Here is a 55,765-nt window from a genome sequence, read left to right as displayed (position 1 = left end):
GGTGGTGGTGCGCACATTGGTGCCGAACTGGCCGGGCAGGGCGCCGGGGCAGGTGCGCACGCCCTGGTCCTTGATGTAACCCGAGCCGTCGATGGCGATGTACTGGCCGTCGCGGGCCCAGGGCAGGCCGGTGATCTGCACCGGGCCTTTGATCTCCGGCAGCGCGCGGGTCGGGCGGATCACGTAGGGCGGCTGTCCCACCGCAGCGATCTCGATGCGATAGTGGCCGGGGTTCTGGTTGCTGGTTTCAATGGCCCAGCGCAGGGTGCCGGGTTGGCCATCGTCGGTATAACGCTCGACCTTGAGGGTTTCGCTGGCCGGTGCGGCAGCCAGGGCAGGCAAGGGCAACAACGGCAGCATGGCCGCGAACAGGGGCATCAGACGCATGGGTGCGGGTATCCGGAAACTGTTGTTCTTGTACATTGGCAACCTGCTTCGGGTTGCCGTTTGCCGGCGATTCTAGGGGAGCAGGCCGGCCTTGGGCAGCGCGGTGGGGCCGATTTGGTGCGGTATTCGCCCGTAGAATCACCGCTCGGCTTGAACCTGGAAAATTGATTGAAACTCCTGCGAACAGCGTCTGGTCCACCGTCTGTCGACACGGTCCCCGTGTCTCCATTTGCAGGAGATTTGCCATGAGCGGCACCAAAGACAAAGCGAAAGGCCTGGCCAACGAAGCGATCGGCAACGTCAAGCAGGGCATCGGCAAGGTGACTGACAACGACAAGCTGCGGGCAGAGGGCAAGGCCCAGGAACTGAAAGGCGAAGGGCAGCAGATCAAGGGTAACGTGAAGGATGCAGTGAAGAAGCCTTGATCGCAGATGGCCTGTTTCTGCCTCTGTGCGAGGCAGAAACAGGTGTAGGCATTTTCTTCTTGCATGGCTGGGAGCAGTACATCACCGGCGTGGTCTATTAGACTTACCCGTTGTACTCAAGAATCAAGCGGCGAAAGGAGACGCTATGATTTTCCCCGACCTGCGCGGCCTGCCCCTGCACCGCGTGCTGGTACGCACCGTCAAGGAATTCCTCGACGACGAGATGTCGACCTATGCATCTGCACTGGCCTACCAGATGCTGTTCTCGCTGTTCCCCTTCATCCTGTTCCTGATCGCCCTGATTGGCTTCCTGCACCTGCCGGACTTCTTTTCCTGGTTGCGCTTGCAGTCCGAACTGGTGCTCCCGCCCCAGGCGCTGGAGCAGGTGAACCCGGTGATCGACCAATTGCAACAGTCCAAGGGCGGGCTGCTGTCGGTGGGTATCGTCATCGCACTGTGGACCGCCTCGGCCGGCGTGCGACTGATGATGAGCGCCATGAATGCCGCCTATGACGTACCCGAAGGGCGCCCGGTGTGGAAGCGCATCCCGCTGTCGATCTTCTATACCGTGGGTATCGCCGGCATGTTGCTGGTGGCGGCGGCACTGATGGTGCTGGGGCCGCAGGTGATGGAGTGGATCGCGGCGCAGGTGGGCATGCAGGAATTCATCGTCACGGTGTGGACGATCTTGCGTTGGCCGGCCATTGTCATCCTGCTGATGGTGGCGGTAGCGCTCATCTATTACGTGATGCCGGACGTGAAGCAGAAGTTTCGCTTCATCACCCCCGGTTCGGTGCTGGCGGTAGTAGTATGGATCATCGCCTCCCTGGGCTTTGCCTACTACGTCAAGACCTTTGCCGACTACAACGCCATGTATGGCAGCATCGGTGCGATCATCGTGCTGTTGCTGTACTTCTACATCTCTGCCGCCGTGCTGTTGCTGGGGGCGGAAATGAACGCGGTGATCGAGCACATGTCGAGCGAGGGCAAGGACCCGGGCGAGAAGGATTTCAAGGGCGTCAAACCCCAGGAAACCATCACCGTGCTCGGCCATGAACACCCGGTCGAGCCTGAACCGACCGAGCCGAACCCGCGATGATCCGTGACATTCTCAAGATGGGCGACGAGCGCCTGCTGCGCATCGCCCCACCCGTGCCTGAGCATCTGATCGGCAGCAGCGAACTGCAGCAGTTGATCGACGACATGTTCGAAACCATGCGCCACGTCGGCGGTGTGGGGCTGGCTGCGCCGCAGATCGGCATCGACCTGCAACTGGTGATCTTTGGTTTCGAGCGCAGCGAGCGTTACCCGGATGCCGAGGCGGTGCCGCAGACCATCCTGCTCAACCCGGTGATCACGCCGGTGACCACCGAAATCGAGGACGGCTGGGAAGGTTGCCTGTCGGTGCCCGGCCTGCGTGGGGTGGTGCCGCGCTTCAAGCACATCAGCTACCAAGGCATCGACCCGCAGGGCAATCCGATCAACCGCTTCGCCGATGGCTTCCATGCGCGGGTGGTGCAGCACGAGTGCGACCACCTGATCGGCCGCCTGTACCCCTCGCGCATCCAGGACTTTGCCCGGTTCGGCTACACCGATGTGCTGTTCCCGGGGCTGGATGACCGCGACGACTGAGCGCGCACCATGGCCAGCAGGGTTTTGCTGCGCTGGTAGCGTTGCAGGCGCGAGGCCAGGGCTTCGGGCAGCTGCGCAGAGGTGCTGAAGCCCAGGCGCTGGTAGAAGGCCGTGAGGTCTGGGTGGCAGAACAGCCAGGTCGGGCCACTGCGTTCGGCCAGGGCCGCCTCGACCAATTGCGCTGCCACGCCACGCCCGCGTTGTTGCGGGGCGACCAGCAGGCCGGTGAGCCAGTGGCCATCGGCGACGTTACTCAGGCAAAGGCCGGCAACGATCCCGTCGCTGCGCGCCACCCACGATTCACCATCATTGGCTGCGCGCATGCGCGAACCCTGCTGTTTGTAGAAGTGTTCGAGCAATCGGCGCTCGGGGCCGGTGAGCAGGGTGCAATGCAGGGCAGTCATGGGGATACCTGGAACAGTTGGCTCTAGCTCGGTGATTCCAGGCCATCGAGCCGTTTCGTTTTGTCGCAGATTGTTGCAAATCCTGCAAGGGTGAATGTCCGAGTTCAGGGTTCAACTATTCCCGGTCAGGAGTAGAATTTCAATCATTCCCCCTGGCAGTAGACGAAGCGGGATCGGTACTTCGTGTCATCTTCGCAGTTGATGACAACTTCTCCGCGCCATTGACGGCATCAGAAGTCACACGATCAGCTGGATTGCTTTAAAGGCCAAACTCCATGAAACCATTACTGATTCTTGCACTGGTCGGTATGTCCTCGTTCGCCCTCGCCGATGAGGCCAAGCCGGTCTCCAGCGAGCCTGTGGCCCAGCAGTACGACTATTCCATGAACCTCGACATCAAACGGGTGATCAATCTGTCGACCATCCCCAATGTCTGTGAAGTGGTGCCTGCGACCATGACCTATGAAGACCATCATGGCCAGGTGCATACCATTCAGTACCGGGCGATGGGTGAAGGTTGCCAGCAGGGTTGATAGCTCAACGTCAGCCGCCTCTTCGCGTTGAGCAGTCGCGAAGAAGCTGCTTTCGTCCGTCCGGTTCATAGCCCCGCCAGTACCTGCCGCACTACCTCCAGGCCTTGTTTCAGTTCAGCCCGGCTACCGGCTGCCGACAGGCTGATGCGCACGGCCTGCACCTCGGTCGCGCCAATGGCAAACACACTGGCCGGGACGACTTCCACACCGTGCTCGCGGCATTGCCTTACCACCACCTCGGCTCCCTGGGGCGTGCCCAGCCAGGCGTGGGGCGAAGGCTGGCCAGTATTGTGCAGTCCCTCACCCAGCAGCCTGCGTGCCAGGCGCCATCGCTCGGTAATTTCCGTTTTCTGCCAGGCCAGCCGCCGCGCAGCCGTGCCGTCTTCGATCCATTGGCAGGCGATAGCCAGGTTCAATGGCGACACCGGCCAGTGGCTGGCCTGGGCATGTGGGTCAACCTTTGCCAACAGCTGCGGGCTGGCCGCAATCCATCCCAAGCGCAAACCGGCAGCCACCGTCTTGGACAGGCTGTTGATGTAGACCCCCTGATCGCCCAGTAGTGGGTAGAGCGGCGGTTGGTCGCTGAATGCGCCATACACGTCATCCTCGATTACCAACAGCCCCAGGCGTTTGACTACCCCTGCAATGGCCGCGCGGCGAGCCTCGTCCATGCAGGCGCCTGTGGGGTTGTGCAGGGTGGGTGTGGTCACCAGCACGCGGGCACCGCTGGCGCGCGCCACACGGTCCAGGTCATCGGGCCGCAGGCCTTGGTTGTCCAGGGCCACGCCATGCACGGGCAGGCGCAGTTGCCGGCAGGCCGCCTTGATACCCGGTGCGGTCAGGGCCTCGAGCATGACCGGCTCACCCGCCTGGCAGAACGACTGCAGCACCAGTGCCAGCGCTTGCTGGGCTGCGCCACATAGCAACAGTTCGTCTGCTGAAAGCGCCAGGCCGCGGTTGGCCATCCACTGGGCGCCGCGAATCCGCCCCAGCAGCAACTGCTCGGGCCCCAGGTAATGATCGAGCAAGTCGCTGGCGGGGCGTTGCAGCAGGCTGCGCAGGCTGTCGTGCAAATCCTGATTGTGCGGATCGGCCACTGGAACGTTGGTCGACAGGTCGATCAGCGAGCGTTGCCCGTCGTGATGCTTGAGGCGGAACAAGGTCGCTTCCTTGCTGCCCGCCAGCACGTAAGTGCCGCGACCCACTTCGCCAGCCACCAGGTGGCGAGCGGCAGCTTCGCGGTAGGCCTGCTGGGTAGTGCTAGGGTTGAGGCCCAGTTTCCAGGCCAGCCGCCGTTGCGGCGGCAGGCGGTCACCCACCTTGAGGGCGCCGCTTTCGATGGCGTTGGCAATCGCATCGACCAAGGCGAGATAGCGGGGTTGGTCATCGTCGGCCAGCTGTGGGATCCACACGAAATTGCTACCCATGCAATATAAGGATGTACCCATACAATGCCCGGCGCTTAGGATCGGATCAACCACCTACCGAAGAGTGATGATCGCCATGTTCGACCTTGCCGCCCTGCGCGAAGCCGCCGATTTCGTTCACCAGCACGTTCCGCCGACGCCACAGCGCGCCTGGCCGCTTCTGGCCGAGCGGGTGGGCTGCAAACTGTGGGTCAAGCACGAAAACCACGCGCCCACCGGCGCCTTCAAGGTGCGCGGCGGGTTGGTCTATGTGCGTTCACTGTTGGCCGCTGGCAAGCCCCCGCGTGGCCTGGTCACCGCCACCCGTGGCAACCACGGCCAGAGCATGGCGCTGGCCGCGAGCCAGGCCGGTGTGCCGCTGGTGATCGTGGTGCCCGAAGGCAACTCGAAAGAGAAGAACGCGGCCATGCGCGCGCTTGGCGCCGAACTGGTGGAGCACGGTGTCGATTTCGACGTGGCCCGCGAAGAGGCGGCGCGCCTGGCGGACGAGCTGGGCTATGACATGGTGCCGTCGTTCCACCCTGAGCTGGTGCGCGGGGTGGCCACCTATGCCCTGGAGCTGTTCGAGGCCGTGGGCGAGCTGGACTGCGTGTACGTGCCGATCGGCATGGGCTCGGGCATCTGTGGGCTGATCCAGGCACGCAACCTGTTGGGGCTTGAGACCGAGATCGTCGGCGTGGTCTCCAGTGCGGCCGATGCCTACGCGCAGAGTTTCGAGATGGGCCGCATCGTCACCACGGCCACCGCCGATACCTTTGCCGATGGCATGGCCTGCCGGGTACCGCACCCGGATGCCTTCGCCCTTGTTCGCGAGCACGCGGCGCGGATCGTGCGGGTCAGCGACAGTGAAGTGGCAGAGGCCATGCGTATCTATCACGAAACCACCCATAACACGGCCGAAGGTGCCGGTGCTGCAGCACTGGCGGCATTGCTGCAGGAGCGTGAGCGACAGGCAGGCAAGCGCGTGGCGGTGGTGCTCAGCGGGGCCAATGTGGATCGCGAGCGTTATGCGCAGGTGCTGGCTGGTATTGAAAAATCCTGAATGAATATCGGGGAAAAAGTGCTATCTTATTTTGATAGCATTTTCCGATGAACACTCGATACCGAAAATCTACGACGCTATCTTCAGGACGCCCACTACGGCCTCGTTGGCGTTTTCCGAGGTCGAAGCCCTGGTGCTTCACCTCGGCGGGCAAGTGCTGGAGCGGCAAGGCTCCAGGGTCAAGCTGATGCTTGGCGGCCAGAGCTGGAGGTGTCATCGCCCCCATCCTGGCAAGGAGGCCAGACGGTATCAGCTTGAAGAAGCCCGCGAATTCTTGTTGCGGGCAGGAGTCAGCCTATGAGTTGCATGCGCTACAAGGGCTATGCCGCCCGTATCGAATACGATGAGCGTGACGACGTTTTTGTTGGCCGTGTGCTGGGCATGCGCGACATCATCAGTTTCCACGCAAGCTCTGTGCCCGAGCTACATGAAGCCTTCCGCGAGGCGCTGGAAGATTACCTGGCCGACTGCGCGGAGCAGGGCATTACCCCGGAGAAACCCGCGTCGGGCAAGGTCATGCTGCGCATCCGTCCAGAGGTACATGCAGCTGCCAGCGTTGCCGCCCGCGCGGCTGGCAAAAGCCTTAACCAGTGGGCAGATGAGGTATTCGAGCAGGCGGCGCTGGCTTGAGCGAACGTGATCATCTCGGGCTACTGTGAATTCATTCTCGCTAGTCCACCGCTCACCTGAGGCAAGGGTCATGACGTTACAAGCGATTTCCCCGGCACGATATGAAGACGGTCGCACGCTCAACCTGGCTGGTTTTGCCGAGCGTTTCAGCATGAGCGACCTGAGCGGCTTGCCATTGCTCTGGCAGCGCTTCGCGCCGCATCTTGGGCATGTGCCGGGGCAGCTCGATCACGACAGCTATGGGGTCTGCTACAACCCCGACGCACAGGGCGGGTTCGACGCTACCCGGCCGGGTTCGATCCTGCCGATGCCCGTGCGGTCATGGAGATCTGGGTTCCCCTGTTGCGCAAATAATTCCAGCAGCCTGTCGATCTCTGCGACCACCGTTCGACCATGAGCTGAAGGTACAAGACAACCCTGTACCGAAACGCTCATGAACGATCGGAGGAACCCCCGATGAACACGGCAGCCGAAAACGAAATCCGTCAGCTTATCGACCGCTGGATGCAGGCCGTTCGCGACCGTGATATCCCCGCCATCACCGCGCCCTACGCCGACGACATCGTCGCCTTCGATGCCATCCAGTCGCTGCAATTCAAGGGCAAAGCCGCCTACCAGGCGCACTGGGAAATGTGCATGAACCTGTGCCCCGGGCCCATGGTCTTCGAACTCGCCCAACTGACCGTGCATGCCGAGGGCGAGCTGGGCCTGGCTCACTGGCTGAACCGCTGCGGCCCCGGGGATGACGAGAGCCAGTGCGGCTTCATGCGTGCCACCGTCGGTTACCGCAAGTCTGGCGGCCAGTGGCAGGTGATTCACGAACACTGGTCGGCACCGTTCGACATGCAAACCCAGAAAGCACTGTTCGATCTCAAGCCTTGATCGGCTATCGCCAAATGCACGTTGCCAACGCCTGGAGACGACCATGAAATACCTGTGCCTGGTCTATTGTGACGAAGGGCTGCTGCACAGCCTGCCCGACAGCCCGGAAGACGCCGAATGCCTGGCCTACGCCGAATCGCTGCAGAGCGCCGGGCGGATCATCGCGGCCGAGGCGCTGAAAACCGTGCAGACCGCCACCACCGTGCGCGTGCGCGCCGGGCGAATGAGCATCACCGATGGCCCGTTTGCCGAAACCAAAGAGCAGCTCGCCGGCTTTTACCTGGTCGATGCCCGTGACCTCAACGAGGCGCTGAACATCGCCAAGGGCATTCCGGCGGCGCGGGTCGGCAGCGTGGAAGTGCGGCCGGTGCGCGAACTGCAACCCTGACAGCAACGGAGAACAACAAGAATGACCCTTGCCCAACCCGCGCCTGCGCAGCACGAGCTGTCCATCAGCCGCTTGATCGATGCCCCGCCTGCCAAGGTGTTCCGAGCCTGGACCGAGCCTGAATGGCTGATGCAGTGGTGGGGGCCGCACGGCATGACCACCCCGGAGTGCGAGATGCAACTGTGGGTCGGGGGGCTGTTCCGTACGCTCATGCGTGCCCCGGATGGTTCCGAGTACCCGACCCAGGGCGTGTTCCTGGAAATTGCCGCGCCACGCCGGCTGGTGTTCACCGATGCCTTCGGGCCGGGTTGGGTGCCGTCGGGCAAAGCCTTCATGACAGCGGTGATCAGCTTTGACGAAGAAAACGGCAAGACCCGCTATACCGCCCGTGCCTGGCACTGGAGCGCTGCCGATAGCCGCGCCCATGAAGAAATGGGCTTCCATCAGGGCTGGGGAGAAAGTCTGGACCGCCTGGTGGAGGTCGTGACCCAGCGGATGCCTGACTGATGGCGGAACTGGCGCAGGTACGTGCCGAAGTCGAAGCGGTATACCGGCGTGATTCGCGGCGCATCCTGGCGACGCTGATCCGGCTGTTGGGGGATTTCGACCTGGCCGAGGAGGCCCTGCACGATGCCTTCTTCATTGCCGTCGAGCGCTGGCAGCGCGATGGCATCCCCGACAACCCACGGGCCTGGCTGGTCTCGACCGGGCGTTTCAAGGCCATTGATGCCTTGCGCCGGCGTGCCCGCTTCGATCGCTCCCAGGCTGACCTGATCATGCTGATCGAAGGCCAGGGGCAGGACCCCAGTGAAGAGGAACTGCTCGCCGACGACCGCCTGCGGCTGATCTTCACCTGTTGCCACCCGGCCCTGGCCGCCGATGCCCAGGTGCCGCTGACCCTGCGCGAAGTCTGCGACCTGACCACCGAGCAGATCGCCCGGGCGTTTCTGCAAAGCCCGGCGACCATCGCCCAGCGTATTGTCCGCGCCAAGGCCAAGATTCGTGATGCCGGCATTCCTTATCAGGTCCCGGAGCTGCATGAGCTGCCCGAGCGCCTGGAGAGCGTGCTGCGGGTGATCTACCTGGTGTTCAACGAAGGTTATTCGGCGTCCTCGGGCGAGGCGTTGCTGCAGCAGGAGCTGAGCGACGAGGCGATCCGTCTCGGGCGCCTGCTGGTTCAACTGTTGCCGGACGCCGAGGCGGTGGGTTTGCTGGCGCTGATGTTGTTGCAGGCATCGCGCCAGCGCGCGCGCAGCGATGCCGAGGGCAACCTGGTGCTGCTTGACCAGCAGGACCGCAGCCTTTGGGACCGCGAGCAGATTGTCGAAGGTTGCGAACTGGTGCGTGTGGCCCTGGCCAGCCGCGTCTTTGGTGCCTACACCGTGCAGGCGGCGATCGCGGCCGTGCATGCCGAGGCAGTGACGGCTGAAGAGACCGACTGGGCGGAAATCGTCGGGCTATACGATGTGCTGCAACGTCACTGGCCGTCAGCCGTTGTGGCGCTCAACCGGGCGGTGGCGCTGGCCAAGCGTGACGGGGCGCAGGCCGGGTTGGTGGCGGTGGAGGCGATACTGGCGAGCGGGGAGTTGCGCGATTATCACCTGGCGCATGCGGCGCGGGCCCAGTTGCATCAAGAGTTGGGGAATGTGGATGAAGCGCGGGTTGCCTGGCAGCAGGCGCTCGAGCTGACCCGGCAGGCGCCGGAGCGACGGCATATCGAAAGGCGTTTGCGCGAACTGATGTAGTGGTTTTGCCGGCCCATTCGCGGGCGAGCCCGCTCCCACAGGTACAGCACAGTATTCAGGAACTGCGCGAATTCTGTGGGAGCGGGCTTGCCCGCGAAGAATCCAGCACTTTTATCAGCTGGCGACAAAGTTCGGCGGCGATACCAGCTCGACGGTCTGCTGTTTGCGCGGCGCAAGGATCTCGGCCTCACCCTCGACCACCAGTTCATCGTTCTGGTTGTACACATTGGTCGCGATACGCACCTTGAACTTGGGCAGCTTCTCGAGGATTTCCAGGCGCACGGTCAGGGTGTCGCCGATCTTCACCGGCTTCTGGAAACTCATCTTCTGGCCCAGGTAGATGGTGCCCGGGCCAGGCAGGGTGCAGGCCACAGCGGCGCTGATCAGCGCACCGCTGAACATGCCGTGGGCGATGCGCTCCTTGAACATGCTCTTGGCGGCGAATTCGGCATCCAGGTGCACGGGGTTGTGGTCACCGGACATCGCGGCGAACAGCTGGATGTCGCGTTCTTCGACAGACTTTTCGTAACTGGCTTTCTGGCCGACTTCCAAAGCTTCGTAAGGCGTGTTGGTGACCTGGGTCATTGGCGTTTCCTTGATAGGCGGACGAGGCCGATATCATTCACTGCGAGCAGGGCGGCCAAGGGCCAGTGCCTGCTCAAGCCATGCGAGGATATCGGCGGTGACCTCGTCCCGATTGATTTCGTTTAGCACTTCATGCCGCGCCTCAGGATAGACGCGCAGCTGTACATGTCGATTGCCGGTCGCGCGCAGGGCGTCGGCCAGATGGGTGAGACGCTTGCCGGCACTCACCGGATCACATTCGCCGCCAATCACCAGCATGGGCAGGTTCGGGTCGATCTGCGCGAGGTTGCGCGCCTGGCTGATCTGCGCCAGCCCCTGCAGCAGGTCGAGCCACAGCTGGTTGCTGCAGCGAAAGCCGCACAGCGGATCGTTGACGTACTTGTCCACTTCCTCCGGGTCACGGCTGAGCCAGTCGAAAGCACTGCGGTTGGGCTTGAAGGCCTGGTTGAACGAGCCGAACGACAGCCACTCGATCAGTGCGCTCTTGCCCAGTGGCCCCTGGCGCCAGGCTTCCAGGCGCGCAATCAGGCGGGCCGCCCGGTACAGCGCAGCGGGCTGGAAGTTGGAACCACTGAGAATCGCCCCCTGCAGGCTGGCGCTGTGGTGGATGAGGTAGGCCTGGGCAATATAGCTGCCCATGCTGTGGCCGAACAGGAACAGCGGGGTGCAGGGGAACTGCTGGCCGATGTGCTGGGCCAGCAGGCCAAGGTCGTTGACCACGGCATTCCAGCCATGTTGCCGGGCGAACAGGCCGAGGCTGCCTTGCTCGGCGGTGCGCCCGTGGCCGCGCAGGTCCGGTGCCAGCAGGGCGTAGCCGGCATCGCTGAGGGCCTGGCCGAGGCGCTGGTAGCGCCCGGCATGCTCGGCCATGCCATGCGCCAGCAGCACCACGGCCTTGACCGGTGTCGCCGGCAGCCATTGGTGCACGTACAGCCGGCAATGCTCGCTGGCAGGCAGCCAGAAGGCGTCATGGGGCATGGCGAATCCTTTGCGCGAAGGGTACCCGCACAGTGTATGCACAACCGGCCGGATTGCAGGAAGGGCACAAATAAGATTCACAATGTTAATGGCGGCACTTGGCGTATATGCCACCTCGGCCTTACCTGCTAACGTCGGATCAACGCCTTTTTGCCAGCAGGCAAACAGGGCAAGGAATCCGCGCGAGCTCAGGCAGAGGAACAATAATAAATGCAAGCCGACTTCTGGAATGACAAACGCCCCGAGGGCGTGCCTTCCACCATCGACATCCACGCGTACGCTTCGGTCGTCGAGGTGTTCGAACGCTCCTGCAAGCGCTTCGCCGAACGCCCGGCGTTCAGCAACCTCGGCGTGACCCTGAGCTACGCCGAGCTGGAGCGCCACTCGGCCGCCTTCGCCGCCTGGCTGCAGCAGCACACCGACCTCAAGCCAGGCGACCGCATCGCGGTGCAGATGCCCAACGTCCTGCAGTACCCGATTGCCGTGTTCGGCGCCCTGCGCGCCGGGCTGATCGTGGTCAACACCAACCCGCTGTATACCGAGCGCGAGATGCGTCACCAGTTCAAGGACGCCGGCGCCCGTGCCCTGGTGTACTTGAACATGTTCGGCAAGCGCGTCCAGGAGGTGCTGCCCGATACCGGTATCGAGTACCTGATCGAGGCGAAGATGGGCGACCTGCTGCCCGCGGCCAAGGGCTGGCTGGTCAACACCGTGGTCGACAAACTGAAGAAAATGGTCCCGGCCTATCACCTGCCCCAGGCCATCCCGTTCAAGCAGGTTCTGCGCGAAGGCCGCAGCCTGACGCACAAGCCGGTGCCACTCGCCCTCGACGACATCGCCGTGCTGCAGTACACCGGCGGCACCACGGGCCTGGCCAAGGGGGCCATGCTCACGCACGGCAACCTGGTGGCCAACATGCTGCAGGTGCTGGCCTGTCTCTCCCAGCGAGGCTCGGACGGGCAGCCGCTGATCAAGGAAGGCCAGGAGGTAATGATCGCGCCGCTGCCGCTGTATCACATCTACGCCTTTACCGCGAACTGCATGTGCATGATGGTCACCGGCAACCACAACGTGCTGATCACCAACCCTCGCGATATCCCTGGCTTCATCAAGGAACTGGGCAAGTGGCGTTTTTCCATGCTGCTGGGGTTGAACACGTTGTTCGTCGCACTGATGGACCACCCCGGCTTCCGCCAGCTGGACTTCTCTGCACTGAAAGTCACCAACTCCGGCGGCACCGCGCTGGTCAAGGCCACTGCCGAGCGATGGGAGGAACTCACCGGTTGCCGCATCGTCGAGGGGTATGGCCTGACCGAGACCTCGCCGGTAGCCAGTACCAACCCCTACGGCCATCTCGCACGGCTGGGTACGGTGGGTATGCCGGTGGCCGGCACGTTATTCAAGGTCATCGACGATGACGGCAACGAACAGCCGCTGGGTGAGCGCGGCGAGTTGTGCATCAAGGGCCCGCAGGTGATGAAGGGCTACTGGCAGCAACCAGAGGCCACGGCGCAGGCGCTGGATGCCGAGGGCTGGTTCAAGACCGGCGATATCGCGGTGATCGACCCGGACGGTTTTACCCGCATCGTCGACCGCAAGAAGGACATGATCATCGTCTCCGGCTTCAATGTGTACCCCAACGAGATCGAGGATGTGGTGATGGGCCATCCGCAGGTGGCCAATTGCGCGGCCATCGGCGTGCCGGACGAGCGCTCGGGGGAGGCGGTGAAGCTGTTCGTGGTGGCGCGTGAGGGCGGGGTGAGCGTCGAAGACCTGAAGGCCTACTGCAAGGCCAACTTCACCGGCTACAAGGTACCCAAGCACATCGTGGTGCGCGAGTCGCTGCCGATGACACCGGTGGGCAAGATCCTGAGGCGCGAATTGCGTGACATAGCCTGATACCGAATGTGCTTCTTCGCGGGCAAGTCGGTTCGGCGCCCCGACTTGCCCGCGAATGCTTCTAAGGTGCTCTAGCCGGCAGCTTACAGCCCGATTTGCGACATTTTGGGCAATTACTCTAAAAATGACCTGTATCGTTCATTGAGTCATTTTTGTGACTGAGAGGCCGTTCTTGGCCCCTAGGCGACCCCATTTAAAGCTGTTACTCTCGGGCCGCTTTCAGATGATCAGGTTTGCAACGAACCCTCATCACATATCAATAATAAACGCATCGACGCGTGAATCGAACTTCGCTGTTGCTGAAGGAGTGGGCTTCCATGATCGAAAATTTTTGGAAGGATAAATACCCAGCCGGGATTACGGCGGAAATCAATCCTGACGAATTCCCCAATATCCAGGCGGTACTCAAGCAATCCTGCCAACGCTTTGCCAATAAACCGGCCTTTAGCAACCTGGGCAAGACTATCACCTACGGCGAGCTCTATGCGCTGTCAGGCGCTTTCGCGGCCTGGCTGCAGCAGCATACCGACCTCAAGCCGGGTGACCGCATTGCCGTCCAGCTGCCCAATGTCCTGCAATACCCGGTAGCGGTATTCGGTGCAATGCGCGCCGGCCTGATCGTGGTCAACACCAACCCACTGTATACCGTGCGGGAAATGGAACACCAGTTCAACGATTCCGGGGCCAAGGCCTTGGTGTGCCTGGCCAACATGGCGCACCTGGCCGAGAAGGTGGTGCCCAAGACCCAGGTCAAGCACGTCATCGTTACCGAAGTGGCCGACCTGTTGCCACCGCTCAAGCGCCTGCTCATCAACAGCGTGATCAAGTACGTGAAGAAGATGGTGCCGGCCTACAACCTGCCGCGTGCCGTGCGCTTCAATGACACCCTGGCGCTGGGCAAGGGCCAGCCGGTCACCGAAGCCAACCCGCAAGCCAACGACGTGGCCGTGCTGCAGTATACCGGCGGTACCACCGGCGTGGCCAAGGGCGCGATGCTGACCCACCGCAACCTGGTGGCCAACATGCTGCAGTGCCGGGCGCTGATGGGCTCGAACCTGCAGGAAGGCTGCGAGATCCTCATCACCCCGCTGCCGCTGTACCACATCTATGCCTTTACCTTCCATTGCATGGCGATGATGCTGATCGGCAACCACAACGTGCTGATCAGCAACCCACGCGACCTGCCGGCAATGGTCAAGGAGCTGGGCAAGTGGAAGTTCAGCGGCTTCGTCGGCCTCAACACGCTGTTCGTTGCGCTGTGCAACAACGAGGCCTTCCGCGCCCTGGACTTCTCGGCGCTGAAGATCACCCTGTCCGGCGGCATGGCCCTGCAGTTAAGCGTGGCCGAGCGCTGGAAGAGCGTCACCGGCTGCGCCATCTGCGAAGGCTACGGCATGACCGAGACCAGCCCGGTGGCGGCGGTGAACCCGGCCGAGGCCAACCAGGTGGGTACCATCGGCATCCCGGTGCCATCGACGCTGTGCAAGGTCATCGACGATGCCGGCAACGAGCTGGCGCTGGGCGAAACCGGCGAGCTGTGCGTCAAGGGCCCGCAGGTGATGAAGGGCTACTGGCAGCGTGAAGACGCCACCCGCGAGATCCTCGACAGCGAGGGCTGGCTGAAGACCGGCGACATCGCGCTGATCCAGCCAGATGGCTACATGCGCATCGTCGACCGCAAGAAGGACATGATCCTGGTCTCGGGCTTCAACGTGTACCCCAACGAGCTCGAAGACGTGCTCGCCGCCTTGCCGGGCGTGCTGCAGTGCGCAGCCATCGGTGTGCCGGACGAGAAGTCGGGTGAAGTGATCAAGGTGTTCATCGTGGTCAAGCCGGGCATGACCGTGACCAAGGAGCAGGTGATGGAGCACATGCGTGCCAACGTCACCGGCTACAAGGTGCCGCGTTACATCGAGTTCCGCGATGCGCTGCCGACCACCAACGTCGGCAAGATCCTGCGCCGTGAACTGCGCGATGAAGAGCTGAAGAAGCAGGGCTTGAAGAAGATCGCCTGATCGACCTCACTGGCCTTTTCGCGGGCAAGCCCGCTCCCACAGGTACGGCACATTACTTAAATGTTGTGCTGTCCCTGTGGGAGCGGGCTTGCCCGCGAATGGGCCCGTGGAGTCAGCGCAGTTTTTCCAGCATCTGGTAGTACCACATCCCCGCCGCCAGCAGCGGGTTGCCCAGCAAGTCCCCCATCGGCACCCGCACGTGCTTGCACTGCGCGAAGGTGTCGAACTTCTCCAGCGTTCCCGTCAGCGCCTCAGCCATGATCTCGCCCATGATGTGGCTGGTGGCGATGCCGTGCCCGGAATAGCCCTGGCAGTACCAGACGTTGTCCGACAGCTTGCCCAGTTGCGGAATGCGGTTGACCACGATGCCCATCGCGCAGCTCCACTGGAACTCGATCGGCACGCCCTTGAGCGCCGGGAAGGTACGCTCGATGCAGGGGCGCAGCTCGCCTTCGATATCACGCGAATCCTTGCCCGAGTAGTTGGCGCCGCCGCCGAACAGCAAGCGCTTGTCAGCGGTCAGGCGGTAGTAGTCGAGCACGAAGCGGCAGTCGTATACCGCCAGGTCCTGTGGGTTGATCTGCTGCGCCAGTTCGCCCAGCGGGGCGGTGGTGACGATGCCGCCCATGGCCGGGAAGATCTTGCCCTTGAGCTGGCGTTTCTCAAGCTTGTGGTAGACGTCGCCGGCGAGCATCACCTGGCGCGCTTCGACCCGGCCATGGGCAGTGACGACCGCCGGGCGCGGGCCGTGGACGATGTCCAGCACTTCGGAGTTCTCGAAGATCAGCGCACCCAGGCTGTGGGCGGCGCGGGCTTCGCCCAGGCACAGGTTGAGCGGGTGCAGGTGCAGGTTGCGCAGGTTCTTCAGGGCGCCCAGGTACAGCGGGCTCTGCAGGTGCCCGGCGACGCCGTTGCGGTCGAGCAGTTGCACCTGGTCGCCCATGCCGCGGCGTTCGGCCTCGGCCTGGAAGCTGCGCAGCTCTTCCATGTGCGAGGGCTTCATCGCGGCATGCAGATGGCCGCGCTTGAGGTCGCAGTCGATGCCATAGCGCTCGACCCGCTGCTCGATGACCTGGTGCCCGCGCCAGCGCAGGTGCCAGATGAAATCATCGACCTCGGCGCCCAGGTGGTTGCGCATCTGCGTGCGCATGGCCTCGTCACCCGACAGGCTGCCGGTGACCTGGCCGCCGTTGCGCCCGCTCGCTCCCCAGCCAATGCGGTTGGTCTCGACGATCGCCACCTTCAGGCCGCGCTCGGCCAGTTCCACGGCGGTGGCCACGCCGGTGAAGCCGCCACCGATGATGGCCACGTCTACCTGCACCGTGCCCTTGAGCTGCGGGTACTCGGTGTGGTCGTTAAGCGAGGCGCTGTAATAGGACGGCGCGCGCTGGGCCGGGCCATTGTTCAATGCTGCGTTCATGGGTGTTCCTTGTTCTGAATGGGGTAAGGCTCAGGCCTGGTGCAGGTACCAGCGCCAGTCCTGCTCGCTGACTTCGGCCATGAACTGGCGGTACTCGGCGCGCTTGACCTTGAGGTAGATGCCGAGAAACGCCTCGCCGAGCGCTTCGCGCGCCCAGTGCGAGCGCTCCAGTGCGTCGAGTGCGGTCAGCCAGTCGGTGGGCAGGTGTTCGGTGGCCTGGGCATAGCCGTTGCCTTCCACCGGCGCACCGGGGTCGAGCTGCTCGCGGATGCCGCGATGGCTGGCGGCCAGGATGGCGGCGGCGGCCAGGTACGGGTTGGCGTCGGCGCCGCAGATGCGGTGTTCGACATGCCGGCTGTTGGCCGGGCCGCCGGGCACGCGCAGGCTGACGGTGCGGTTGTCGACACCCCAGGTCGGCGCCAATGGCGCATAGCTGTTGGCCTGGAAGCGGCGGAACGAGTTGGCGTTGGGGCAGAACAGCAGCAGCGATTCATGCAGGTGGCGGAGCATGCCGGCCACCGCCTGGCGCAGCAGCGGGGTGCCGGCCGGATCGGTGCTGGCGAACAGGTTGTTGCCGGCGCTGTCGGCCAGGCTCAGGTGCATGTGCATGCCGGTGCCGGCCAGTTGCGCGAACGGCTTGGCCATGAAGCAGGCCTGCATGCCATGGGCATGGGCCACGCCCTTGACCAGGCGCTTGTAGCGCACGGCCTGGTCCATCGCCTCCAGCGCATCGCCATGTTCCAGGGTGATTTCCACCTGGCCGGGGGCATACTCGGAGATCGCCGTGCGGGCTGGGATGCCTTGGGCCTTGCAGGCGGCGTAGAGGTCGGCGAGGAACGGCTCGATCTGTTCCAGCTCGCGCAGGCCATAGACCTGAGTGCTGCGCGGGCGCCCGCCGTCGTTGTCCAGCGCCGGTTGCGGGCGGCCCTGGGCATCGCGCTTCTGGTCGAGCAGGTAGAACTCCAGCTCGCAGGCCATCACCGGGTGGTAACCGTCAGCCTTGAGCGCCTCGATGGTGCGCAGCAGTACATGGCGCGGGTCGGCGACACTGGCCGGCAGGCCTTCGCTGGGGTGCATGCTGACCTGCACCGCCGCAGTCGGCACCCGGCGCCAGGGCAGGCGCACCAGGCTGCCTTCCAGGGGGTAGGCGCGGCAGTCGATGTCACCCACGTCCCAGACCAGGCCGGAGTTTTCCACGTCGTCGCCATTGAGGGTCAGGCCGAGGATGGTGCTGGGCAGCGGGCGGCCGCTCTGGTACACCGCCAGCAGTTCTTCGCGGTGCAGCAACTTGCCACGTGGCACGCCGTTGGCGTCAAGGATGAACAGCTCGAACAGTTCGATATCGGGGTTTTCTGCCAGGAAACGGCTGGCGTGCTCTACGGGTGCAAAGTGCATGATGGATTCGCTCACAGGCGCACGGGACCGGCGCGCAGGCGCGATCCACTTGAGTCAAACGGCCGGGCTGCGGCCGAGTTGGGTCACAACGGCGTGAGCGAGAAATCCGGTGGGCGGGCGTGACGGCAGTGCCACAGCGCCCAGAAAGCGAGGATGACATGGACCAGCGGATTTTCACCGGCGCGGGACCGGGCCTTCGCTGGCGAAGGGCGGGACGACGGTGGGGCGATGGTCTGGACGGGAGTCATGCCTTTGATACTCACATGCGGCGTAAGGTTGATTAAAGCAGTGAATGGCAACCTTCACATCGGGCCAGACTAAACATTCCTGTTGCCTGTGCCGGCCCTTTCGCGGGCACGCCCGCTCCCACAGCATTGCATCAAGCTTGAGCTTTGTGGGGTACCTGTGGGAGCGGGCTTGCCCGCGAAAGGGCCGGCACAGGCAGCAGAGAACCGGCAAATCTGCGACAATCGCGCATCCTTCGAATGCCGATCATGAAAAAGCAGGCCCACCTGCATCACTAAAAAGCCCCATGACTGACCAAGCCATCGACAAACTGCTGCAAAACCTCGACCACGCCATGATTGCCGAGCGCCATCGCCTGCGCCGGCAGCTGCATGAACTGCGCAAGCGCCCCGACGAGGCGAAGCTGGCGCAGTGGGTTGAAAAGGTCCAGGCATCCTGCGCCCAGGTCACCGCACGCCAGAACAGCGTGCCGCCGATCCGCTACGACGACAGCCTGCCGATCGCTGCCAAGCGTGACGAGATCAAGAAGGCCCTGGCAGAACACCAGGTGCTGGTGATCGCCGGCGAAACCGGTTCGGGCAAGACCACCCAGTTACCGAAGATCTGCCTGGAACTGGGCCGCGGCAGCCATGGCCTGATCGCCCATACCCAGCCGCGGCGGATCGCCGCGCGCAGTGTCGCCGCCCGGGTTGCCGAAGAGCTCGGCACGCCGTTGGGCGGTCTGGTCGGCTACCAGGTGCGTTTCGAAGACCAGAGCGATGCCAACACCTTGGTCAAGCTGATGACCGACGGTATCCTCCTGGCCGAAACCCAGCACGACCGTTTTCTCGAACGCTACGACACGATCATCGTCGACGAAGCCCACGAGCGCAGCCTCAACATCGACTTCCTGCTCGGCTACCTGAAGACCCTGCTGCACCGCCGGCCAGACCTGAAGCTGATCATCACCTCGGCAACCATCGACCTGGAGCGTTTTTCCAGGCACTTCGACAATGCCCCGATCATCGAGGTGTCCGGCCGTACCTTCCCGGTGGAAACCTGGTACCGCCCGCTGACCAGCGAACAGGACGAGGAGGGCAACCAGGTCGAGGACGACCTCACCGTCGACCAGGCGATACTCGCCACCCTCGACGAGATTGCCCAGCACGAACGCAGCGTGGGCAAAGGCCCCGGCGACGTGCTGGTGTTCCTACCGGGCGAGCGGGAAATCCGCGATGCCGCAGAAATCCTGCGCAAGGCGCAGTTGCGCCATACCGAGATCCTGCCGTTGTACGCGCGCCTGTCGCCGGCCGAGCAGCAGCGCATTTTCCAGTCGCACGCCGGGCGCCGGGTGGTGCTGGCCACCAACGTTGCGGAAACCTCGCTGACCGTGCCCGGCATCCGTTACGTGATCGACACCGGCACCGCGCGCATCAGCCGCTACAGCTACCGCGCCAAGGTCCAGCGCCTGCCGATCGAGGCGGTTTCGCAGGCCAGTGCCAACCAGCGCAAAGGCCGTTGCGGCCGGGTCGAGCCGGGCATCTGCATTCGGCTGTACAGCGAAGAGGATTTCAACGGCCGGCCGGCCTTCACCGACCCCGAGATCCTGCGCACCAACCTGGCGGCGGTGATCCTGCAGATGCTGCACCTGCGCCTGGGTGCGATCGACGCCTTCCCGTTCATCGAGCCGCCGGATGGCAAGGCCATCAGCGACGGTTTCAACCTGCTGCAGGAACTGTCGGCGGTCAACCGCGAGAACCAGCTGACGCCGATCGGCCGCCAGCTGGCGCGCCTGCCGATCGACCCACGGTTGGGCCGCATGCTGCTCGAAGGTGCGCGCCAGGGCAGCCTGCAGGAAGTGCTGATCGTCACCAGCGCGCTGTCGGTGCAGGACCCACGCGAGCGCCCGCCGGAGCGCCAGCAGGCCGCCGACCAGGCCCATGCGCAGTGGAAGGACGCCGATACCGACTTCGCCGCGCTGGTCAACTTGTGGCGGGGTTTTGAAGAGCAGCGCCAGGCGCTGACCGCCAGCCCGCTGCGCAACTGGTGCCGCAAGAACTTCTTGAACTACCTGCGCCTGCGCGAGTGGCGCGATGCCCATCGCCAGTTGTCGCTGATCTGCCGCGAGCTGCAGTTGGCGATCAACAAAGAGCCGTCCGACTACCAGAAAGTGCACAAGGCGATTCTCAGCGGCCTGCTCAGCCAGATCGGCCAAAAGACCGAAGAAGGCGATTACCAGGGTGCCCGCCAGCGGCGCTTCTGGGTGCACCCTTCTTCCGGCATCGGCCGCAAGCGCCCGCAGTGGGTGATGGCCGCCGAGCTGGTGGAAACCACCAAGCTGTATGCGCGCATGGTCGCCAAGATCGAGCCTGACTGGATCGAGCCGCTGGCGACCCACCTGATCAAGAAGAACCACTTCGAACCGCACTGGGAAAAGAAGCGCGGGCAAGTGGTGGCCTATGAGCAGATCACCTTGTATGGCCTGATCCTGGTCGGCCGCCGCCCAGTGCACTATGGCCCGATCGACCCGGTCACATCGCGGGAAATCTTCATTCGCGAAGGCCTGGTTGGCGGTGAAATCCAGTCGCGGGCCAAGTGCCTGGCCGCGAACAAGCGCCTGCTCGAAGAGCTCGACGAGCTGGAGGCCAAGGCCCGCCGGCGCGACATCCTCGCCGATGAAGAAACCCTGTACGCCTTCTACGAAGCACGCTTGCCGGCGGAAATTCACCAGACCGCGACCTTCGATGCCTGGTACCGCATGACCAGCCAGAAGGACCCGAACCTGCTGATCATGCGCGAGGAAGACGTGCTGGCCCGCGAGGCCAGCGAAGTCACCGCGGCGCAGTACCCGGACAGCCTGCAGGTCGGTGAGCTGCGCCTGCCGCTGACCTACCACTTCGAACCGGGCCATCCGCGTGACGGTGTGACCGTGCGGGTGCCGGCACCGCTGCTGCCGAGCCTGCCGGGCGAGCGCCTGGAGTGGTTGGTGCCGGGCCTGCTGGAAGCCAAGTGCGTGGCGCTGGTGCGCAACCTGCCCAAGGCGCTGCGCAAGAACTTCGTGCCGGTGCCGGACTTCGTCAAGGCCTCGCTGGCGCGCATGGCCTTCGGCCAGGGCGCGCTGCCCCAGGCGCTGGGCCAGGAACTGCTGCGCATGACCGGCGCACGGGTTTCCGATGAGGCCTGGGCCGAGTCGGTGAACCTGGTCGAAGGCCACCTGCGCATGAACATCGAAGTGGTCGATGGCCAGGGCAAGTTCCTTGGTGAAGGCCGTGACCTGGCTGAACTCACCGCCCGCTTCGCCGCTGCCAGTCAGGCCGCTTTGGCCGTGCCGCGTACCGAGAAGAGCGAGCAACCGGTGCAGGCCAAGGCCTTCAGCGAGGTCAAGCAGACCGCCCAGCAGAAGATCGCCGGCCTGTCGATGACCGTGTACCCGGCGCTGGTGGAAGAAAACGGCTCTGTGCGCGAAGGGCGTTTCTCGACCCAGGCCGAAGCCGAGTTCCAGCACCGTCGCGCCCTGCAGCGCCTGCTGCTGCAGCAGTTGGCGGAGCCTGCCAAGTTCCTGCGTGGCAAGCTGCCGGGGCTGACCGAGCTGGGCCTGCTGTACCGCGAACTGGGCCGGGTCGAGGCGCTGGTCGAGGACATTCTGCTGGCGAGCCTCGACAGTTGCATCCTGGACGGTGAAGCGACGTTGCCGCGTGACGGCGCCGCCCTGGCCGGGCTGGCCGAGCGCAAGCGTGGCAGCTGGGCCGAGCACGCCGAACGCCTGGCCCGGCAGACGCTGGAAGTGCTCAAGCTGTGGCATGGCCTGCAGAAGCGCTTCAAGGGCAAGATCGACCTTAGCCAGGCCGTGGCACTGAACGACATCAAGCAACAGTTGGCCAACCTGGTTTATCCGGGCTTCGTGCGCGAGACCCCGGCAGCCTGGTTCAAGGAGTTGCCGCGCTACCTCAAGGCGGTGGAGTTGCGCCTCGAGAAGCTGGGTGGCCAGGTGCAGAAGGACCGGGTCTGGAGCGGCGAGCTGGGCAACCTGTGGGCGCAGTACAAGGCGCGGGCCGACAAGCATGCCCAGGAAGGCAAGCGTGATGAAGCGCTGACCTTGTATCGCTGGTTGCTGGAGGAGTATCGGGTGTCGCTGTTTGCCCAGCAGCTGGGTACAAAAGTGCCGATTTCCGACAAGCGATTGAGCAAGCAGTGGAGCCAGGTGGAAGGCTAAGTTCCTTGATTTGTGGCACACTTCAGTGAATTTGGGGCCGCTTTGCGGCCCTTCGCGGGCAAGCCCGCTCCCACAGTGTCAGCGTACGTCTTTTAATTGGCACGAAAGTGCCATTAAGTTGCCATATTCCCAGCCAGCGCCCCACGGCGATGGCCTTTGAGCAGAGGATCGATCGTGCATAACGTCGTGATCAGCGGCACCGGCCTGTATACCCCGGCCCAGAGCATTTCCAACGAAGAACTGGTGGCCTCCTTCAATGCCTGGTCGCAGCAGTACAACCAGGACAACGCCGCCGCCATCGAGCGTGGCGAAGTCGAAGCAGCCCCGGTGTCCGATGCCGCCTTCATCGAAAAGGCCTCGGGGATCAAGAGCCGTTTCGTCATGGACAAGGCCGGCATCCTCGACCCGCAACGCATGAAGCCGCGCTTGCCTGAGCGTTCCAACGACGAGCAGTCGATCCTCTGCGAAATGGGCGTGGCTGCTGCACGTCAGGCGCTGGAACGCGCAGGCCGTACTGCGGCGGATGTCGACGGGGTGATCGTCGCCTGCTCCAACCTGCAGCGCCCATACCCGGCCATCGCCATCGAAGTGCAGCAGGCGCTGGGCATCGACGGCTTCGCCTTCGACATGAACGTGGCCTGTTCGTCGGCCACCTTCGGCATCCAGACTGCTGCCAACAGCGTGCAACTGGGCCAGGCCCGGGCGCTGCTGGTGGTCAGCCCGGAAATCTGCACCGGTCACCTGAACTTCCGCGACCGCGACAGCCACTTCATCTTTGGTGACGCCGCCACGGCGGTGCTGGTCGAGCGTGCCGACAAGGCCACTTCGGCGCACCAGTTCGACATCGTCGGCACCAAGCTGCAGACCGCCTTCTCCAACAACATCCGCAACAACTTCGGCTTCCTCAACCGGGCGGCGGAAGAGGGCGTCGGCGCGCCGGACAAACTGTTCGTGCAGGAAGGTCGCAAGGTGTTCCGCGAAGTCTGCCCGATGGTCGCCGAGCTGATCGGCAAGCACCTGGGCGAGAACGGCATGCAGCCTTCCGACGTCAAGCGCTTCTGGCTGCACCAGGCCAACCTGAGCATGAACCACCTGATCGTCAAGAAGTTGCTGGGGCGTGAGGTGAGCGAGGACGAGGCACCGGTGATTCTCGACCGCTACGCCAACACCAGTTCGGCGGGTTCGGTGATTGCCTTCCACCTGTACCAGGATGACCTGGCCAAAGGGTCGCTTGGCGTGCTGAGCTCGTTTGGTGCGGGTTATTCGATTGGTAGCGTGATTCTGCGCAAGCGCTGAGTTTTGTAGAGACTGTACCGGCCTCTTCGCGGGCAAGCCCGCTCCCACAGATACCTCACAGCCCTTGAAGCCTGTGTAGTACCTGTGGGAGCGGGCTTGCCCGCGAAGAGGCCGTTGCATTTCTGACAGGCAAAAAAAGGCGGGAAATGCCGGATGGGGTCGGCATTTCCCGCCTCAGCGTGAAGCAGAGGAGTTTGCAGCTTAGAACTTGGCTTCCAGGTCCACCTGCAGGGTATCGACGTCAGCATCGCTGTTCGGCAGGTTGGAGTAGTCGGTCTTGGCCATCATGTAGGCCGCGCCGAGGGCGAAGTTCTTGTCGATTTCGTAACCGACCTTGAACTTGTGACCGCGGGAACCGGTGAAGCCGTTACCGAAGTCGGAGTCGGTGAACAGGCTGACCACGCCGTTACGCTGTACGTCGCGGTAGTTGTAGTCCAGGCTCCAGGCACCGATCTTCGACTTCAGGCCCGCCAGCCAGGCAGTGTCCTTGCCATCGGTGCTCTCGGTGTTCTTGACGTACTGGCCGTAAGCCGACAGCGGGATGGCGAAACCGGTGAAGTCGAGCTGGCCGAAACCTTCAACCAGGTTGAACTCGTCGGTGGTGTTGCCCAGCGAACGCAGCGCCGCCGAGGCCTTGTCGTTGTCGTAGCCATAGAGGCTGGCACCGACGGTGACCTTGACGGTGTCAGCCGCATTGAACTTGGTACCCAGCTGGGCAGCGTACAGCTGTGCGTCGTGCTTGAACTGCACGCCGTCGCCGTCGACGTTGTCCTTCAGGTTGTAGTGGCCGATGCTGCCGAACACTTCGGCCGGGCCGGCGTTGGTCTTGTAGGTGACAGCCACGCCTTCCGGGTTGATGTCGCTGTCCCAGATGATGTCGCCCATGCTCACCCAAGGCTGCATCATCTTGCCGCCGATCAGGTGCAGGTTAGGGACGGCGGTCGGGTGCCAGTCGAGGTAGGCCAGGTCGACCCACAGCGATTTCTTCTCGAAGTAGTTGTCCAGGCTCTGGTTGGTCGAGCGGGCATCGGCGCTGCTGCCGGTGGCCACACGCACGCCGGCGTCGACCTGCGGGTTGATCTCGCTGTAGAAGCCGACGCGGGCACGTACGCGCTCGCGGTCCTGGTTGCCACTGCGGGCGATCGGGTTGTCGACGTTGACGTCTTCGTAACGCAGGCGCACATCACCCTTGATCTGGGTCTTGGCGGCCCATGCCACTTTTTGTTCGAAAGAGCTCATACGTTCGGACTGAGCTTTCTGGTCGGCCTTTTCCTTGGTTTCTTTTGCCAGGTCGCCCTGCAGTTCGTTGTACTGCGCCTGGTTGATCGAGCCGTTGGCGCGGAGCATTTCGAGCAGCTTGGCGTCGACAGCAGCACTGGCCGGAGTACTCAGAGCCAGCATCATGCCGGTGAGGCTCACTCCGGTAAGTGTAGAAACAAGACGCATAAGGTTCTCCCTACTAAAAAGATTTGGGGAGGCTCAGCGCCCACCCCCATGTTGGCATGTCTTCGGAAAGGGCCTGACTAGACAGGTTCTGGGGTTCCGGAAAACAGGCGCAAGTATTGCGGGGGCCAATGACAGAATAATGTCTAATTAGTGGCACTGCGGTTAAGTAATCGAGAAGGAAAGACGAAACGGGCCGATCCTCATTTGAGCGACGGGCCTCTGTTCGCCGATACTGATGGCCTTGCACAGCGAGTCGAAAACGTGACCAGTCTCTACAGCCTTGCCCATCTTCGTGACCTGCCTGCGGCGACCTGGGATGCCTTGGTCCCGCCTGGCCAACCGTTTCTGCGCCATGCCTTTCTCAGTGCCATGGAAGACAGCGCCAGCGTCGCCCGCAACACTGGCTGGGCCGCCGAACACTTGGTGCTGGAGCGCGACGGGCAGGTACGTGCGTTGCTGCCGGCTTATCGCAAATGGCATTCGTATGGCGAGTACGTGTTCGACCACGGTTGGGCCGATGCCTGCGAGCGTGCCGGCATCGCCTATTACCCCAAGTTGCTCGGTGCCGTGCCGTTCAGCCCGGTCAGCGGGCCGCGCCTGCTGGCGGACGATCCGGCCGATGCGCTGCTGGTGCTGCAGGCGCTGCCGGAGTACCTGGGCAAGGGCGGGTTGTCCGGGGCGCACATCAACTTCACCGACGCGCAGCTGGATGCGCAGATGGCCAGCCTGCCGGGCTGGATGGAGCGCCTGGGCTGCCAGTTCCATTGGCGCAATCAGGGCTACCGTGACTTCCAGGACTTTCTCGACAGCCTCAGCTCACGCAAACGCAAGCAGATGCGCAAGGAACGTGAGCAGGTGGCGGGGCAGGGCATCGACTTTCGCTGGTATCGCGGTGACGAGCTGGATGAGGCGCAGTGGGATTTCGTTTTCCTCTGTTACGCCAACACCTATGCGGTGCGCAGGCGCGCGCCTTATCTGACCCGCGAGTTCTTCAGCCTGCTGGCCGAGCGCATGCCCGAGGCGGTGCGGGTGGTGATGGCGCGTCAGGGCGGGCGTGATGTGGCGATGGCCTTGAGCCTGGTCGGCGGCGACAGCCTGTTTGGTCGCTATTGGGGTTGCCTCGATGAGTTCGACCGGCTGCATTTCGAGACCTGCTTCTACCAGGGCATGGACTTTGCCATTGCCGAAGGGCTGCAGCGTTTCGATGCCGGGGCGCAGGGCGAGCACAAGCTGATTCGCGGGTTCGAGCCGGTGTTGACGCGGTCTTGGCACTACCTGCTGCACCCGGGGTTGCGGCGGGCGGTGGAGGATTTTCTGCAGCAGGAGCGGGCAGGGGTGATGGGGTATGCCGAAGAGGCCAAGGGGATGTTGCCTTACCGCAAGGATTGAGGTGTTTGCTGCCTGTACCGGCCTCCTCGCGGGCAAGCCCCACAGGATCACCGTCGCCCCTGAGACTTGTGCGGTCCCTGTGGGAGCGGGCGTGCCCGCGAAGAGGCCGGTACAGGATTCAGTCGACCCCGACAAAGCCCCCGGTCTGGTGATGCCACAAACGGGCATACAGCCCTTGCTGCTCCAGCAGCTCGCTGTGGCTGCCACTTTCGACGATCCGCCCTTTGTCCAGCACCACCAAACGGTCCATCCGGGCGATGGTCGACAGCCGGTGGGCGATGGCGATCACGGTCTTGCCCTGCATCAGCGTCTCCAGGCTTTCCTGAATCGCCGCCTCGACCTCCGAGTCCAGCGCTGAAGTGGCTTCGTCCATGATCAGGATCGGTGCATTCTTCAGCAGCACCCGGGCAATCGCGATGCGCTGGCGCTGGCCGCCCGACAGTTTCACGCCACGCTCGCCGACATGGGCATCGAAGCCGGTGCGGCCCTGGGCATCCGACAACTGCGGGATGAACTCGTCGGCCCGTGCCCGGCGCACGGCCTCGTGCAGTGCCGCGTCACTGGCGCCGGGGCGGCCGTACAGCAGGTTGTCGCGGATCGAGCGGTGCAGCAGTGAGGTGTCCTGGGTGATCATGCCGATCTGTGCGCGCAGGCTGGCCTGGCTGACCTCGGCGATGTCCTGGCCGTCGATCAGGATGCGCCCGCCCTGCACGTCGTACAGGCGCAACAGCAGGTTGACCAGGGTCGACTTGCCGGCGCCGGACGGGCCGATCAGGCCGATCTTCTCGCCCGGACGGATGTCCAGGTTGAGCCCTTCGATCACGTTGGCGGCCTTGCCATAGTGGAAGTCCACATCGTCGAAGCGCACGGCGCCGCGGCTGACCTTCAGGGGCGGCGCCTGGGGCTTGTCGGTGACGGTGACCGGTTGGGCAATGGTCTGCAGGCCGTCCTGGACCATGCCGATGTTCTCGAAGATGCCGTTGACCACCCACATGATCCAGCCCGACATGTTGACGATGCGAATCACCAGCCCGGTGGCCAGGGCAATGGCACCGACAGTGATCAGCGACTGGCTCCACAGCCACAGCGCCAAACCGGTGGTGGTGACCACCAGCAGACCGTTGAGGGTGGTGATGACCACGTCCATGCTGGTGACCACGCGTGCCGCCAGCTGGGTTTTCTCGGTCTGCTCACGGATCGCTTCGCGGGCGTACTGCTGCTCGTAGTCGGTGTGGGCGAACAGCTTGAGGGTGGCGATGTTGGTGTAGCCATCGACGATCCGCCCCATCAGCTTGGAACGGGCGTCGGAGGAAATCACCGAACGCTCCTTCACCCGCGGCACGAAGTAGTACAGCGCGGCGATGTAACCGATGATCCACAGCAGCAGCGGCAGCATCAGGCGCCAGTCGGCCTCGGCGAACAGCACCAGCGAGGTGACGGCGTAGATCAGCACATGCCACAGCGCATCCACCGCCTGCACCGCGGAGTCGCGCAGCGAGTTGCCGGTCTGCATGATGCGCTGGGCGATGCGCCCGGCGAAGTCGCTCTGGAAGAAGTTCAGGCTCTGCTTGAGCACATAGGTGTGGTTCTGCCAGCGGATCAGGCTGGTCATGCCGGGGTTGATGGTCTGGTGCACCAGCAGGTCGTGCAGGCCGAAGAACACCGGCCGCAGCAGCAGGATCACCACCAGCATCCAGATGAGCTCGCCGCTGTGCTCGCTGAAGAAATTGGCATTGGGCGTGCCCTGGGCCAGGTCGATGATGCGGCTCAGGTAGCTGAACATCGCCACCTCGATCAGCGAGGCGAACAGGCCGACCACCAGTAGGGCGAGAAAGCTTGGCCAGACCTGGCGCAGGTAGTACAGGTAGAACGGCCAGACCTGGCCGGGCGGCGACTCGCTGGGCGCGTCGCGGAAGATGTCGATCAGTTGCTCGAAACGGCGGTACAGCATGGGTGACAAGACTCCTGTGCTACCCGACCCCGGAAGGTTTCACGTCCCTGTGAAACCAGCAGTCAGTCGATGCGTTTGGCGGACTTGATGAACACCGGGTCGGTCGGCACGTCGCGCATGCCCTTCTTCACGGTGGTAGGCGAATTGACGATCTGGTCGACCACTTCCATGCCCTTGGTCACTTTGCCGAACACGGCGTAACCGGCGTCGCGGCCCGGGTTGAGGAAGTCGTTGTCGGCGACGTTGATGAAGAACTGGCTGGTGGCCGAGTTCGGGTTGGAGGTGCGCGCCATCGACAGGGTGCCACGGGTGTTCTGCAGGCCGTTGCTGGCCTCGTTTTTGATCGGGGCCTGGGTGTCTTTCTGCACCATCTGCTCGGTGAAGCCGCCGCCCTGGACCATGAAGCCCGGGATCACCCGGTGGAAGATGGTGTTGTTGTAGAAGCCGCTGTCGACGTACTGCAGGAAGTTCTTGGTACTGATCGGTGCCTTCTCGGCGTTGAGCTCGATTTCGACCTGGCCGAAGCTGGTGTCCAGCAGTACGTGCGGGGTCTTGTCGGAGGCCATGACGCTGGTGGCGAAGGCGACCGAGCAGGCGGTGAGCAGGAGTTTTTTCAGCATGGGCTCAATGATCCTTGAGAGGTGGAAGCGGCTGCGAGGAACTGCAGCAGGGTCTGGTTGAAGACCTCGGGTTGATCGAGGGGGGTAGCGTGCCGGGAATCGTCGATGACCACCAGCCTGGCGTGGGGCATCAGGGCGACGTAACGCTCCTTCAGGTGTATCGGGGTGTAATCGTGGTCGGCGGCAATCACCAGCGTGGGACAGCGAATCTGCCCGATGCGTTCCTGCACGCCCCAGTCGACGATGGCATCGAAGCTCTTGAGGTAGGCACGTTTGTCATTGCGTGCCCAGCGTTCGGCCATCTTCTTGCGCAGTTCGGCTTGCCCCGGTTTGGGGAACAGCCGTGCGGCCAGGCCCTGGCCGACCGTCTCGACGCTGAGGATGCGCGCCAGGCCCCAGCGCTTGAGCCACCACAACCAGTCGCTGCGGGTGCGGCGCTTGACCTCGGGGGCGCTGTTGACGATGCACAGGCTGCGCAGCCATTGCGGGTGATCGACCGCGAACTGGAACCCGACCATGCCGCCCATGGACAGGCCGACGAAGTGCACCGGGCCAGTCTGCAGGTGTTCGAGCAGGGCCAGCAGGTCTTCGCTGAAGGTGGCGATCTGGTAACCGTCGCGGGGCTTGTCGGAGCGCCCGTGGCCGCGGATGTCCATGAGGATCACCCGGTAGTGGCGGCTCAGTTCGGGTACCTGCAGCTCCCAGTCCTGGCTGCTGGAGCCCAGGCCGTGCAGCAGCACCAGGGGCTCGCCCTGGCCATGTTCCTGATAATGCAGCGAGCATCCTTCATGTTCGAAATAGGCCATGGGCGCGGTCCTCTCAAGCTTGTGGGGGGGCTGCGAAGGGCACGTCCAGTGGCGCAGTGTCGAAATTGCGCAGCAGGTCGATGAGAATCTGCGTGGCCGGGCCCAAGGTCTTCTCTTTGCTCGAATAAAGGTAGAACAGTGGGTGGCGGCTGCCACCCTGATCGAGTGGCAACGGCTTCAGCACGCCGTCGTGCAGCTCGCGTTCGATCATGTGCCGTGGCAACCAGGCAAAGCCCAGGCCGCTGCCGACAAAGGTGGTGGCGGTGCCCAGGCTGCCGACCGTCCAGCGCTGCTCGGCGCCGAGCCAGCCGACATCGCGCGGCTGGGCGCGGCCAGAGTCGCGGATCACCACCTGCAACTGGCTTTCCAGGTCCTGGAAGGTGATTTCCCGGCCCAGCCGGTGCAGGCTGTGCTCTGGGTGTGCGACCGCGACGAACTCCACCGAGCTCAGTTCGGTGCCCAGGTAACCACCGATGCTGTAGCTGCTGATGGCCAGGTCGGCGATACCTTCGTGCATCACTTCCTCGACGCCGGACAGCACCTCTTCACGCAGGCGCACCCGGCAACCGCGGCTTTGCGGCATGAACGCGGCCAGGGCACGCACCAGGCGGGCGCTGGGGTAGGCCGCATCGACCACCAGGCGCACCTCGGCCTCCCAGCCTTGCTCCATGTGATGCGCCAGGTCTTCCAGCTGGCTGGCTTGCTTGACCAGGTGCCGCGAGCGGCGCAGCAACACGTTGCCGGCCTCGGTCAGCACGGCCTTGCGGCCATCGATGCGCAACAGCGGCACACCCAGTTGCTCCTGCATGCGCGCCACGGTGTAGCTGACCGAAGACTGCGAACGGTGCAGGGCTTCGGCGGCCTGGGCAAACCCGCCATGGTCGACCACTGCCTGCAGGGTCCGCCACTGATCCAGGGTCACGCGCGGCGCTTTCATGTTTGGCTCCTGTTGTCCTAAGCTGCGCTCTTTCAAGGAGAGCGCCCCATGAAGAAATGTTGTGCGGCAATACTGATGTGCCTGCCCCTTGGGGCCATGGCTTACCCCATCGACGTGGAGAAGGACCTGGCCGGGGTCAAGCTGGACTACACCACCTACGACACCGCCTACGACATCGGTTCCATTACCCTGAACAACTATGGGCAAGTGCCGGCGGCCTGCAAGGTGACTTTCCGCAACGGGCCCGAGGCGCCGCGGGTGCGCCGGGTCAACGTGCCGGCCGGTAAAAGCGTCGATGTGACGGCCAATTTCAATCGGCAGATCATCAAGCTGCGCATCGCGCTGGACTGCAAAGCGCAATGAAACGGATTAATCGATAGATTGAACCCACTTTTTACGCTTTTTTATCGATAGGTCAAGCCTTAATCTCACCTCCATCGAATCGCAACCCTTTTTTGCCGATGGAGGCACCCCATGTCCCGCGTACTGATCATCGAAAGCAGCGCCCGCCAGCAGGATTCCGTTTCCCGTCAGCTGACCCGTGATTTCATCCAGCAGTGGCAGGCGGCGCACCCGGCCGACGCGATCACCGTACGTGACCTGGCGGTGAACCCGGTGCCGCACCTGGATGCCAACCTGCTCGGTGGCTGGATGAAGCCTGAAGAACAGCGCAGCGCCGCTGAACTGGAGGCCCTGGCCCGCTCCAACGAGCTGACCGATGAAGTGCTGGCAGCCGACGTGCTGGTGATGGCCGCGCCGATGTACAACTTCACCATCCCCAGCACCCTCAAGGCCTGGCTGGACCACGTGCTGCGCGCCGGCATCACCTTCAAGTACACCCCGACCGGCCCGCAAGGCCTGCTCACCGGCAAGCGCGCCATCGTCCTGACCGCCCGCGGCGGCATCCATGCCGGCGCCACCAGCGACCATCAGGAACCGTACCTGCGCCAGGTGATGGCCTTCATCGGTATCCACGATGTCGACTTCATCCATGCAGAAGGCCTGAACATGAGCGGCGAGTTCCACGAAAAAGGCCTGAACCAGGCCAAGGCCAAGCTGGCCGCAGTGGCCTGAGGTTCAACGAATTCCCATCCCTGACACCTGTTTCTGCTCCTTTGGGTGTACCTGCCCGGCCTGATGGCCGGGCTTTTTTATTCCCGGGATTTTGTGGTTGCCTGTACCGGCCCTTTCGCGGGCAAGCCCGCTCCCACAGGTACAGCGCAAGATCTGAATCCGGTGATATCCCTGTGGGAGCGGGCTTGCCCGCGAAAGGGCCGGCGCAGCCCCCACATTCCTCATGGTTGAACTCCAAGGCCGCAACCCGCTAAGGTCGCGCCCTTGATTTACGAGAGGCAACCATGGGCTACCTGATAATTGTCGCGCTGATCCAGGCGTTTTCCTTCAGCCTGATCGGCGAGTACCTGGCCGGGCACGTCGACAGCTATTTCGCCGTGCTCGCGCGCGTGGTGCTGGCGGGCCTGGTGTTCCTGCCGCTGACCCGCTGGCGCCAGGTCGAGCCACGCTTCCTGCGCTCGATGCTGCTGATCGGCGCGTTGCAATACGGCATCACCTACGTCTGCCTGTACCTGAGTTTCCGTGTGCTGACCGTGCCGGAAGTGCTGCTGTTCACCATCCTCACGCCGTTGCATGTGACCTTGATCGAGGACGCCCTGAACCGGCGCTTCAACCCCTGGGCGCTGCTCGCGGCCCTGGTGGCGGTGGCGGGGGCGGGCGTGATCCGTTTCGACAGCATCAGCGGTGACTTCTTCATCGGCTTCCTGTTGCTGCAGCTGGCGAACTTCACCTACGCCGCCGGCCAGGTGCTGTACCGTCACCTGGTCGCCCGCCATCCCAGCGACTTGCCGCATTACAAACGTTTCGGCTACTTCTACCTGGGTGCGTTGATCGTGGTGCTGCCGGCGTTCCTGCTGTTCGGCAACGCCCAGCACCTGCCGAGCACCGACGTGCAATGGCTGGTGCTGCTGTTCCTCGGCCTGTGCCCGACGGCCCTGGGCCTGTACTGGTGGAACAAGGGCGCGTGCCTGGTCTCTGGCGCCACGCTGGCGGTGATGAACAACCTGCATGTGCCCGTGGGGCTGTTGCTGAACCTGCTGATCTGGAACCGCGACGAGCCACTGGGGCGGCTGTTGCTCGGTGGCGCGATCATCCTGGCCTCTGTGTGGCTGAGCCGTCTGGGCAAACGCGGGCAGGCCGTCGTGGCGGGCAAGGCCTGAGATGCACACCATTTTCGTCATCGTCGCGCCAATCTTCGCTCTGATCCTGGTTGGCTTCCTGTGCCGCAAGACCAACAAGCTCGGTGACAAGGCCGCCGCCGAGATCAACAAGATGGTGGTCTGGCTGTGCCTGCCGGCGCTGCTGTTCAAGGTCACCGCCACGTCGACCTGGAGCGAGATCTGGCACCCGGGGTTCATTGTCGCTTTCGGTGCCGGGGCGCTGGCGATGTTCGTCGTGACCCTGGCCTGGCGCCTGTACAGCGGCCACGGCCTGGTGGCGGCGAGCATCGACGGGCTCAGCGCCGGTTATGCCAACACCGGTTACATCGGCATTCCTCTGTGCCTGCTGTTGTTCGGCCAGCCAGGCCTGCAGCCAGCGCTGATCTCGTCGTTGATCGTGGTCTGCCTGGTGTTCGCGATTTCCCTGACGCTGATCGAGATCGGCCTGCAGGAAGAGCGGCAGATCGGCCGGGCCATCCTGCTGGTGAGCAAGGCGCTGGCGAAGAACCCGCTGGTGATTGCGCCGGTGGCAGGGGCCGCCTGGGCCATGGGCGGGTTGGGGCTGGCCGAGCCGGTGATGCATTTTCTCGACATGCTCGCGCTGGCGACCACGCCGTGCGCGCTGATCTCGCTTGGGGCGTTCCTGGCCGAGAAGCGCACCGGTTCGCAAGCCAGCCCTTGGCCGCTGGTGGCGCTGAAGCTGGTCGGGCAACCGGCGCTGACCTGGGTGCTGGCGTTCAAGGTATTCAGCCTGCCGCCCATGTGGGCGGCCTCGGCGGTGTTGCTGGCAGCGCTGCCGACCGGCACCGGGCCGTTCATGCTGGCGGAGTACTACAACCGCGAGGCAGGGCTGATCTCACGGACGATTTTGTTGTCGACCGTGGCCTCGTTGATGACCCTGACCGGGCTGCTATACCTGCTGGGGTATGCGGGGTAGCTGCCGGCCTCATCGGCGGGGCGGTGATCCTGGCGTCGGTGTGGATGGGCCGCCTGGGCAGCCTGACGTTATCAAGCAAGGCATGACGCAGCTAGCTATGGCGCGTTCGTTAATGAACCCAAACCCGGCCCATGCCTACCCGATAATCGTGAAAATGAAATCGGAGACCGGCGTGAAGCTAGAAACGCGAAGTATCGAATTCGTCCCACACGCTGAGCGTTATGGCACGCCTAAACGATTGTTCACCATCTGGTTCAGCTCCAACTTCCAGATAACCGCACTGATGGTCGGCACCCTGGGCGCTGCGTCGGGGCTGAGTTTCGGCTGGACCTTGCTGGGCTTGTTGGTCGGTAACCTGATCGGCACCGTGTTCATGGCTGCGCACTCCGCCCAAGGGCCGCACCTGGGCGTGCCACAGATGATCCAGAGCCGTGCCCAGTTCGGTGTCCATGGTGCGGCGCTGCCTTTGCTGGTGATGGTCACGGCCGCTGTACTGTTCCTTGCCGCCAGCGGTGTGCTGATGCGCAATGCCGTGCAGGCGCTGGTGCCCATGAGTGATGGCCAGGCCATCGTGGTGGTCGGCGTGCTGACCTTCATCATCGGCTTTGTTGGCTACGAACTGATCCACCGCCTGGGGGCGTGGATGAGCCTGCTGTCGACCTTGGTCTTTGCCGGCGCCCTGGTGCTGATCCTGCTGCACCCCGGCGACCTGACAGGCACAGCGGCAGTAAGCACGGGCTTTTCATTCACCGCCTTCAACCTGATCGTTGCCCAGGCCGCCTCGTGGACGCTGGGGTATGGCCCCTATGTGGCCGATTATTCGCGGTACCTCCCGGCCAACGTCAACCCTCGCGCCACCTTCTGGGCCACCTATTGCGGTTGTGCGCTGGGTTCCTTCGCCATGATGGCATTGGGCGCGCTGGTGGCCGTGCAATTACCCTCGGCACTGGGGCATGACCCTGCGACCGCCATTGCCGGCTTGTTTGGCCCCTGGGCGGCGTTGGCACTGGCTGTGATTGCGCTGGGGGTGATCCAGTACAACGTGTTGTGCCTGTATAGCGCCTACATGTCGTCGGTCACGATCTTCGGCGCCTTCAAGACCATCAGGCACGTGACCGCAACTGCCAAGGCCCTGGTGATGGCTGGGCTGACCGCTGCAGCAACGCTGATCGCCATCGCGACCCAGTACAATTTCGATACGTTCTTTGCCGACATCCTGATCGGCCAGCTGTACCTGTTGATTCCATGGAGCGCGATCAACCTGGTGGATTACTACTGGGTGTGCCGAGGCCAGTATGACGTGGGGGCACTGTATGACGCCAAGGGGCGTTACGGCTGCTTTAATCGTCGAAGCCTGGCGGTGTATGCCGTAGCGATCATCGGGACCATTCCGTTCATGAAGCTGTCGTTCTACACGGGCTTCGTGGCCGAGTGGCTGGGGGCGGACATCAGCTGGGCGATGGGCTTGATCCTGGCCGGCGCGTTGTACTGCATGGTTAACGCTCGCGAAAGCAAACCGCTTTTGGCAACCAGTAATACGACTCGACCTTGAGTGGGAAGGGGCTGCAACGCAGCCCCGGCAATCTCAAGCCTCCCAGACACACCCACTCTTCAGGATCAAGCCCGGTATTCCTTGTCAGAGCGCCCGTGAACAAGCCTCAGAGCTAATGGGCTATGCCCGCGACCTGTCCATCGACGGCCTGATGGAGGACAAACCTCAGCTTCTCTGGGCCTCGCATTACCTTTGCGCCTTGGCCAAGGCACTGCTCGATGATGCTGAATTGGGCATGATGAAAACCCATTGAAATTGTCGATCGCGGCTACCCTGGTGGCCTGAACGGGCTGCTATACCTGCTGGGTTATGAGAGGTAGCTGCCGGCCTCTTCGCGGGCAAGCCCGCTCCCACAGGTTTTGCACAGTTCTCAAGACTTGCGAAATACCTATGGGAGCTGGCTTGCCTGCGATGGGCCGCAAAGCGGCCCCGGCAATCTCAGATCTCACTCATCTCTTCCAGCCGCCGCGGCACAGCCTCTGAAGTGCGCCCAGCCAACCCCACCCGCATGTCATTGCCACTCGGCTGCTGATACAGACTCAGCCCAAACTCCGGCAACACCGCCAGCAGGTAATCGAAGATATCCCCCTGAATCCGCTCGTACTCCGCCCACGCCGTGGTGGTGGTAAAGCAGTAGATCTCCAGCGGCACGCCTTCGGCGGTGGTCTGCATCTGTCGCACCATGCAGGTCATGTTCGGGTGCACGTTGGGGTGGTTCTTCAGGTAGGCCAGGGCAAACGCCCGGAAGGTGCCTATATTGGTCAGCTTGCGGCGGTTCGCCGACAGTTCGGGCACCGGCCCCAGCGCCTCGTTCCAGGCCAGCAGTTCCTGGCGCTTGCCGGCCAGGTAGTCGCCCAGCAGGCTCACCTGGCTCAGGCGCTGTTCCTCGTCGGGGGTGAGAAAGCGCACGCCGGCCGCGTCGATGAACAGGCTGCGCTTGATCCGCCGCCCGCCCGATTGCTGCATGCCGCGGTAGTTGCGGAACGATTCGCTCATCAGGCGCCAGGTGGGGATCGAAACAATGGTTTTATCGAAATTCTGGACTTTGACCGTGTGCAGGGTGATGTCCACCACATCGCCATCGGCGCCGACCTGCGGCATTTCGATCCAGTCTCCCACGTGCAGCATGTCGTTGCTGGTCAGCTGCACACTGGCGACGAACGACAGCAGCGTGTCCTTGTACACCAACAGCAGCACCGCCGACATCGCACCCAGGCCCGACAACAGCAACAGCGGCGAACGGTCGATCAGGGTGGCGACGATGACGATCGAGGCGAAGATCCACAGCATCATCTTGGCCAGCTGCACGTAGCCCTTGATCGAGCGGGTGCGGGCGTGTTCGGTGCGGGCGTAGATGTCCAGCAGGGCATCGAGCAGGCACGACAGGGCCATGGTCATGAACAGCAGGGTGAAGGCCAGGGCGACATTGCCGAGGAAATGCTGGGCGGTGTCGGACAGTTCCGGCACCAGCTTCAGGCCGAACTGGATCACCAGCGACGGGATGGTCTGGGCCAGGCGGTGGAACACCTTGTTATGGCGCAGGTCGTCGAGCCACTTCAGCGCCGCCTGCCGGGCCAGCAGGCGCGCGCTGTGCAGCACCAGAAAGCGCGCCAGGCGGCCGAGGACCAGGGAAATCAGCAGCAGCACCGCCAGGCCGATGGCGGCGTGGAGCAGTGGATGTTGGTCGAGGGTGCCCCACAGGTCGAGGCTGTCACGCCAGATGCGTTGGATGTCCATAAGCTTGTAAACCGGTCTATTGCAGCGAAACGAAGCGCCATTAGAGCGCGGATGGCGAGAAAGTTGCTAAAAGAAATTCGGCTAAGGCGGCAGAAAACGTTACCCTATGCAACTGAATTTCCCGCACTTGCCTGAGGTTACCTCCGTGTTCTCCCAATTCGCCCTGCACGAACGCCTGCTTAAAGCCGTGGCCGAGCTTAAATTTGTCGAGCCAACCCCGGTGCAGGCCGCGGCCATCCCCCTGGCCCTGCAAGGGCGTGACCTGCGCGTGACCGCGCAGACGGGCAGCGGCAAGACCGCGGCGTTCGTCCTGCCGCTGCTCAACCGCCTGGTCGACCTGAAAGGCGGGCGGGTAGAGATCCGCTCGTTGATCCTGCTGCCGACCCGCGAGCTGGCCCAGCAGACCCTCAAGCAAGTGCAGCTGTTCTCGCAGTTCACCTACATCAAGGCGGGCCTGGTCACCGGCGGTGAAGACTTCAAGGAACAGGCCGCCATGCTGCGCAAGGTGCCGGACGTGCTGATCGGCACCCCGGGCCGCCTGCTCGAGCATCTCAACGCCGGCAACCTCGACCTGTCCCACGTGCAGGTGATGATCCTCGACGAAGCCGACCGCATGCTCGACATGGGCTTCGCCGAAGACATGGAGCGCCTGTGCAAGGAGTGCGAGAACCGCGAGCAGACCCTGCTGTTCTCCGCCACCACCGGCGGCGCGGCCCTGCGCGACATCATCGGCAAGGTCCTGAAAGACCCTGAGCACCTGATGCTCAACAGTGTCTCGCAGTTGGCCGAAGGCACCCGCCAGCAGATCATCACCGCCGACCACGACCAGCACAAAGAGCAGATCGTGCAGTGGCTGCTGGCTAACGAGACCTTCGACAAGGCGATCATCTTCACCAACACCCGCGCCCTGGCCGACCGCATCTACGGCCACCTGGTGGCCAAGGACGTGAAGGCCTTCGTGCTGCATGGCGAGAAGGACCAGAAGGACCGCAAGCTGGCCATCGAGCGCTTCAAGCAGGGCAGCTCCAAGGTGCTGGTGGCCACCGACGTGGCGGCCCGCGGCCTGGACATCGACGGCCTGGACCTGGTGATCAACTTCGACATGCCACGCAGCGGCGACGAGTACGTGCACCGTGTGGGCCGCACCGGCCGTGCCGGTGGTGAAGGCCTGGCGATCTCGCTGATCACCCACAATGACTGGAATCTGATGTCCAGCATCGAGCGCTACCTCAAGCAGCAGTTCGAGCGCCGGGTGATCAAGGAAGTGAAGGGCACCTACAGCGGGCCGAAGAAGGTCAAGGCCTCGGGCAAGGCGGTGGGTGCCAAGAAGAAGAAGGTCGACAAGAAGACTGGCGAGAAGAAGGCCGCTGCCAAGCGCAAGCCGACCGGCAAGCCACGTCCTAATGCGCCGCTGGCCAGTTCCGACGGCCTGGCACCGCTGAAGAAGCGCAAGCCGGCGGCTGAGTAACGTTCAGCAGCGCGGTTGGTCTTTTCGCGGGCAAGGCCGCTCCCACAGGGACAGCACAGGATTCGAGTCTGTGATGAATTTGTGGGAGCGGGCTTGCCCGCGAAGAAGCCAACACCTATTCAGCTTTTTTCTCCGCTTGTTTCAATTCCTTGATCCGCTTGTCGATCAACTGACACTTGTCGGGCAAGTCCTTGCTCGCCGTCCCCAGCTCCATCCCCTGGAGCTCATCATTGATCTCCTTGGCCTTCTGCGGGTTCTGCTCGGTCAGCTGACTGACCAGCCCGGCCAGCTCCTCACGTTTCTGTGTCGCTTCTTCCGGCGTGCAGGCCCAGGCGGGCAGGGCGCAGCACAGGGCGGTGGCACAGGCGATGCGCAGCAGCGGTTTCATCCTTTCTACCTCCGGCGGTGGTGATGCCCGGTGGAGGCGCCTGGCAAGCGGTAAGTTCAGCGGCAACGACCGGTGGCTATACCCCTGGGTATATTTACCGCGATCCCCCTCGGCTCTAGTTTGAACCCACAAACACGACAACCGAGGAACACACCCATGGATCGATTGAAGGGCAAGGTGGCACTGATTACCGGCGGCGCGGGCGGTTGTGGCCTGGCGGCATCGGAGCTGTTCGCCGCCGAGGGCGCCAAGGTGGTGATCCTCGACTTGCCGACCAGCCAGGGCGAGGCCGTGGCTGCGCGCATCAATGAGGGTGGCGGCCAGGCGCTGTTCGTCGCCGCCGATGTGTCCCAGGCCGATCAGGTGCACCGTGCCGTGGCCCAGGGCCAGGCGCATTTCGGGCCGATCACCGTGCTGATGAACCACGCCGGCATCATCGCCGCCGGCCCGTTCCTGGAAACCAGCGAAGCCGACTGGGACCGGCTGATGAACGTCAACGTCAAGAGCATGTTCCTGGTCACCAAGGCGGTACTGCCGGGCATGCTCGCCGCAGGCGGTGGCAGTGTGATCTGCACGTCGTCGATTTCCGCCGTGGTCGGCACGCCGATGGAGGTGCTGTATTGCACCACCAAGGGCGCCTGCCACATGTTCGCCCGCGCCCTGGCCGTGGAATACCGCGACCAGAACATCCGCAGCAACGCCATTTGCCCAGGCTTCATCGGCACCGCCCATGGGCGTCGCGAGCTCGACCTGCTGCGCGGTTATGGCGTGGATGCTTCCGACGAGGCGATCAAGACCATGCAGGGGCGCCTGTGCGACCCGGCCGAGGTGGCCAATGCCGCGCTGTTCCTGGCCAGCGACGAGTCGAGCTTCGTCAGTGGCTCGCACCTGTTCGTCGATAACGCCTACACCGCCATGTGATACCTGGCCGGCAGCCCGCTGTCGGCCCTCAACAACAACGATAAGCAGCACCCTTCAATTCTGCCCCCAAGCCAATTCCAACAAGACAGAGGCAGCAGATGGAAAACATAGGCACTTACGTCATCTACGTGATCATGGTGTGCGCCGTGATCGGCGCAATCGCATCGATCGTCAATGCAGAATCCGAGCTGGCCAAAGAATTCACCGCCGGCTTGCACAGCATCGGTCCGATCTTCATCCCAGTGGCAGGGATCATGGCCGCTATCCCATTCATCTCCAGCTTCATCAGCCAGGTCATCGGCCCGCTGTTCCTAGCCATGGGTGCCGATGCGGGTATCGCCGGGCCGATCTTCATCGCTTCGGACCTGGGTGGCTACCAACTGGCCCAGGCGCTGTCGAACAGCCCGGAAGGCTGGATCCTTGGCCTGATCACCGGGTTCCAGTGCGGTTCGACGGTGATCTTCGTCATCCCGGTGGGCCTGGCCATGCTCAACAAGGCCGACCACAAGTACATGGCCTTAGGGATCATGGCCGGGCTGCTGAGCATCCCGATCAGCATCGTGTTCATCGCCATGGGCATGCAGGCCATGGGCCTGGGTGTGCGCCCGGACATCGCCACGGCAGGCGCCGCGACCCAGGCGCTGCACTTCACCTTGCCGACCCTGCTGCGCAACCTGTCGCCGCTGATCCTGTTCTGCGTGGCGCTGGCGGCGGCACTGCGCTACTTCCCCAACCTGATGGTCAGCCTGTTCCTCAAGCTGGGGCAGTTGATGTACGCAGCCGTGACCCTGGTGCTGGTGGCCTCGATCGTCGAGTACTTCACCGGTGCGTTCACTTCGCTGTTCGGCGGTTGGGGCTTTGCGCCGATCATCGCCGACAAGGCCGACCAGTTCCGTGCCCTGGAGATTGCCGGTTATGTGGGCATCATGCTCTGCGGTGCATTCCCGATGGTCTACCTGATCAAGCGTTTCCTGTCGCGGCCGATCGAGAAGGTGGCCTCGAAGCTGGGCCTGTCGCCGGTGGGCGCCGCCGGCATCCTCGCCGCTTCGGCCAATATCCTGGCGATGTTTCGCCTGGTGGCCGACATGCCGCCGAAGGACAAGGTGCTGGTGATCGCCTTCGCCGTGTGCGCGGCCTTTACCTTCGGTGACCATCTGGCCTACTCGGCCAACTTCCAGCCGACGCTGATCGGGCCGCTGATCGTCGGCAAGCTCGCCGGTGGCCTGTTGGGCATGGCGCTGGCCTACTGGCTGGCGGTGCCCAAGGCGCTGGAGCTGGGCCGCCAGGAAGAGGAGCGCGAACTGCTGCCTGCCAGCGCAGCGTTGCACTGACAGGGCCCGTCATCGTTCAATGCCGCTCGGGCTTTTACAGCCGGGCGGCATTCGCGTTTTCTTTCCACACCGCACAGGCCATCGCCATGAACAGCGACAACGCCGACCGCCTGGGCGCGGTCATCCGCAGCATCGGCAGCGACACCCTGGGCCCGGCCCTCGACGCCGCGCTCAAGGGCGTGGTCGATTTCGACATGAGCTGCGCCTACCTGTTTCGTTTCAACCAGCCAGCGCTGCTGGTTCATGACGGCTACAACCAGCGCGTGGCCGAGCGTACGCTCAAGGCCTACCTGCGCGGTGGTTACCTGCTTGACCCGTTCTATGTCGCCTGCACCAACCACCACCCATCCGGCCTGTGGCGCATGAGCGAACTGGCCCCGGACAGTTTTTTCGCTTCGGGCTTTTCCATCTCCCACGACATCCACCCCTGCGTGTCTTCGCACCACGGCAGCCTGATCGAGGAAATCGGCTTTATCGTCCCGGTGCGGCAACGTACTGCGCTGGTTTATTCGCTGATGCGCGGCCTGGACAAAGGCGCGTTCGAGGTTGAAGAAGCACAGCGGCTGGCGGCACTGACGCCGGTGATCGATGCCATTTTCAGCCAGCACCTGCGCCTGGCCCATGCCGACGACCTGGCCGACCCGCAGGAATCGGACAGCCAGCTGGAAGATGCCTTCGTTGACATCCTCCAGGGCCAGCTGACCGAAACCCAGCGGCATGTGGCCAAGCTGATCCTGCAGGGGCACAGCAGCCAGTCGATCTCCCGCGAACTGGGGATCTCGGAGGGGACGGTGAAGGTGCACAGGCACAATATCTGGCAGCGGTTGGGGATTGCCGGGAATGCGGAGTTGTTTCGGTTGTTTATCAATTACCTGGTGAAAAATAGCTGATGCTCAATGGGCAAGGTGAGGTTTGGCCGCCATATCTATGCCCAGTGCCTTCATTACTGCCAGAAAGGATTTGAGAGTTGGGTTGCCATGCTCGCTGAACGAGCGATAAAGCTGTTCACGTGAAAGGCCAGTCTCTTTTGCCAACTCACTCATTCCCTTGGCCCGTGCCACGACGCCGACGGCTTTCGCAACGTAGCCAGCATCGCCCGTCTCCAGCGCATCTGTCATGAAATGCGCTATTGCCTCAGGTGTGGTGAGGTAATCCGCTGGATCGAACTCGAAGAATTTCTCAGTCATTTTGCATCCTCCACGAACGCAGAATCTGGTGGGCAGCCCTGATGTCTCTTGGTTGGCTACTCTTGTCACCACCACAAAGCAGAATCACCCACGTATCGCCCGATTGGTGAAAGTACACCCGGTAACCCGGACCATAGTGAATCCTCAGTTCACTGATACCTTGGCCAACGGGTGAGACGTCGCCTGGCATGCCTTCCACAAGCCGGTTGATGCGAGAGATGATCCTGACCCTCGCATTGGCATCTCGAAGCCCGACCACCCATTTTCTGAAACTGCTGGATTCGAATTTTTTCATCGGGCGAATGTAGTTTATAAAATACATTCGTGGGATACAGCAAATAGTTTCTACCTTTTGCCTCCTGTTACCTGATGTGAGCGACCTTGCGTCATGCCTTTCCAGTTCCGGATTCTGTCGCAGCCCAAATCGGCAAGGTTCGTGACTAGATAACTTTTGGAACACTCCTGCCTGCCGATAGGTCCCAACTTGTGTACCCCCTTCGTCCACAGCAGGAGGCCATCTCCATGAGCAGCACCTACGACTGGGACCTGATCGAGCGTTTGCTGCACGAAGTGCAGAACGGCGCCGGTCACAGCTTCACGCCACGCCCCTATGCCGAGCAGCATGCTGCGGCACTGGCTGCCAAAGGCCAGCAAGTGGGTGACCTGGACCACCTCAAGACCCGTGCCTGTGAATATGAAAAGCTGCTGTTCGAGCGCGGTTTCATCGAGAGCCGGCCGCAGGAAGATGGCGGTAATGGCGAGAATTTCGTGCTCACCGAGCGCGGCTCGCGCTTGCTTAGCCTGATAGACAGCAGCATTCCGGGCTTCGAGCACCCGCGCCAGGTGCTGGATGAACAGGAGGACGGGCTGGACGAGACCACCTTCGAACAGGTCTCGGCCAAGGCACAGATCGCTTGAGGTCGTTTTGAGGCTGGCAAGGGCAGGCCGGGAGACCCGATAATCGGTACTCCTTGAATACTGCCGAGCCGTTGCCGATGCCCTCGATCACCCAAAAGGCCCGCCCATGAGCGCGGCCCGCAAGAACCCCGATGCCTTTGCCTTCCAGGTGATGCTGGGCCTGTGCCTGATCTGGGGCTGCCAGCAGGTGCTGATCAAGACGGCGGCAGTGGATATCGCGCCGGTGATGCAGGCAGCCTTGCGTAACTGCGTTGCCGCGCTGCTGGTAGGGTTGATGATCTGCTGGCGCGGTGGCTGGGAGCAGGTGGGCAACACCTGGCGAGCTGGGCTCGTGGCCGGTGGCCTGTTCGGGCTGGAGTTTCTGTTCATCGCCGAGGGGTTGAAGCTGACCTCGGCGGCGCACATGTCGGTGTTCCTCTATACCGCGCCAGTGTTCACGGCGCTGGGGCTGCACTTCATGTTGCCCAGCGAGCGGCTGCGCTTGTTGCAGTGGCTGGGTATCTTGCTGGCCTTTGCCGGGATTGCGATGGCATTTGCGGGGGGGCTGTCGTTCGCCGAGCTGGATGGGCGCATGCTGCTGGGCGATGCCTTTGGCGTGCTTGCCGGGCTGGCCTGGGGTGCGACCACGGTGGTGGTACGTGGCTCGCGCCTTTCGGAGGCACCGGCGACCCTGACCTTGTTCTATCAGTTGGCGGTAGGTTTTGCCGGTTTGCTGCTGATCGCTCTGGTCAGCGGGCAGATTGGCGATGTGACATTGACGCCGCTGGCGGTGAGCAGCGTACTGTTCCAGGGGATCGTGGTGTCGTTCATCAGCTACCTGACCTGGTTCTGGCTGCTGCGCAAGTACCTGGCTTCCAACCTGGCGGTGTTTTCGTTCATCACGCCATTGTTCGGGGTGACCTTTGGCGTTGTGCTGTTGGGTGAGCCGTTGAGCCTGAATTTCGTGGTTGGGGCGGTGATGGTGCTGCTGGGCGTGATCCTGGTGAGTGCCGAGCCATGGGTGAAGCAGCAATTGCGCAAGTTTGTCGGTTGAAGTTTGCCAGTACCGGCCCTTTCGCGGGCAAGCCCGTTCCCACAGGATCAGCACAGACCTTGGAACTGTGGTGACCCTGTGGGAGCGGGCTTGCCCGCGAAAGGGCCGGTACTGAAAACCTCTAAATTTCAGGCTGTTCGGGTTGCCGCCTGGCAACCCTGACGGCTTCGTACGCTGGTCAGAATCAGCACGCCTGCCACTCCAAATCCCGCCGCAGCCAGCACCAGCGCCGGCTGCAGGCTCCCGCTGTAATGGTTGCTCAGCGCCGCCAGCAGCGGCCCGCTCAACTGCCCGAGGGCAAAGCACGCGGTCAGCAGCCCGGCATTGCGCTGCGTGGCATGCGGTGCCAGTTCCCGCGAGCGCTGCATCACCAGTTGCATGCACGCCAGGAAGGGCCCGCCGCACAGCACCACGCCCAGCGCCAGGCCAACGCCACCGCCCATCAGGCAGGCCAGTACCCCTAACCCTTGCAACCACAGGGTGACCGTCAGCCAGGCCGAAGTGCGGCCGGCCCGGCGCAGGCTCACCAGCACCACACCCAGCGCTGCCGCCAGGCCAAACGCTGGCCAGAACAGGTCGGCCATCCAGTTGCCGCCAAACTGTTGGTTGGCCATCTGCGACAGGAAGGTCGCCGGCAGGATGTAACCCACGCCGTACAAGGCGTAGACCAGGCCCAGGCGGCCGATGCCGACGCTGCGGGTCGGGCCAGGCTGCGAGGTGGCGGGCAGCACGGCAGGTTGCAGGGCGCGAGGCAGCCAGGGGCTTACGGCCAGCAGCATGACCAGCGCCGCAACGGCATAGACCAGCCACAATGCCGCCGAACCCAGCCCCAGCAGGTGTGCAACCAATGCCAGCAACCCGGTCAGCGCAATGCCCAATCCAGGCCCGGCGAACACCAGTGCCCCGAGGCGCTGACGGCTATGGGCATTGGCCACCTGCTGGCTGAGGCTGGTGATCATCACCAGCACCCAGGCACTGGCCACGCCGGTACCGAAGCGCAGCAGCAGGTGGCTCCAGAAGCCGTCCGCAGCCCAGGAGGCCAGCGTCAGCAGCACGCACAGCCACAGGCCACCGTGCAGGCGCAGTTTTACCTGGTTAGGCCGGCGGGCGTACATGGCGTCCACGGCACCGAGGAAGTAACCCAGGTAGTTGGCGGCCGCGACCAGCCCGGCGGCAGTCAGGTCGAACTGGCCTTCGGCGATCAGTTGCGGCAGTTGCGGGGTGAGGGCGAAGCGGCCGATGCCCATGGCCATCATCAGCGCCACGGCGCTGGCCAGCAGTTGTACGAACGGCGACATGAGGACTCTCCTGCGCGAATCAATGCGATGGATGGCAGGTTAGGGCGGATTGACTTTCATTAAAATTGAATAATGATGATCAAGTTGTTCTGTTTTGGAGAATGTCATGGAGTTCAGCCAAATGCGCATCTTCCAGGCCGTGGCCGAGGAAGGTTCAGTCACCCGCGCCGCCGAGCGCCTGCATCGGGTGCCGTCGAACCTGTCGACGCGCCTGCGCCAGCTCGAGGAGCAGCTGGGGGTGGAGCTGTTCCTGCGTGAACGCCAGCGCCTGCAGCTGTCGCCCGCCGGCAAGGTACTGCTGGACTACGCCAACCGCCTGTCGGCGCTACGCGACGAAGCCGTGGCGGCGGTGCAGGGCGGTCAGCCGGCCGGTGATTTCGTGCTCGGTACCATGTACAGCACCGCCGCCATCCACTTGCCAGCGCTGTTGGCGCGCTACCACCAGCAATACCCGGCGGTGAACCTGCAGGTGCAGGCGGCGCCCAGCGGCGATCTGCTTGAAGGCCTGCTCAGCCATCGCCTGGATGCGGCGCTGGTGGACGGCCCGCCGAGCCTGGCCGGGCTGGATGGTGTGCCGCTGTGCGATGAAGTGCTGGTGCTGATCACCAGCCCCGAGCACCCGGCGGTGCGCAGTGCCAGGGACGTGGCGGGCAAGGCGGTGTTCACCTTCCGCCAGGGCTGCTCCTACCGGATGCGCCTGGAGGCCTGGTATGCCCATGACCACACGCCGATGGGGCGCGTGATGGAGATCGAGTCGTACCAGAGCATGCTGGCCTGCGTGATCGCCGGTGCGGGGGTGGCCTTGATGGCGCAATCCATGCTCGACAGCCTGCCCGGGCGCGACCGGGTACGCGCCCATCGCCTGCAGCCGCCATTCGACCACGCGGAAACCTGGCTGATGTGGCGCCAGGGAATGCGCGGGGCAAATTTGCAGGCCTGGATCGATTTGCAACAAAGCGAAACGATTAACCAGTCGTCGGAATGCGCCGTTTCCGCTTGATCCGCGTCAAACTAGCCCATATCTGTAGGAACAAGAGCATGCGTAGTGCAGGACATCGGACTATGATCTGTATGAAACATCGCAGGATTGAATTGCCGTGAGGCTGACCCGTCAAGGGGGCATTATGAAAAACCAAATGTTCAACTGGCTCCACGACCTGGCCGTCGCTTTGGGGCTGATTCCACCACCCTTGCAGCCGGTGCCGATCCCGACTGATGAAGAGCAGCGCAAGCGCCAGCCGCGTCGTCGCTGAAATGCAAAAGGCCGCAGCATCTGCATAGATGCTGCGGCCTTTTTGTTTCTGCAAGATTTGCCTCGCCTGTGCGGGCCTCTTCGCGGGCAAGCCCGCTCCCACAGGGACCGCATGGCTTCAAGGCCCGTTGCGATCCTGTGGGAGCGGGCTTGCCCGCGAAGAACCTGATGCGATCGATCAGGCCAGCTTCACTTCACCCACCGGCTTTCGCGACAGCACGCTCACCAGCACGAAGCTCACCAGGCCAACCGCCAGGCTGTAGTAGATCGGCGTGTTGGCATCCAGCCCGTCCTTGAACATGAAGAACAGTGCGGTGGCAAAGCCCAGCGACATGCTGGCGATGGCGCCGGCAGTGGTCGCACGCTTCCAGAAGATCGCACCGATCAGCGGGATCAGCATGCCGCCGACCAGCAGGTTGTAGGCCAGGGTCAGGGCGCTGATCACATCGTTCACTGCCAGGGCGATGGCCAACACCACCAGGCCGGTGATCAGGGTGAACAGGCGGCTGACGCCCAGGCTCGACTGCTTGCCGCCACGCAGCTTGGGCAGCAGGTCTTCGGTCAGGGTGGTCGAGGCTGCCAGCAGGCCGGCACTGGCGGTGGACATCATGGCGGCCAGGGCCGCGGCCATCAGCAGGCCGCGAATGCCATCGGGCAACTGGCCTTTGATCATCTCGGCAAACGCATTGTTCGGGTTGGCCAGGTCGGGCATCAGCACATGGGCGGACATGCCGATCAGGGCGCACGCCAAGCCGTACAGCACGCAGTACACACCTGCGGTGGTGCCGGCGCGTTGGCAGACCTTCTCGTCACGGGCAGTGAAGACCCGCTGCCAGATGTCCTGGCCGATCAGGATGCCGAAGAAGTAGATCAGGAAGTAGGTGATGATGGTGTCCCAGCCGATGGTGGTCCAGCTGAAGCTGGCCGCCGGCAGTTTGGCCACCAGGCTATCCCAGCCACCGGCCTTGTACAGGCAGATCGGCAGCAGGATGAACATCAGGCCAACGGTCTTGATCACGAACTGGACGATGTCGGTGAGGGTCAGCGACCACATGCCACCGATGGTCGAATAGACCACCACCACGCCGCCGCCGAGCAGCAGCGACGCCCAGAAGGGCAGGTCGAGCAGTACTTGCAGCACGGTTGCCATGGCCAGGGTCGAGGTCACGCCGATCATCAGCGCATAGGCCAGCATGATCGCCGCACTGGCCTGGCGGGCCATCGGGTTGTAACGGCGCTCCAGCACCTGGGTGACGGTGAAGATCTTCAGGCGCAGCAACGGTTTGGCGAGGAACAGGTTGAGGGCGATGATGCCCAGGCCCAGGGCGGCACACAGCCAGAAGCCGGAAATGCCATGGACGTAGCCCAGGCGCACGGTGCCAACGGTGGATGCGCCGCCGAGCACGGTGGTGGCCATGGTGCCCATGTACAGGGTCGGGCCGAGGTTGCGCCCGGCCACGAGGTAGTCTTCGTGGGTTTTTGCGCGCCGCATGCCATACCAGCCCAGCCCGAGCATGCCGGCGGTATAGATCATTACAACAATGATGTCCAAGGCCATTGGGGGTCTCCCGATTATCTTTATTATGGCGAGATCGACCGCAAGGCGTGTTCACGGCGCCCGGCGGTCTTGTCTTGTGTTGGCGGGCCTCTATGGCCCTCCCTCATGGCTCCTGCCGGGGTGCAGCGGTATCAGCGACGCACGACGCCCGGCAGCACGCAGAGCATCTCGAACAGCAGGTTGGCGCCAAGCAGCGAGGTGTTGCCGGTGGTGTCGTAAGGCGGGGAGACTTCGACCAGGTCACAGCCGATCAGGTCCAGGCCGTGGCAGCCGCGAATGATCTCCATCGCCTGGATGGTGGTCAAGCCGCCGATTTCCGGGGTGCCGGTGCCTGGCGCCCAGGCCGGGTCGATGCCGTCGATGTCGAACGACAGGTATACCGGGCCACCGCCGACCTTTTCGCGCACTTCGGCCATCAACGGTTCCAGCGACTTGTGCCAGCATTCTTCGGCCTGCACCACACGAAAGCCCTGGCGGCGGCTCCAGTTGAAGTCGTCGGCGGTATAGCCCTGGGCGCGCAGGCCGATCTGCACCACGCGGTCGCAATCGAGCAGGCCCTCTTCCACGGCGCGGCGGAAGGTGGTGCCGTGGGCGATCTTCTCGCCGAACATGTGGTCGTTGACGTCGGCGTGGGCGTCGATGTGCACCAGGCCGATCTTGCCGTGCTTCTTGTGCAGGGCGCGCAGGATCGGCAGGGTGATGGTGTGGTCGCCACCGAGGGTCAGCGGGATGACATTGTGCTCGACGATCTCGTCGTAGGCTTCTTCGATGATGCGCACGGCATCGAGCAGGTTGAAGGTGTTGATGGCCACGTCACCGATGTCTGCAACCGACAGCGAGTCGAACGGGGCGGCACCGGTGGCCATGTTGTACGGGCGGATCATCACCGATTCGGCGCGGATCTGGCGCGGGCCGAAACGGGTGCCGGAGCGCAGCGAGGTGCCGATGTCCAGGGGCACGCCAATGAACGCGGCGTCCAGGCCTTCGGCGGTTTGCAGGTGGGGGAGACGGAGCATGGTGGCGATGCCGCCGAAACGCGGCATTTCGTTGCCGCCCAGTGGTTGGTGGAGAATCTTGTCCACGGTGGGCCTCATCAGTCGGTCGATTGTTCTGGTTGTTCGAACCTGTGCCGCCGCGCGCCTTTCAACTGTGGTCATGCCGGCGGGCAGGGACATTTCGGCCAAGTCTGCTGAAGGTAGTGCGTGGGAAAAATCGCTACCGGCAAATACTTACTTCAGGATTTTCTGAACTAAAGGCCGCCGAAGCGGGTAGACTGCGCGGAAAATACCCTGCGGAACCGTTGCACCATGGCCTCGACCTTGCCCGATCTGAAACTGCTGCGCATCTTCGTCAGCGTGGTGCGCCACCAGGGGTTCGCCAATGCCCAGCGCGAGCTCAACCTGTCGACCTCGGCCATCAGTACCTACATGAGCCAGCTCGAAGGCGCCTTGGGTATCGTCTTGTGCCACCGGGGCCGTGGCGGTTTCAGCCTGACCAGCAAGGGTGAACTGTTCCACCAGGAGACGCTGCGCCTGCTGGCCGAGCTGGATGGTTTCGAGCAATACGCCGCAGCGCTCAAGGGCGAGCTGCGCGGCACGCTCAACCTCGGCGTGATCGACTCCACCGTGGGCGACCGCGCGCTGCCACTGGCCGAGGTGATCGGCGCCTACAGCCAGGAGCACCCCGCCGTGCACCTGCACCTGTCGGTATCCAGCCCGTACGAACTGCAGCTGGGGGTGCAGGACAATCGCCTGGACCTGGCCATTGGCGCGTTCTCCTCGCGCATGAGCGGCCTGCTTTATCAACCGCTGTACCGCGAGCAGCACTGGCTGTATTGCAGCAGCCGCCATCCGCTGTTTGCCGAAAGGCGCATCCCGGAGCAGGTGGTGACCCAGCAGCGTATGGTCGGGCGCGGCTACTGGAGCCAGGCCGAGCTTGCCCGGCATGGCTTCAAGCACAGCGCGGCGACGGTCGAGAGCATGGAGGCGCAGCTGATCCTGATCCTCTCCGGCGCCTACATTGGCTACCTGCCTGAGCACTATGCCCAGGCGTGGGCCGACAAAGGCGACCTGCGTGTGCTATCGCCGGCCACTTTCGGCTATCAGGCGCCATTTTCACTGATCATTCGCCGTGGCCGCAGCCGTGAGCCGCTGATTCAGACCTTCCGCGACCTGCTCAAGAGCCAGCTTTACGTGGGGTGATGCATGCAGCCCGTCGGAAAGTAGTCCGTTTCCTGCATAACCCTGACCGCTCGGGTGATGGCGTTCTGCTAAACCTCTAATTGCTTCGATGCCCTTCATCTATACGAGCAGGGACCGCCCCAAGATGCGCATGAATTTGCCCGTCACTGAGCACGAAAGAACCTTTTCCGGCGATCAGCGCCTGATTTCCACCACGGACCTCAACAGCCGCATCACCTACTGCAACGATGCCTTCGTGGCGATCAGCGGCTTCACCTACGACGAGCTGGTCGGCCAGCCGCACAACCTGGTGCGCCACCCTGACATGCCGCCGGCGGTATTCGGGCACATGTGGGAGACCCTCAAGCAAGGCAAACCCTGGATGGGCGTGGTCAAGAACCGCGCCAAGAATGGCGACTATTACTGGGTCAGCGCCTACGTCACGGCAATCTACGAAAACGGCCGCATCAGTGGCTACGAGTCGGTGCGTTCGGTGCCGACCCGCGAGCAGATACGCCGTGCCGAAGCGCTTTACGCACGGCTGCGGGCGGGCAAGGCCCCGGTGCCCTGGGCCGCCCGCGTCGGCCGCGCGCTGGGCCACGGCTGGCCCCTGATTGGCGCGGGGCTGCTGGCGGCTGCCAGCTACTTCTGGCTGCCACCTTACCTGGCGCTGGGTGTATTGACGGGCAGCTTGCTGGTGGCCTGGTACCTGATCGCACAGCAACAGAACCAGGCGATCCGCCGCACGCTTGCGGAGCACCCCAAGGCGTTCACCAGTCCGTTGGTGGCCCTGACCTACAGTGACAACCCCGGCCTGCAGGGCCAGCTCGACCTGGCGATCATCAGCGAAGAGGCGCGCCTGCAAACCGCGCTGACCCGCCTGGTGGATGCCGGCGTCGGCGTGAAGTCACGCGCTGCGCAGTCGGCCGACCTGTCCGATGCCCAGGCGCAGATGCTCGACCGCCAGCGCAGCGAGACCGACCAGTCGGCCACGGCCATCGCACAGATGGCGGCGACCATCCAGGAGGTCACCCACAATGTGCAGAGTACCGCCCATGCAGCGGGCGATGCCGACCAACTGGCCCAGCACGGCAGCGAGCTGGCGCAGCAAAGCCTGAAGGCCATGGGCAGCATGAGCGAGGCGGTCAGCGACATCGGCCAGGCGGTCAATGCGCTGGCCGAGCAGACCCAGTCGATCGGCAGCGTGGTCGACACGATCACCTCGATTGCCGAGCAGACCAACCTGCTGGCGCTCAATGCCGCGATCGAGGCGGCCCGGGCGGGTGAGCAGGGCAGGGGCTTTGCCGTAGTCGCCGACGAGGTACGGTCGCTGGCCCGGCGCACGCGTGCTTCCACTGACGAGATCCACCAGATCATCGCCTCGCTGCGTGCCGGGGCCGAGCGGGCGGTGAGCACTGCCAGCCGCGGCGAGCAGATCTCGCGAGACAGCGTGCACAGCGTCGAGGCGGTGCAGACGGCGCTGGCCGGGATCGCTCAGGCGGTCAGCCGTATCACCGGCATGAGCCAGCAGATGGCCACGGCGTCGGAGCAGCAGAGCCATGTGGCCGAGGACATCAACCAGCAGATCGTGCGCATTGCCCAGCTGTGCGACCAGTCGGCGGGGCAGGCCAAGCAGGGGGCCGAGATCAGCCAGGACCTGGAACGCATGGCCGAGTACCTGCATAGCCTGGCGGAGCGGTTTAACCGCTGAGGCCCTTGGGGCTGCTTTGCAGCCCATCGCCGGCAAGCGCGGCTCCCACACTGTAGGAGCCGCGCTTGCCGGCGATGGCCCGCAAAGCGGGCCCAATTTTCCAGCCTGTGGCAAAATCCCTCCGCCAACGGAGACCCCCATGCCCAGACCCCGCTGCGAACGCTGCCAGCGCCCGCTCGACCATTGCCTTTGCCCACTGATCCCCAGCCTCGACAGCCGCACCCGCGTGGTCCTGCTGCAGCACCCCAGTGAAACCGCCCACGCGCTGAACACCGCCCGCCTGGCCGCCTTGGGCCTGGTCAATGCAGAGCTGCGGGTTGGGGAAGTGTTCGCTGACCTTGCCGAGCTGTTGGCCACCCCGGGCTATCGGCCCGTGCTGTTGTTCCCGGGCGAGCAGGCCCAGGCGCTGTCAGCCTACGGCGAAACGGACGACAGGCCATACATGTTGATCGTCCCTGACGGGACCTGGCGCAAGGCACGCAAGCTGCTGTACATGAACCCGCTGCTCGACGCGCTGCCCAGGGTCACCCTGGCGCAGGTGACGCCGTCTCGCTACCGCGTGCGCAAGGCACCGGAGCCGGGGGCGGTGTCGACCATCGAGGCGGTGGTGCAGGCGTTGAATGTGTTGGAACAGCCAGCAGGTTTCGATCAACTGCTGCGGCCCTTCGAAGCGTTGATCGAGGGGCAGATCAAGGCGATGGGTGTTGATGTATTCAAGCGAAATCACGGTTGCTGAAGCTCCACGCCGCCCCGGTCAGTTAAGCAAGTTGGGGCCGCTTTGCGGCCCTTCGCGGGCTTGCCCGCTCCCACATGTACGGCGTTGAACTCAGAAAATACGCGGTTCCTGTGGGAGCGGGTGATACCGCGAAGGGCTGCAAAGCAGCCCCAATCAAACCGCTATGTTCAACGACGGCATGCACCTGCCCGCCCTCACCAATCCAAACCAGTCACCGCTCGCGCAGCGCCTCGGTCCGAGCCTTGAGCACCGGCTTGAGCAGATAGTCCAGCACGCTCTTCTGCCCAGTGATGATATCCACCGTGGCAACCATCCCGGGGATGATCAACAATGGCTTGTTGTCCCCACCCAGATGGTTCTTCTCGGTCCGTACCTGGATCAGGTAGAACGCATTGCCCTTGTCATCGGTCACGGTGTCGGCGCTGATCAGCTCCAGCTTGGCCTTGAGCCCGCCGTAGATGGTGTAGTCATAGGCACTGAACTTGACCATCGCCGGTTGCCCCGGGTGCAGGAAGGCAACGTCCTGCGGGCGCACCTTGGCCTCGATCAGGAGGTTGTCCTCGATCGGCACGATCTCCACGAGGTCGCTGCCCGGCTGCACCACGCCGCCGATGGTGTTGACCTTCAGCAGCTTGACGATGCCGCGCACGGGCGACACTACCGTGGTGCGGTTGACCCGGTCGTCGATGGCGATGCTGGTGGCGGTGATCTTGGACAGCTCGGTGCGCTTGTCATTGAGCTCCTTGGCCGCGTCCGAGCGGAAGCCTGCATCAGACTCTTCGATCTTGCTCTTGATCTCGGCAATCGCCGCCTCGGCGCGGGGGATGGCCAGGCTGGTGGCATTGAGCTGGCCGCGGGCTTCCACGGTGCGTTGCTTGAGGCGCAGGATCTCCACCGGGGAAATGGCGCCTTTGCTCACCAGCGGCGCCGACATGTCCGTCTCCTGCTGCAGCAGTGCCACGGCCGAGCGGTACTGATCGACCTTGGAGCGGAACTCGGCCAGTTCCTGGTTCTTCTGCCGCAGCTGTTCGTTGAGGGTCTGCTTTTCGCTGGCCAGGCGCCGTTGGCGCGAGCCGTACAGGGCGATCTCGTCTTCGGCGACCTGGGGCGCCTTGGCGCGCACTTCGTCCGAGAGCACGAACGGGCGCCCTTCGGCTTCCGCCGACAGGCGCTCGACCTGGGCGGTCAGGGCATAACGGTCAGCCTCGCTTTCACCCTTGTTGGACTTGAACCGGGTGTCGTCCAGGCGCAGCAGGGTGGCGCCTTTGTCGACCATCTGGCCTTCGCGCACGAAGATCTCGGTGACGATACCGCCTTCGAGGTTCTGCACCACCTGCACCTTGCTCGAGGGGATCGCCTTGCCTTCGCCGACCGTCACTTCGTCGAGCACCGCCAGGCTGGCCCACACCAGTGCCACCAGCAGCAGCGCGGCGGCCAGCCATACGGTCAGGCGCGACAGACGGGGCGAGTCCTGCAGGGTGGCGCCGGCCAGTTCCGGCATGTAATCGCGTTCGGCCCGTTTGTCGGTGCCCTGGCTGCTGCGGATGTTGTGGCTCAAGGACATGCCTACCTCACTTGTCTCAGTGGCAAGGCGCGGTCCCTGTGGGAGCGGGCTTGCCCGCGAACACCGGCAAAGCCGGTGCCACACACCGCGGTGTCTGCTTCGCGGGCACGCCCGCTCCCACAGGGTTGAGTATGTCGGGTCAAAGGGCCGAGCCGATACGGCCCTTGCGCAGGGCGTCGACCACCGCATCCTTCGGCCCGTCGGCGACGATCTTGCCGTTGTCCAGCACCACCAGCCGGTCCACCAGGCTGAGCATCGAGGTGCGGTGGGTGACCAGCAGCACGGTCTTGCCCGGCACCCAGCCCAGCAGGCGCTGGCGCAGTTGTTCTTCGCTGCTGTTGTCCATGTGGCTGGTGGGTTCGTCGAGGATCAGGATCGGTGGCTCCAGCAGCAGGGCACGGGCCAGCAGCACGGCCTGGCGCTGGCCACCGGAGAGCAACTGGCCACGCTCGCCCACCGGGCGGTCGAAACCGTTCGGGTGCTGCCGGGCCAGTTCGCTGACGCCGGTCAGCTCGGCCACTTCGAGCATGCGCGCATCGCTGATGTGGCGTGCGCCCAGGGTCAGGTTGTCGCGCAGGCTGCCGGCCAGCAGTGGCAGGTCGTGGGCGACGTAGCCGACCTGGCCGCGCAGGTCGGCGATGTCCAGCTGGCGCAGGTCGAGGTTGTCCAGCAGGACCTGGCCTTCGTCGGGGTGATGAAAGCCCATCAACAGGCGCCCCAACGTGCTCTTGCCAGAGCCGCTGCGGCCGATGATGCCGATGCGCTCGCCGGGGGTGACGGCCAGTTGCACATCATGCAGTGCCGGGCTGACTTGCCCAGGGTAACGGAAGGTCACATGGCTCAGCGCCAGGGCCCCCTTGAGCGTGGTGTGCTCCAGTGCCTGCTGGTCGGGCTGGCGCTCCTGGGGCAGGGCCATCAGGGCGTCGGTACTGCGCATGGTCAGCTGCGCCTGCTGGTAGCGGGTGATCAACCCGGCGATCTGGCCGAGCGGGGCCAGCACCCGGCTGCCGAGCATGTAGCTGGCGACCAGGGCGCCGACGCTGAGGTTGCCGGCGATGATGCTGTACACCCCGGCAACGATGGTGGCCAT

55 protein-coding genes (2 of these 55 only partly in view) are annotated in these 55,765 nt (G+C 63.6%); 34 read left to right on the top strand and 21 right to left on the bottom strand.

The genetic code is table 11. The features are described from left to right. On the bottom strand, positions 1 to 387 hold the beginning of the coding sequence (locus CAF78_RS01780; RefSeq protein WP_085675776.1) for a nitrous oxide reductase family maturation protein NosD. The gene continues 1,083 nt to the left of window position 1, outside the view; 387 of the gene's 1,470 nt are visible here — the first part of the coding sequence; it begins with the start codon at positions 385 to 387; its stop codon lies off the left edge, out of view. Between the two features lie 245 nt (positions 388 to 632). Here CAF78_RS01780 and CAF78_RS01775 point away from each other — a divergent pair, with 245 nt between their 5' ends. The 3 genes from CAF78_RS01775 (at position 633) to def (ending at position 2,444) form a co-directional block, all read left to right on the top strand. Then, positions 633 to 812 (top strand): CsbD family protein, encoded by a 180-nt coding sequence (locus tag CAF78_RS01775; protein WP_085675777.1) that lies wholly within the window; start codon positions 633 to 635, stop codon positions 810 to 812. A gap of 145 nt (positions 813 to 957) precedes the next feature. After that, the gene (locus tag CAF78_RS01770; RefSeq protein WP_085675778.1) at positions 958 to 1,911 is read left to right on the top strand and encodes a YihY/virulence factor BrkB family protein; all 954 of its coding nucleotides are present in this window, start codon (positions 958 to 960) and stop codon (positions 1,909 to 1,911) included. Further along, positions 1,908 to 2,444, top strand: a complete 537-nt coding sequence (gene def / locus CAF78_RS01765) for a peptide deformylase (RefSeq protein WP_085675779.1) — start codon at positions 1,908 to 1,910, stop codon at positions 2,442 to 2,444. Before CAF78_RS01770 ends, def begins: the two co-directional genes overlap by 4 nt. Here the strand turns inward: def and CAF78_RS01760 are convergent. Continuing rightward, positions 2,399 to 2,848, bottom strand: coding sequence for a GNAT family N-acetyltransferase (locus CAF78_RS01760; protein WP_085675780.1), 450 nt, complete (start codon positions 2,846 to 2,848; stop codon positions 2,399 to 2,401). The genes def and CAF78_RS01760 overlap by 46 nt on opposite strands. Positions 2,849 to 3,123: 275 nt before the next feature. On the opposite strand from CAF78_RS01760, the gene CAF78_RS01755 reads away from it, so the two are divergent. Further along, a complete protein-coding gene (locus CAF78_RS01755; RefSeq protein WP_054885703.1) occupies positions 3,124 to 3,381 on the top strand; it encodes a DUF2790 domain-containing protein in 258 nt (85 codons plus the stop codon). Between the two features lie 65 nt (positions 3,382 to 3,446). Here the strand turns inward: CAF78_RS01755 and CAF78_RS01750 are convergent, their stop codons facing one another. Continuing rightward, positions 3,447 to 4,808 (bottom strand): PLP-dependent aminotransferase family protein, encoded by a 1,362-nt coding sequence (locus tag CAF78_RS01750; protein ID WP_085675781.1) that lies wholly within the window; start codon positions 4,806 to 4,808, stop codon positions 3,447 to 3,449. Positions 4,809 to 4,884: 76 nt separating this feature from the next. On the opposite strand from CAF78_RS01750, the gene CAF78_RS01745 reads away from it, so the two are divergent. The 8 genes from CAF78_RS01745 (at position 4,885) to CAF78_RS01710 (ending at position 9,495) form a co-directional block, all read left to right on the top strand. Continuing rightward, positions 4,885 to 5,850, top strand: coding sequence for a threonine dehydratase (locus tag CAF78_RS01745; RefSeq protein WP_085675914.1), 966 nt, complete (start codon positions 4,885 to 4,887; stop codon positions 5,848 to 5,850). 133 nt (positions 5,851 to 5,983) lie between these two features. Further along, complete coding sequence (locus CAF78_RS28695; RefSeq protein ID WP_371856906.1) at positions 5,984 to 6,151, top strand: type II toxin-antitoxin system HicA family toxin; 168 nt, start codon at positions 5,984 to 5,986, stop codon at positions 6,149 to 6,151. After that, on the top strand, positions 6,148 to 6,480 hold the full coding sequence (locus CAF78_RS01735) for a type II toxin-antitoxin system HicB family antitoxin (protein WP_085675782.1): 333 nt from the start codon (positions 6,148 to 6,150) through the stop codon (positions 6,478 to 6,480). The genes CAF78_RS28695 and CAF78_RS01735 overlap by 4 nt, the downstream gene beginning before the upstream one ends. Positions 6,481 to 6,550: 70 nt before the next feature. Next, complete coding sequence (locus tag CAF78_RS01730) at positions 6,551 to 6,877, top strand: hypothetical protein (RefSeq protein ID WP_256573925.1); 327 nt, start codon at positions 6,551 to 6,553, stop codon at positions 6,875 to 6,877. Positions 6,878 to 6,936: 59 nt separating this feature from the next. Next, entirely contained in the window at positions 6,937 to 7,362 is a 426-nt protein-coding gene (locus tag CAF78_RS01725) for a nuclear transport factor 2 family protein (RefSeq protein ID WP_085675783.1), read from the top strand. A 43-nt stretch (positions 7,363 to 7,405) separates the two neighbouring features. Further along, positions 7,406 to 7,750, top strand: a complete 345-nt coding sequence (locus CAF78_RS01720; protein WP_085675784.1) for a YciI family protein — start codon at positions 7,406 to 7,408, stop codon at positions 7,748 to 7,750. 21 nt (positions 7,751 to 7,771) lie between these two features. Beyond that, complete coding sequence (locus tag CAF78_RS01715; protein ID WP_085675785.1) at positions 7,772 to 8,257, top strand: SRPBCC family protein; 486 nt, start codon at positions 7,772 to 7,774, stop codon at positions 8,255 to 8,257. Continuing rightward, the gene (locus tag CAF78_RS01710; protein WP_085675786.1) at positions 8,257 to 9,495 is read left to right on the top strand and encodes an RNA polymerase sigma factor; all 1,239 of its coding nucleotides are present in this window, start codon (positions 8,257 to 8,259) and stop codon (positions 9,493 to 9,495) included. Before CAF78_RS01715 ends, CAF78_RS01710 begins: the two co-directional genes overlap by 1 nt. 114 nt (positions 9,496 to 9,609) lie before the next feature. Here CAF78_RS01710 and CAF78_RS01705 read toward each other — a convergent pair whose 3' ends face one another. Together CAF78_RS01705 and CAF78_RS01700 are read right to left on the bottom strand one after the other, a co-directional pair. Further along, positions 9,610 to 10,080, bottom strand: coding sequence for a MaoC family dehydratase (locus tag CAF78_RS01705; RefSeq protein WP_027918696.1), 471 nt, complete (start codon positions 10,078 to 10,080; stop codon positions 9,610 to 9,612). Between the two features lie 33 nt (positions 10,081 to 10,113). Further along, the gene (locus CAF78_RS01700; RefSeq protein ID WP_085675787.1) at positions 10,114 to 11,058 is read right to left on the bottom strand and encodes an alpha/beta hydrolase; all 945 of its coding nucleotides are present in this window, start codon (positions 11,056 to 11,058) and stop codon (positions 10,114 to 10,116) included. Between the two features lie 210 nt (positions 11,059 to 11,268). On the opposite strand from CAF78_RS01700, the gene fadD2 reads away from it, so the two are divergent. Together fadD2 and fadD1 are read left to right on the top strand one after the other, a co-directional pair. Continuing rightward, positions 11,269 to 12,957 (top strand): long-chain-fatty-acid--CoA ligase FadD2, encoded by a 1,689-nt coding sequence (gene fadD2 / locus CAF78_RS01695; RefSeq protein ID WP_085675788.1) that lies wholly within the window; start codon positions 11,269 to 11,271, stop codon positions 12,955 to 12,957. A 317-nt stretch (positions 12,958 to 13,274) separates the two neighbouring features. Further along, positions 13,275 to 14,972: a long-chain-fatty-acid--CoA ligase FadD1 gene (gene fadD1, locus CAF78_RS01690; protein ID WP_085675789.1), complete on the top strand. Its 1,698-nt coding sequence runs from the start codon at positions 13,275 to 13,277 to the stop codon at positions 14,970 to 14,972. 112 nt (positions 14,973 to 15,084) lie between these two features. On the opposite strand, the gene CAF78_RS01685 is transcribed toward fadD1, so the two are convergent. Together CAF78_RS01685 and CAF78_RS01680 are read right to left on the bottom strand one after the other, a co-directional pair. Continuing rightward, complete coding sequence (locus CAF78_RS01685; protein WP_085675790.1) at positions 15,085 to 16,392, bottom strand: FAD-binding oxidoreductase; 1,308 nt, start codon at positions 16,390 to 16,392, stop codon at positions 15,085 to 15,087. Between the two features lie 30 nt (positions 16,393 to 16,422). Beyond that, entirely contained in the window at positions 16,423 to 17,787 is a 1,365-nt protein-coding gene (locus CAF78_RS01680) for a glutamine synthetase family protein (RefSeq protein WP_085675916.1), read from the bottom strand. Positions 17,788 to 18,319: 532 nt separating this feature from the next. Between CAF78_RS01680 and hrpA the strand changes: the two genes are divergently transcribed. Continuing rightward, the gene (gene hrpA, locus CAF78_RS01675; RefSeq protein WP_085675791.1) at positions 18,320 to 22,225 is read left to right on the top strand and encodes an ATP-dependent RNA helicase HrpA; all 3,906 of its coding nucleotides are present in this window, start codon (positions 18,320 to 18,322) and stop codon (positions 22,223 to 22,225) included. Positions 22,226 to 22,399: 174 nt separating this feature from the next. After that, a complete protein-coding gene (locus CAF78_RS01670) occupies positions 22,400 to 23,521 on the top strand; it encodes a beta-ketoacyl-ACP synthase III (RefSeq protein WP_085675792.1) in 1,122 nt (373 codons plus the stop codon). Positions 23,522 to 23,722: 201 nt separating this feature from the next. Here CAF78_RS01670 and CAF78_RS01665 read toward each other — a convergent pair whose 3' ends face one another. Then, on the bottom strand, positions 23,723 to 24,967 hold the full coding sequence (locus CAF78_RS01665; protein WP_085675793.1) for a putative porin: 1,245 nt from the start codon (positions 24,965 to 24,967) through the stop codon (positions 23,723 to 23,725). A gap of 261 nt (positions 24,968 to 25,228) precedes the next feature. Here CAF78_RS01665 and CAF78_RS01660 point away from each other — a divergent pair, with 261 nt between their 5' ends. Beyond that, the gene (locus CAF78_RS01660) at positions 25,229 to 26,356 is read left to right on the top strand and encodes a GNAT family N-acetyltransferase (protein WP_085675917.1); all 1,128 of its coding nucleotides are present in this window, start codon (positions 25,229 to 25,231) and stop codon (positions 26,354 to 26,356) included. Positions 26,357 to 26,474: 118 nt separating this feature from the next. Here CAF78_RS01660 and CAF78_RS01655 read toward each other — a convergent pair whose 3' ends face one another. The 4 genes from CAF78_RS01655 to CAF78_RS01640 form a co-directional block, all read right to left on the bottom strand. Next, positions 26,475 to 28,307, bottom strand: a complete 1,833-nt coding sequence (locus CAF78_RS01655) for an ABC transporter ATP-binding protein (protein WP_085675794.1) — start codon at positions 28,305 to 28,307, stop codon at positions 26,475 to 26,477. A 62-nt stretch (positions 28,308 to 28,369) separates the two neighbouring features. Then, positions 28,370 to 28,927: a peptidylprolyl isomerase gene (locus CAF78_RS01650; protein ID WP_085675795.1), complete on the bottom strand. Its 558-nt coding sequence runs from the start codon at positions 28,925 to 28,927 to the stop codon at positions 28,370 to 28,372. Then, entirely contained in the window at positions 28,921 to 29,733 is an 813-nt protein-coding gene (locus CAF78_RS01645) for an alpha/beta fold hydrolase (RefSeq protein ID WP_085675796.1), read from the bottom strand. Before CAF78_RS01645 ends, CAF78_RS01650 begins: the two co-directional genes overlap by 7 nt. Positions 29,734 to 29,746: 13 nt before the next feature. Next, complete coding sequence (locus CAF78_RS01640; protein WP_060510424.1) at positions 29,747 to 30,670, bottom strand: LysR family transcriptional regulator; 924 nt, start codon at positions 30,668 to 30,670, stop codon at positions 29,747 to 29,749. A gap of 48 nt (positions 30,671 to 30,718) precedes the next feature. On the opposite strand from CAF78_RS01640, the gene CAF78_RS01635 reads away from it, so the two are divergent. From CAF78_RS01635 to CAF78_RS01610, 6 genes are all read left to right on the top strand, one after another. Continuing rightward, the gene (locus CAF78_RS01635) at positions 30,719 to 31,033 is read left to right on the top strand and encodes a 3-phosphoglycerate kinase (protein WP_085675797.1); all 315 of its coding nucleotides are present in this window, start codon (positions 30,719 to 30,721) and stop codon (positions 31,031 to 31,033) included. Positions 31,034 to 31,144: 111 nt separating this feature from the next. Next, positions 31,145 to 31,744, top strand: coding sequence for an FMN-dependent NADH-azoreductase (locus CAF78_RS01630; protein ID WP_085675798.1), 600 nt, complete (start codon positions 31,145 to 31,147; stop codon positions 31,742 to 31,744). Between the two features lie 284 nt (positions 31,745 to 32,028). Next, positions 32,029 to 32,904: a carboxylate/amino acid/amine transporter gene (locus CAF78_RS01625; RefSeq protein ID WP_085675799.1), complete on the top strand. Its 876-nt coding sequence runs from the start codon at positions 32,029 to 32,031 to the stop codon at positions 32,902 to 32,904. Position 32,905: 1 nt separating this feature from the next. Then, positions 32,906 to 33,841, top strand: coding sequence for an AEC family transporter (locus tag CAF78_RS01620; RefSeq protein WP_085675800.1), 936 nt, complete (start codon positions 32,906 to 32,908; stop codon positions 33,839 to 33,841). Positions 33,842 to 34,013: 172 nt separating this feature from the next. Beyond that, a complete protein-coding gene (locus tag CAF78_RS01615) occupies positions 34,014 to 35,393 on the top strand; it encodes a cytosine permease (protein WP_085675918.1) in 1,380 nt (459 codons plus the stop codon). Continuing rightward, on the top strand, positions 35,377 to 35,646 hold the full coding sequence (locus CAF78_RS01610) for a DUF3077 domain-containing protein (RefSeq protein ID WP_085675801.1): 270 nt from the start codon (positions 35,377 to 35,379) through the stop codon (positions 35,644 to 35,646). The genes CAF78_RS01615 and CAF78_RS01610 overlap by 17 nt, the downstream gene beginning before the upstream one ends. Before the next feature lie 185 nt (positions 35,647 to 35,831). Here CAF78_RS01610 and CAF78_RS01605 read toward each other — a convergent pair whose 3' ends face one another. After that, the gene (locus CAF78_RS01605) at positions 35,832 to 37,130 is read right to left on the bottom strand and encodes a mechanosensitive ion channel family protein (RefSeq protein WP_085675802.1); all 1,299 of its coding nucleotides are present in this window, start codon (positions 37,128 to 37,130) and stop codon (positions 35,832 to 35,834) included. Positions 37,131 to 37,236: 106 nt separating this feature from the next. Between CAF78_RS01605 and CAF78_RS01600 the strand changes: the two genes are divergently transcribed. Beyond that, complete coding sequence (locus CAF78_RS01600) at positions 37,237 to 38,598, top strand: DEAD/DEAH box helicase (protein ID WP_085675803.1); 1,362 nt, start codon at positions 37,237 to 37,239, stop codon at positions 38,596 to 38,598. A gap of 115 nt (positions 38,599 to 38,713) precedes the next feature. Here CAF78_RS01600 and CAF78_RS01595 read toward each other — a convergent pair whose 3' ends face one another. After that, positions 38,714 to 38,986 (bottom strand): hypothetical protein, encoded by a 273-nt coding sequence (locus CAF78_RS01595; RefSeq protein ID WP_054885677.1) that lies wholly within the window; start codon positions 38,984 to 38,986, stop codon positions 38,714 to 38,716. Positions 38,987 to 39,142: 156 nt separating this feature from the next. On the opposite strand from CAF78_RS01595, the gene CAF78_RS01590 reads away from it, so the two are divergent. From CAF78_RS01590 to CAF78_RS01580, 3 genes are all read left to right on the top strand, one after another. Next, a complete protein-coding gene (locus CAF78_RS01590) occupies positions 39,143 to 39,907 on the top strand; it encodes an SDR family NAD(P)-dependent oxidoreductase (RefSeq protein WP_085675804.1) in 765 nt (254 codons plus the stop codon). A gap of 98 nt (positions 39,908 to 40,005) precedes the next feature. After that, on the top strand, positions 40,006 to 41,238 hold the full coding sequence (gene eutH / locus CAF78_RS01585; protein WP_085675805.1) for an ethanolamine utilization protein EutH: 1,233 nt from the start codon (positions 40,006 to 40,008) through the stop codon (positions 41,236 to 41,238). An 86-nt stretch (positions 41,239 to 41,324) separates the two neighbouring features. Continuing rightward, a complete protein-coding gene (locus tag CAF78_RS01580) occupies positions 41,325 to 42,128 on the top strand; it encodes a LuxR C-terminal-related transcriptional regulator (RefSeq protein WP_085675806.1) in 804 nt (267 codons plus the stop codon). A gap of 3 nt (positions 42,129 to 42,131) precedes the next feature. On the opposite strand, the gene CAF78_RS01575 is transcribed toward CAF78_RS01580, so the two are convergent. After that, entirely contained in the window at positions 42,132 to 42,425 is a 294-nt protein-coding gene (locus tag CAF78_RS01575; protein ID WP_085675807.1) for an addiction module antidote protein, read from the bottom strand. After that, positions 42,418 to 42,720: a type II toxin-antitoxin system RelE/ParE family toxin gene (locus CAF78_RS01570; RefSeq protein WP_085675919.1), complete on the bottom strand. Its 303-nt coding sequence runs from the start codon at positions 42,718 to 42,720 to the stop codon at positions 42,418 to 42,420. The genes CAF78_RS01575 and CAF78_RS01570 overlap by 8 nt, the downstream gene beginning before the upstream one ends. Before the next feature lie 227 nt (positions 42,721 to 42,947). On the opposite strand from CAF78_RS01570, the gene CAF78_RS01565 reads away from it, so the two are divergent. Further along, complete coding sequence (locus CAF78_RS01565; protein ID WP_085675808.1) at positions 42,948 to 43,343, top strand: transcriptional regulator; 396 nt, start codon at positions 42,948 to 42,950, stop codon at positions 43,341 to 43,343. A 106-nt stretch (positions 43,344 to 43,449) separates the two neighbouring features. After that, positions 43,450 to 44,376, top strand: coding sequence for a DMT family transporter (locus CAF78_RS01560; protein WP_085675809.1), 927 nt, complete (start codon positions 43,450 to 43,452; stop codon positions 44,374 to 44,376). Positions 44,377 to 44,504: 128 nt separating this feature from the next. On the opposite strand, the gene CAF78_RS01555 is transcribed toward CAF78_RS01560, so the two are convergent. Continuing rightward, a complete protein-coding gene (locus tag CAF78_RS01555) occupies positions 44,505 to 45,674 on the bottom strand; it encodes an MFS transporter (protein WP_085675810.1) in 1,170 nt (389 codons plus the stop codon). 106 nt (positions 45,675 to 45,780) lie between these two features. Here CAF78_RS01555 and CAF78_RS01550 point away from each other — a divergent pair, with 106 nt between their 5' ends. Continuing rightward, the gene (locus CAF78_RS01550; RefSeq protein ID WP_085675811.1) at positions 45,781 to 46,674 is read left to right on the top strand and encodes a LysR family transcriptional regulator; all 894 of its coding nucleotides are present in this window, start codon (positions 45,781 to 45,783) and stop codon (positions 46,672 to 46,674) included. 124 nt (positions 46,675 to 46,798) lie between these two features. Further along, a complete protein-coding gene (locus CAF78_RS28890; protein ID WP_256215799.1) occupies positions 46,799 to 46,927 on the top strand; it encodes a PA1414 family protein in 129 nt (42 codons plus the stop codon). A gap of 177 nt (positions 46,928 to 47,104) precedes the next feature. Here the strand turns inward: CAF78_RS28890 and CAF78_RS01545 are convergent, their stop codons facing one another. Both CAF78_RS01545 and speB read right to left on the bottom strand, forming a co-directional pair. Continuing rightward, positions 47,105 to 48,484 (bottom strand): sodium:solute symporter, encoded by a 1,380-nt coding sequence (locus CAF78_RS01545; protein ID WP_085675812.1) that lies wholly within the window; start codon positions 48,482 to 48,484, stop codon positions 47,105 to 47,107. A gap of 131 nt (positions 48,485 to 48,615) precedes the next feature. Then, entirely contained in the window at positions 48,616 to 49,566 is a 951-nt protein-coding gene (speB, locus tag CAF78_RS01540; protein WP_085675813.1) for an agmatinase, read from the bottom strand. A 225-nt stretch (positions 49,567 to 49,791) separates the two neighbouring features. Here speB and CAF78_RS01535 point away from each other — a divergent pair, with 225 nt between their 5' ends. The 3 genes from CAF78_RS01535 (at position 49,792) to CAF78_RS01525 (ending at position 53,111) form a co-directional block, all read left to right on the top strand. After that, on the top strand, positions 49,792 to 50,685 hold the full coding sequence (locus CAF78_RS01535; protein WP_027918723.1) for a LysR family transcriptional regulator: 894 nt from the start codon (positions 49,792 to 49,794) through the stop codon (positions 50,683 to 50,685). A 124-nt stretch (positions 50,686 to 50,809) separates the two neighbouring features. Continuing rightward, entirely contained in the window at positions 50,810 to 52,375 is a 1,566-nt protein-coding gene (locus tag CAF78_RS01530; RefSeq protein WP_085675814.1) for a PAS domain-containing methyl-accepting chemotaxis protein, read from the top strand. 139 nt (positions 52,376 to 52,514) lie between these two features. Further along, the gene (locus CAF78_RS01525) at positions 52,515 to 53,111 is read left to right on the top strand and encodes a tRNA-uridine aminocarboxypropyltransferase (protein WP_085675815.1); all 597 of its coding nucleotides are present in this window, start codon (positions 52,515 to 52,517) and stop codon (positions 53,109 to 53,111) included. Positions 53,112 to 53,322: 211 nt separating this feature from the next. Here CAF78_RS01525 and CAF78_RS01520 read toward each other — a convergent pair whose 3' ends face one another. Both CAF78_RS01520 and CAF78_RS01515 read right to left on the bottom strand, forming a co-directional pair. After that, entirely contained in the window at positions 53,323 to 54,675 is a 1,353-nt protein-coding gene (locus CAF78_RS01520) for an HlyD family type I secretion periplasmic adaptor subunit (RefSeq protein WP_085675816.1), read from the bottom strand. Positions 54,676 to 54,814: 139 nt separating this feature from the next. Next, a protein-coding gene (locus tag CAF78_RS01515) for a type I secretion system permease/ATPase (protein ID WP_143515002.1) crosses the window boundary here: on the bottom strand, positions 54,815 to 55,765 show its 3' end. 1,185 nt of this gene lie beyond the right edge of the window; the window shows 951 of its 2,136 coding nt (coding positions 1,186–2,136); its start codon lies beyond the right edge, outside the window — the gene reads right to left on this strand; its stop codon occupies positions 54,815 to 54,817.

The sequence above is a fragment of the Pseudomonas sp. R28(2017) genome (assembly GCF_002112505.1).
GTDB lineage: Bacteria > Pseudomonadota > Gammaproteobacteria > Pseudomonadales > Pseudomonadaceae > Aquipseudomonas.
Note: the sequence above shows the minus strand (reverse complement) of the source record. Positions and strands in the feature narration are given on the sequence as shown.

Bases quoted from the DNA above. Each gene is read 5' to 3' on its own strand.
- CAF78_RS01775 (WP_085675777.1), top strand. From the start codon at position 633: ATGAGCGGCACCAAAGACAAAGCGAAAGGCCTGGCCAACGAAGCGATC.
- CAF78_RS01770 (WP_085675778.1), top strand. From the start codon at position 958: ATGATTTTCCCCGACCTGCGCGGCCTGCCCCTGCACCGCGTGCTGGTA.
- def (WP_085675779.1), top strand. From the start codon at position 1,908: ATGATCCGTGACATTCTCAAGATGGGCGACGAGCGCCTGCTGCGCATC.
- CAF78_RS01760 (WP_085675780.1), bottom strand. From the start codon at position 2,848: ATGACTGCCCTGCATTGCACCCTGCTCACCGGCCCCGAGCGCCGATTG.
- CAF78_RS01755 (WP_054885703.1), top strand. From the start codon at position 3,124: ATGAAACCATTACTGATTCTTGCACTGGTCGGTATGTCCTCGTTCGCC.
- CAF78_RS01750 (WP_085675781.1), bottom strand. From the start codon at position 4,808: ATGGGTAGCAATTTCGTGTGGATCCCACAGCTGGCCGACGATGACCAA.
- CAF78_RS01745 (WP_085675914.1), top strand. From the start codon at position 4,885: ATGTTCGACCTTGCCGCCCTGCGCGAAGCCGCCGATTTCGTTCACCAG.
- CAF78_RS01735 (WP_085675782.1), top strand. From the start codon at position 6,148: ATGAGTTGCATGCGCTACAAGGGCTATGCCGCCCGTATCGAATACGAT.
- CAF78_RS01730 (WP_256573925.1), top strand. From the start codon at position 6,551: ATGACGTTACAAGCGATTTCCCCGGCACGATATGAAGACGGTCGCACG.
- CAF78_RS01725 (WP_085675783.1), top strand. From the start codon at position 6,937: ATGAACACGGCAGCCGAAAACGAAATCCGTCAGCTTATCGACCGCTGG.
- CAF78_RS01720 (WP_085675784.1), top strand. From the start codon at position 7,406: ATGAAATACCTGTGCCTGGTCTATTGTGACGAAGGGCTGCTGCACAGC.
- CAF78_RS01715 (WP_085675785.1), top strand. From the start codon at position 7,772: ATGACCCTTGCCCAACCCGCGCCTGCGCAGCACGAGCTGTCCATCAGC.
- CAF78_RS01710 (WP_085675786.1), top strand. From the start codon at position 8,257: ATGGCGGAACTGGCGCAGGTACGTGCCGAAGTCGAAGCGGTATACCGG.
- CAF78_RS01705 (WP_027918696.1), bottom strand. From the start codon at position 10,080: ATGACCCAGGTCACCAACACGCCTTACGAAGCTTTGGAAGTCGGCCAG.
- CAF78_RS01700 (WP_085675787.1), bottom strand. From the start codon at position 11,058: ATGCCCCATGACGCCTTCTGGCTGCCTGCCAGCGAGCATTGCCGGCTG.
- fadD2 (WP_085675788.1), top strand. From the start codon at position 11,269: ATGCAAGCCGACTTCTGGAATGACAAACGCCCCGAGGGCGTGCCTTCC.
- fadD1 (WP_085675789.1), top strand. From the start codon at position 13,275: ATGATCGAAAATTTTTGGAAGGATAAATACCCAGCCGGGATTACGGCG.
- CAF78_RS01685 (WP_085675790.1), bottom strand. From the start codon at position 16,392: ATGAACGCAGCATTGAACAATGGCCCGGCCCAGCGCGCGCCGTCCTAT.
- CAF78_RS01680 (WP_085675916.1), bottom strand. From the start codon at position 17,787: ATGCACTTTGCACCCGTAGAGCACGCCAGCCGTTTCCTGGCAGAAAAC.
- hrpA (WP_085675791.1), top strand. From the start codon at position 18,320: ATGACTGACCAAGCCATCGACAAACTGCTGCAAAACCTCGACCACGCC.
- CAF78_RS01665 (WP_085675793.1), bottom strand. From the start codon at position 24,967: ATGCGTCTTGTTTCTACACTTACCGGAGTGAGCCTCACCGGCATGATG.
- CAF78_RS01655 (WP_085675794.1), bottom strand. From the start codon at position 28,307: ATGCTGTACCGCCGTTTCGAGCAACTGATCGACATCTTCCGCGACGCG.
- CAF78_RS01650 (WP_085675795.1), bottom strand. From the start codon at position 28,927: ATGCTGAAAAAACTCCTGCTCACCGCCTGCTCGGTCGCCTTCGCCACC.
- CAF78_RS01645 (WP_085675796.1), bottom strand. From the start codon at position 29,733: ATGGCCTATTTCGAACATGAAGGATGCTCGCTGCATTATCAGGAACAT.
- CAF78_RS01640 (WP_060510424.1), bottom strand. From the start codon at position 30,670: ATGAAAGCGCCGCGCGTGACCCTGGATCAGTGGCGGACCCTGCAGGCA.
- CAF78_RS01635 (WP_085675797.1), top strand. From the start codon at position 30,719: ATGAAGAAATGTTGTGCGGCAATACTGATGTGCCTGCCCCTTGGGGCC.
- CAF78_RS01630 (WP_085675798.1), top strand. From the start codon at position 31,145: ATGTCCCGCGTACTGATCATCGAAAGCAGCGCCCGCCAGCAGGATTCC.
- CAF78_RS01625 (WP_085675799.1), top strand. From the start codon at position 32,029: ATGGGCTACCTGATAATTGTCGCGCTGATCCAGGCGTTTTCCTTCAGC.
- CAF78_RS01620 (WP_085675800.1), top strand. From the start codon at position 32,906: ATGCACACCATTTTCGTCATCGTCGCGCCAATCTTCGCTCTGATCCTG.
- CAF78_RS01605 (WP_085675802.1), bottom strand. From the start codon at position 37,130: ATGGACATCCAACGCATCTGGCGTGACAGCCTCGACCTGTGGGGCACC.
- CAF78_RS01600 (WP_085675803.1), top strand. From the start codon at position 37,237: ATGCAACTGAATTTCCCGCACTTGCCTGAGGTTACCTCCGTGTTCTCC.
- CAF78_RS01595 (WP_054885677.1), bottom strand. From the start codon at position 38,986: ATGAAACCGCTGCTGCGCATCGCCTGTGCCACCGCCCTGTGCTGCGCC.
- CAF78_RS01590 (WP_085675804.1), top strand. From the start codon at position 39,143: ATGGATCGATTGAAGGGCAAGGTGGCACTGATTACCGGCGGCGCGGGC.
- eutH (WP_085675805.1), top strand. From the start codon at position 40,006: ATGGAAAACATAGGCACTTACGTCATCTACGTGATCATGGTGTGCGCC.
- CAF78_RS01580 (WP_085675806.1), top strand. From the start codon at position 41,325: ATGAACAGCGACAACGCCGACCGCCTGGGCGCGGTCATCCGCAGCATC.
- CAF78_RS01575 (WP_085675807.1), bottom strand. From the start codon at position 42,425: ATGACTGAGAAATTCTTCGAGTTCGATCCAGCGGATTACCTCACCACA.
- CAF78_RS01570 (WP_085675919.1), bottom strand. From the start codon at position 42,720: ATGAAAAAATTCGAATCCAGCAGTTTCAGAAAATGGGTGGTCGGGCTT.
- CAF78_RS01565 (WP_085675808.1), top strand. From the start codon at position 42,948: ATGAGCAGCACCTACGACTGGGACCTGATCGAGCGTTTGCTGCACGAA.
- CAF78_RS01560 (WP_085675809.1), top strand. From the start codon at position 43,450: ATGAGCGCGGCCCGCAAGAACCCCGATGCCTTTGCCTTCCAGGTGATG.
- CAF78_RS01555 (WP_085675810.1), bottom strand. From the start codon at position 45,674: ATGTCGCCGTTCGTACAACTGCTGGCCAGCGCCGTGGCGCTGATGATG.
- CAF78_RS01550 (WP_085675811.1), top strand. From the start codon at position 45,781: ATGGAGTTCAGCCAAATGCGCATCTTCCAGGCCGTGGCCGAGGAAGGT.
- CAF78_RS28890 (WP_256215799.1), top strand. From the start codon at position 46,799: ATGAAAAACCAAATGTTCAACTGGCTCCACGACCTGGCCGTCGCTTTG.
- CAF78_RS01545 (WP_085675812.1), bottom strand. From the start codon at position 48,484: ATGGCCTTGGACATCATTGTTGTAATGATCTATACCGCCGGCATGCTC.
- CAF78_RS01535 (WP_027918723.1), top strand. From the start codon at position 49,792: ATGGCCTCGACCTTGCCCGATCTGAAACTGCTGCGCATCTTCGTCAGC.
- CAF78_RS01530 (WP_085675814.1), top strand. From the start codon at position 50,810: ATGCGCATGAATTTGCCCGTCACTGAGCACGAAAGAACCTTTTCCGGC.
- CAF78_RS01525 (WP_085675815.1), top strand. From the start codon at position 52,515: ATGCCCAGACCCCGCTGCGAACGCTGCCAGCGCCCGCTCGACCATTGC.
- CAF78_RS01520 (WP_085675816.1), bottom strand. From the start codon at position 54,675: ATGTCCTTGAGCCACAACATCCGCAGCAGCCAGGGCACCGACAAACGG.